The 51,078-nt window shown below is 53.7% G+C and carries 56 protein-coding genes, 1 tRNA gene and 1 other RNA gene; 41 read left to right on the top strand and 17 right to left on the bottom strand.

Annotated features, from left to right (window positions below; all coding sequences use genetic code 11):
• Positions 1-43 precede the first annotated feature (43 nt).
• Entirely contained in the window at positions 44-811 is a 768-nt protein-coding gene (locus tag HOJ08_11335) for a hypothetical protein (GenBank protein MBT5674020.1), read from the top strand.
• A gap of 14 nt (positions 812-825) precedes the next feature.
• On the opposite strand, the gene HOJ08_11330 is transcribed toward HOJ08_11335, so the two are convergent.
• Together HOJ08_11330 and HOJ08_11325 are read right to left on the bottom strand one after the other, a co-directional pair.
• Entirely contained in the window at positions 826-1,302 is a 477-nt protein-coding gene (locus HOJ08_11330) for a hypothetical protein (protein MBT5674019.1), read from the bottom strand.
• A gap of 203 nt (positions 1,303-1,505) precedes the next feature.
• A complete protein-coding gene (locus HOJ08_11325) occupies positions 1,506-1,709 on the bottom strand; it encodes a 30S ribosomal protein S21 (protein ID MBT5674018.1) in 204 nt (67 codons plus the stop codon).
• 245 nt (positions 1,710-1,954) lie between these two features.
• Between HOJ08_11325 and def the strand changes: the two genes are divergently transcribed.
• Entirely contained in the window at positions 1,955-2,545 is a 591-nt protein-coding gene (gene def, locus HOJ08_11320; protein ID MBT5674017.1) for a peptide deformylase, read from the top strand.
• 16 nt (positions 2,546-2,561) lie between these two features.
• Entirely contained in the window at positions 2,562-3,227 is a 666-nt protein-coding gene (locus HOJ08_11315) for a COQ9 family protein (GenBank protein MBT5674016.1), read from the top strand.
• A 3-nt stretch (positions 3,228-3,230) separates the two neighbouring features.
• On the opposite strand, the gene HOJ08_11310 is transcribed toward HOJ08_11315, so the two are convergent.
• The gene (locus tag HOJ08_11310; protein MBT5674015.1) at positions 3,231-4,337 is read right to left on the bottom strand and encodes a 5-(carboxyamino)imidazole ribonucleotide synthase; all 1,107 of its coding nucleotides are present in this window, start codon (positions 4,335-4,337) and stop codon (positions 3,231-3,233) included.
• Between the two features lie 52 nt (positions 4,338-4,389).
• Positions 4,390-4,884 carry a 5-(carboxyamino)imidazole ribonucleotide mutase gene (gene purE / locus HOJ08_11305; GenBank protein ID MBT5674014.1) on the bottom strand — a complete coding sequence of 165 codons (495 nt, stop codon included), beginning with the start codon at positions 4,882-4,884 and terminating at the stop codon, positions 4,390-4,392.
• A 234-nt stretch (positions 4,885-5,118) separates the two neighbouring features.
• On the opposite strand from purE, the gene HOJ08_11300 reads away from it, so the two are divergent.
• The 4 genes from HOJ08_11300 (at position 5,119) to HOJ08_11285 (ending at position 7,982) form a co-directional block, all read left to right on the top strand.
• Positions 5,119-5,850: a GGDEF domain-containing protein gene (locus tag HOJ08_11300; GenBank protein ID MBT5674013.1), complete on the top strand. Its 732-nt coding sequence runs from the start codon at positions 5,119-5,121 to the stop codon at positions 5,848-5,850.
• 120 nt (positions 5,851-5,970) lie between these two features.
• A complete protein-coding gene (locus HOJ08_11295; protein ID MBT5674012.1) occupies positions 5,971-7,074 on the top strand; it encodes an ATP-dependent 6-phosphofructokinase in 1,104 nt (367 codons plus the stop codon).
• Positions 7,075-7,077: 3 nt separating this feature from the next.
• Positions 7,078-7,653 (top strand): TIGR02444 family protein, encoded by a 576-nt coding sequence (locus HOJ08_11290; protein ID MBT5674011.1) that lies wholly within the window; start codon positions 7,078-7,080, stop codon positions 7,651-7,653.
• A gap of 161 nt (positions 7,654-7,814) precedes the next feature.
• Positions 7,815-7,982 carry a DUF465 domain-containing protein gene (locus HOJ08_11285; GenBank protein MBT5674010.1) on the top strand — a complete coding sequence of 56 codons (168 nt, stop codon included), beginning with the start codon at positions 7,815-7,817 and terminating at the stop codon, positions 7,980-7,982.
• A 134-nt stretch (positions 7,983-8,116) separates the two neighbouring features.
• Here the strand turns inward: HOJ08_11285 and HOJ08_11280 are convergent, their stop codons facing one another.
• A complete protein-coding gene (locus HOJ08_11280) occupies positions 8,117-8,788 on the bottom strand; it encodes a DUF1013 domain-containing protein (protein MBT5674009.1) in 672 nt (223 codons plus the stop codon).
• 209 nt (positions 8,789-8,997) lie between these two features.
• Between HOJ08_11280 and HOJ08_11275 the strand changes: the two genes are divergently transcribed.
• Entirely contained in the window at positions 8,998-9,183 is a 186-nt protein-coding gene (locus tag HOJ08_11275) for a DUF1192 domain-containing protein (GenBank protein ID MBT5674008.1), read from the top strand.
• Positions 9,184-9,904: 721 nt separating this feature from the next.
• Complete coding sequence (locus tag HOJ08_11270) at positions 9,905-10,351, top strand: DUF1465 family protein (protein ID MBT5674007.1); 447 nt, start codon at positions 9,905-9,907, stop codon at positions 10,349-10,351.
• Between the two features lie 91 nt (positions 10,352-10,442).
• Here the strand turns inward: HOJ08_11270 and rpmE are convergent, their stop codons facing one another.
• Entirely contained in the window at positions 10,443-10,667 is a 225-nt protein-coding gene (gene rpmE / locus HOJ08_11265) for a 50S ribosomal protein L31 (GenBank protein MBT5674006.1), read from the bottom strand.
• A 246-nt stretch (positions 10,668-10,913) separates the two neighbouring features.
• Here rpmE and HOJ08_11260 point away from each other — a divergent pair, with 246 nt between their 5' ends.
• Positions 10,914-12,743, top strand: coding sequence for an ATP-binding cassette domain-containing protein (locus HOJ08_11260; protein ID MBT5674005.1), 1,830 nt, complete (start codon positions 10,914-10,916; stop codon positions 12,741-12,743).
• On the opposite strand, the gene HOJ08_11255 is transcribed toward HOJ08_11260, so the two are convergent.
• The 9 genes from HOJ08_11255 to HOJ08_11215 all read right to left on the bottom strand — a co-directional run bounded on the left by HOJ08_11255 (position 12,740) and on the right by HOJ08_11215 (position 20,537).
• Complete coding sequence (locus HOJ08_11255; protein ID MBT5674004.1) at positions 12,740-14,044, bottom strand: peptidoglycan -binding protein; 1,305 nt, start codon at positions 14,042-14,044, stop codon at positions 12,740-12,742. The two genes, HOJ08_11260 and HOJ08_11255, sit on opposite strands and share 4 nt — an antisense overlap.
• An 18-nt stretch (positions 14,045-14,062) precedes the next feature.
• Positions 14,063-15,229 carry a flagellar motor protein MotA gene (locus HOJ08_11250; GenBank protein MBT5674003.1) on the bottom strand — a complete coding sequence of 389 codons (1,167 nt, stop codon included), beginning with the start codon at positions 15,227-15,229 and terminating at the stop codon, positions 14,063-14,065.
• 120 nt (positions 15,230-15,349) lie between these two features.
• Positions 15,350-16,282, bottom strand: a complete 933-nt coding sequence (locus HOJ08_11245; protein ID MBT5674002.1) for an OmpA family protein — start codon at positions 16,280-16,282, stop codon at positions 15,350-15,352.
• A gap of 146 nt (positions 16,283-16,428) precedes the next feature.
• Positions 16,429-17,259, bottom strand: a complete 831-nt coding sequence (locus HOJ08_11240) for an inositol monophosphatase (GenBank protein ID MBT5674001.1) — start codon at positions 17,257-17,259, stop codon at positions 16,429-16,431.
• A gap of 8 nt (positions 17,260-17,267) precedes the next feature.
• On the bottom strand, positions 17,268-17,837 hold the full coding sequence (gene efp, locus HOJ08_11235; GenBank protein ID MBT5674000.1) for an elongation factor P: 570 nt from the start codon (positions 17,835-17,837) through the stop codon (positions 17,268-17,270).
• 104 nt (positions 17,838-17,941) lie between these two features.
• Entirely contained in the window at positions 17,942-18,607 is a 666-nt protein-coding gene (locus tag HOJ08_11230) for a thiamine phosphate synthase (protein ID MBT5673999.1), read from the bottom strand.
• A gap of 12 nt (positions 18,608-18,619) precedes the next feature.
• Positions 18,620-19,048, bottom strand: coding sequence for a hypothetical protein (locus HOJ08_11225; GenBank protein ID MBT5673998.1), 429 nt, complete (start codon positions 19,046-19,048; stop codon positions 18,620-18,622).
• A gap of 27 nt (positions 19,049-19,075) precedes the next feature.
• Positions 19,076-20,005: a class I fructose-bisphosphate aldolase gene (locus tag HOJ08_11220; protein ID MBT5673997.1), complete on the bottom strand. Its 930-nt coding sequence runs from the start codon at positions 20,003-20,005 to the stop codon at positions 19,076-19,078.
• A 97-nt stretch (positions 20,006-20,102) separates the two neighbouring features.
• Positions 20,103-20,537 carry a hypothetical protein gene (locus tag HOJ08_11215; protein ID MBT5673996.1) on the bottom strand — a complete coding sequence of 145 codons (435 nt, stop codon included), beginning with the start codon at positions 20,535-20,537 and terminating at the stop codon, positions 20,103-20,105.
• A gap of 197 nt (positions 20,538-20,734) precedes the next feature.
• On the opposite strand from HOJ08_11215, the gene HOJ08_11210 reads away from it, so the two are divergent.
• The 27 genes from HOJ08_11210 (at position 20,735) to HOJ08_11080 (ending at position 47,402) form a co-directional block, all read left to right on the top strand.
• Positions 20,735-20,971: a hypothetical protein gene (locus HOJ08_11210; GenBank protein ID MBT5673995.1), complete on the top strand. Its 237-nt coding sequence runs from the start codon at positions 20,735-20,737 to the stop codon at positions 20,969-20,971.
• An 11-nt stretch (positions 20,972-20,982) separates the two neighbouring features.
• Positions 20,983-21,318 carry a cell division protein ZapA gene (locus tag HOJ08_11205; protein MBT5673994.1) on the top strand — a complete coding sequence of 112 codons (336 nt, stop codon included), beginning with the start codon at positions 20,983-20,985 and terminating at the stop codon, positions 21,316-21,318.
• Between the two features lie 12 nt (positions 21,319-21,330).
• A non-coding RNA gene (ssrS, locus tag HOJ08_11200) (6S RNA) lies at positions 21,331-21,487 on the top strand.
• Positions 21,488-21,536: 49 nt separating this feature from the next.
• Positions 21,537-22,175, top strand: coding sequence for a 5-formyltetrahydrofolate cyclo-ligase (locus HOJ08_11195; GenBank protein MBT5673993.1), 639 nt, complete (start codon positions 21,537-21,539; stop codon positions 22,173-22,175).
• Positions 22,175-22,993, top strand: a complete 819-nt coding sequence (locus tag HOJ08_11190) for a YmdB family metallophosphoesterase (protein MBT5673992.1) — start codon at positions 22,175-22,177, stop codon at positions 22,991-22,993. Before HOJ08_11195 ends, HOJ08_11190 begins: the two co-directional genes overlap by 1 nt.
• A 119-nt stretch (positions 22,994-23,112) precedes the next feature.
• A complete protein-coding gene (locus HOJ08_11185; protein ID MBT5673991.1) occupies positions 23,113-23,859 on the top strand; it encodes a YebC/PmpR family DNA-binding transcriptional regulator in 747 nt (248 codons plus the stop codon).
• A 42-nt stretch (positions 23,860-23,901) separates the two neighbouring features.
• The gene (ruvC, locus tag HOJ08_11180) at positions 23,902-24,432 is read left to right on the top strand and encodes a crossover junction endodeoxyribonuclease RuvC (protein ID MBT5673990.1); all 531 of its coding nucleotides are present in this window, start codon (positions 23,902-23,904) and stop codon (positions 24,430-24,432) included.
• Positions 24,429-25,070 carry a Holliday junction branch migration protein RuvA gene (ruvA, locus tag HOJ08_11175; protein ID MBT5673989.1) on the top strand — a complete coding sequence of 214 codons (642 nt, stop codon included), beginning with the start codon at positions 24,429-24,431 and terminating at the stop codon, positions 25,068-25,070. Before ruvC ends, ruvA begins: the two co-directional genes overlap by 4 nt.
• A gap of 11 nt (positions 25,071-25,081) precedes the next feature.
• Complete coding sequence (gene ruvB, locus HOJ08_11170; GenBank protein MBT5673988.1) at positions 25,082-26,152, top strand: Holliday junction branch migration DNA helicase RuvB; 1,071 nt, start codon at positions 25,082-25,084, stop codon at positions 26,150-26,152.
• Entirely contained in the window at positions 26,149-26,574 is a 426-nt protein-coding gene (gene ybgC / locus HOJ08_11165) for a tol-pal system-associated acyl-CoA thioesterase (GenBank protein ID MBT5673987.1), read from the top strand. The genes ruvB and ybgC overlap by 4 nt, the downstream gene beginning before the upstream one ends.
• A 27-nt stretch (positions 26,575-26,601) precedes the next feature.
• Positions 26,602-27,330 (top strand): protein TolQ, encoded by a 729-nt coding sequence (gene tolQ / locus HOJ08_11160; GenBank protein MBT5673986.1) that lies wholly within the window; start codon positions 26,602-26,604, stop codon positions 27,328-27,330.
• Entirely contained in the window at positions 27,331-27,810 is a 480-nt protein-coding gene (gene tolR, locus HOJ08_11155; protein MBT5673985.1) for a protein TolR, read from the top strand.
• A gap of 9 nt (positions 27,811-27,819) precedes the next feature.
• A complete protein-coding gene (locus tag HOJ08_11150) occupies positions 27,820-28,707 on the top strand; it encodes a hypothetical protein (GenBank protein MBT5673984.1) in 888 nt (295 codons plus the stop codon).
• 143 nt (positions 28,708-28,850) lie between these two features.
• A complete protein-coding gene (tolB, locus tag HOJ08_11145) occupies positions 28,851-30,203 on the top strand; it encodes a Tol-Pal system protein TolB (protein ID MBT5673983.1) in 1,353 nt (450 codons plus the stop codon).
• Positions 30,204-30,427: 224 nt separating this feature from the next.
• Positions 30,428-30,937 carry a peptidoglycan-associated lipoprotein Pal gene (gene pal / locus HOJ08_11140; GenBank protein MBT5673982.1) on the top strand — a complete coding sequence of 170 codons (510 nt, stop codon included), beginning with the start codon at positions 30,428-30,430 and terminating at the stop codon, positions 30,935-30,937.
• Between the two features lie 110 nt (positions 30,938-31,047).
• Positions 31,048-32,088, top strand: coding sequence for a tol-pal system protein YbgF (gene ybgF / locus HOJ08_11135; GenBank protein ID MBT5673981.1), 1,041 nt, complete (start codon positions 31,048-31,050; stop codon positions 32,086-32,088).
• 35 nt (positions 32,089-32,123) lie between these two features.
• The gene (gene tilS, locus HOJ08_11130) at positions 32,124-33,590 is read left to right on the top strand and encodes a tRNA lysidine(34) synthetase TilS (GenBank protein ID MBT5673980.1); all 1,467 of its coding nucleotides are present in this window, start codon (positions 32,124-32,126) and stop codon (positions 33,588-33,590) included.
• Positions 33,591-33,769: 179 nt separating this feature from the next.
• Positions 33,770-35,707 carry an ATP-dependent metallopeptidase FtsH/Yme1/Tma family protein gene (locus tag HOJ08_11125; GenBank protein MBT5673979.1) on the top strand — a complete coding sequence of 646 codons (1,938 nt, stop codon included), beginning with the start codon at positions 33,770-33,772 and terminating at the stop codon, positions 35,705-35,707.
• Between the two features lie 128 nt (positions 35,708-35,835).
• Entirely contained in the window at positions 35,836-36,867 is a 1,032-nt protein-coding gene (gene folP, locus HOJ08_11120; GenBank protein ID MBT5673978.1) for a dihydropteroate synthase, read from the top strand.
• Positions 36,868-36,945: 78 nt separating this feature from the next.
• A complete protein-coding gene (locus HOJ08_11115; GenBank protein ID MBT5673977.1) occupies positions 36,946-38,298 on the top strand; it encodes a phosphoglucosamine mutase in 1,353 nt (450 codons plus the stop codon).
• A 24-nt stretch (positions 38,299-38,322) separates the two neighbouring features.
• Entirely contained in the window at positions 38,323-39,132 is an 810-nt protein-coding gene (thiD, locus tag HOJ08_11110; GenBank protein ID MBT5673976.1) for a bifunctional hydroxymethylpyrimidine kinase/phosphomethylpyrimidine kinase, read from the top strand.
• Between the two features lie 147 nt (positions 39,133-39,279).
• Entirely contained in the window at positions 39,280-40,437 is a 1,158-nt protein-coding gene (locus tag HOJ08_11105; protein ID MBT5673975.1) for a phosphoserine transaminase, read from the top strand.
• A gap of 51 nt (positions 40,438-40,488) precedes the next feature.
• Entirely contained in the window at positions 40,489-42,066 is a 1,578-nt protein-coding gene (locus tag HOJ08_11100) for a phosphoglycerate dehydrogenase (protein MBT5673974.1), read from the top strand.
• 100 nt (positions 42,067-42,166) lie between these two features.
• Entirely contained in the window at positions 42,167-43,354 is a 1,188-nt protein-coding gene (locus tag HOJ08_11095) for an ATP phosphoribosyltransferase regulatory subunit (protein MBT5673973.1), read from the top strand.
• Between the two features lie 21 nt (positions 43,355-43,375).
• Positions 43,376-44,668, top strand: coding sequence for an adenylosuccinate synthase (locus HOJ08_11090; GenBank protein MBT5673972.1), 1,293 nt, complete (start codon positions 43,376-43,378; stop codon positions 44,666-44,668).
• A 140-nt stretch (positions 44,669-44,808) separates the two neighbouring features.
• Positions 44,809-46,839: a hypothetical protein gene (locus HOJ08_11085; protein MBT5673971.1), complete on the top strand. Its 2,031-nt coding sequence runs from the start codon at positions 44,809-44,811 to the stop codon at positions 46,837-46,839.
• On the top strand, positions 46,839-47,402 hold the full coding sequence (locus HOJ08_11080; protein MBT5673970.1) for a hypothetical protein: 564 nt from the start codon (positions 46,839-46,841) through the stop codon (positions 47,400-47,402). Before HOJ08_11085 ends, HOJ08_11080 begins: the two co-directional genes overlap by 1 nt.
• Before the next feature lie 15 nt (positions 47,403-47,417).
• Here the strand turns inward: HOJ08_11080 and rpoH are convergent, their stop codons facing one another.
• Both rpoH and HOJ08_11070 read right to left on the bottom strand, forming a co-directional pair.
• A complete protein-coding gene (gene rpoH, locus HOJ08_11075) occupies positions 47,418-48,338 on the bottom strand; it encodes an RNA polymerase sigma factor RpoH (protein MBT5673969.1) in 921 nt (306 codons plus the stop codon).
• Between the two features lie 68 nt (positions 48,339-48,406).
• Positions 48,407-49,366: an RluA family pseudouridine synthase gene (locus tag HOJ08_11070; protein MBT5673968.1), complete on the bottom strand. Its 960-nt coding sequence runs from the start codon at positions 49,364-49,366 to the stop codon at positions 48,407-48,409.
• 52 nt (positions 49,367-49,418) lie between these two features.
• On the opposite strand from HOJ08_11070, the gene HOJ08_11065 reads away from it, so the two are divergent.
• The 4 genes from HOJ08_11065 to HOJ08_11050 all read left to right on the top strand — a co-directional run.
• On the top strand, positions 49,419-49,739 hold the full coding sequence (locus HOJ08_11065) for a hypothetical protein (protein MBT5673967.1): 321 nt from the start codon (positions 49,419-49,421) through the stop codon (positions 49,737-49,739).
• Complete coding sequence (locus tag HOJ08_11060) at positions 49,739-50,158, top strand: M67 family metallopeptidase (GenBank protein MBT5673966.1); 420 nt, start codon at positions 49,739-49,741, stop codon at positions 50,156-50,158. The genes HOJ08_11065 and HOJ08_11060 overlap by 1 nt, the downstream gene beginning before the upstream one ends.
• Positions 50,159-50,210: 52 nt before the next feature.
• Positions 50,211-50,286, top strand: a tRNA-Glu gene (locus HOJ08_11055).
• A 646-nt stretch (positions 50,287-50,932) separates the two neighbouring features.
• Positions 50,933-51,078 (top strand): IS3 family transposase (locus HOJ08_11050; GenBank protein MBT5673965.1); only part of this gene is annotated, 146 nt, incomplete at its 3' end.

The raw sequence follows: 51,078 nt of genomic DNA, 5'->3' as shown, positions 1-51,078 counted from the left end.
CGATCTCCAAGAGGGCACGTGGCTGGAAAAATCCGGGCGCACCATGATGCTTGCAGCCCTTGATGATCATGGCATTGATTTTCCATCCGGGATCAAAGAAGAAGCCATGGCGCTGCGCAAGCTTTACCCGAAGCGGGCACCGCAACAGATTGCCCCCGACACGTTACAGGCGCCCACCACGTTACTGCCCCCCGGCACGATCCTGAGCGAAAGCCAAAAGGCAGACATGAAGGGTGCGGAAAATGCACCCGATCGTCCATTAGTGGAGGGAGATCATTGGGAAAAAATTATTGATGGTGTCTTGGGAAGAGAGGGGCTCTTTAACCCAGATGATCCTTCAATGCGTGGCATTAAAAAATCGACCCTGAGGGAATATGAAAAACGTGAGGGTAACACCCTGACAAAAGATGAATTAGATCAACGCTTGCGTCAGGTAAGTGCAGAAGAAGCGCGTCGTATTTATAGGAAAATTTTTATCAAGGACGTTGGTTTAGAACAGATATCTGATCCAGAGCTTGCCAAGCAGGTGTTCGATGGGGCGGTTAATCAGGGCCAAGATGATGGTGTTATGCAGCTTCAGGCCGCCCTTAATAAGGTTACGGGGAGCAAGTTGAATGTTGATGGTAGCCTTGGGTCGCGGACGCGGGCTGATATTGATGAGGCCATTAAATCTGGAAAATTAACGGCGCTAAGGCATCAGATTGTTAAAGAACGAATCGTCAAGATCAATACATTGAAATTCTCAGAGAAGCAAAAGGAAAGCCTCAGAAGAAGAGCACGAAATATGGGGCCATCATTGAATGGGAAATAAGATATGGAGAGCCTTTATCTTTTGCGTTTTTTAATCTGGTTGCGATATGAATTTCTTTGTTTAATTGTTTGGCGAATCAGATTTTGGAGTATCCGTAATGTTGCGTTTGGGTAGCCGAGATAGCCAATGGTGCCGCACATACACCCTTTATGTTCCAAATAAATAGCCTTGTATAAAGAGAGTGAGGATTCGCGCAGCTGTATTAATTTCTTGTGTGCTTTTTTTCGGGAAAGTTGCTTCGGATCAAACATGATCTCCACCTGATCGAGAAAGACATTCTCTAAGCATGCAATTGACTTGAATATGTCAGTTGCCATTTGGGCTGTTGTGGCCATGCCTTTATAGGGCGCTATATCACACCCCTTGATCAGTTTTTCGGCATCCACGGGCTCGTAGGCAGCAGTGGGTGCCGAAAGGCCGGGGGCCAGAACCAGCAGGGCAATCAGGACCATCCCCAAAATATTCCGGCGTAATTGAAGTGTGCGTTGCATGGTCTCTCTCCCTAATCCCTCATGGGTCGAAAAACCATAGCACAGGGTTGCCTCACCCAAAAACCCCCGGACCCCCCGTTCTAAAGTTTGGGCATGGGAAGCAGGGGTGCAGATGGTAGTTTGATCAGGGGGTGTCCGTATCGATCCGGGCCATAAAAAAAGCCGCCTGTTAAAGGCGGCTTTCTAAACATTTGGATACGGGCCTAGTATCCTTCGCGTTCCATGCGCTTGCGCATGAGCTTGCGGTGGCGGCGAACGGCTTCTGCCTTTTCGCGTGCGCGCTTTTCGGATGGTTTTTCGAAGCTGCGGCGCATTTTCATTTCGCGGTAGACGCCTTCACGCTGCATTTTTTTCTTGAGGGCGCGCAGCGCCTGATCAACGTTGTTATCTTTAACGGTTACGAGCACGAAATGGCCTGCCTTTTGTTGTGTTCAATGATTGCGTTCAGGGTGAACAAATATCATAAAATCAATGTGTTAATTCCAGGTTGCCAAACTTTGGCCCCAAGGAACGCCGCTTTTATCACCTTTTATCAGCCATGGGAAGGGTAAAGCACCCCTAAATGTCGCCTTTTTTGGGGTTTGGGGCGTGATATAGGCCAATGGCGCGATCTAGGCTTTACCTGATCAGGGTTGATCGCCATATTGCGGCCATGGCTATTTTGAAAATCGCCCGGATGGGCAACCCAATTTTACGTGAACGGGCCCAAGAGGTCGAAGACCCCAAGGCCCCCGCTGTCCACGCGCTGGTGCGCGATATGGCGGAAACCCTTGTCGACGCCCGGGGTGCCGGCCTTGCGGCTCCTCAGGTCTATGTGCCCTACCGGGTGGTGATTTTTTACATTCCCCAAAGTGATGAGGAAGAATACAGCCCGCCCACAGAGGAATACACCGAAGAACCGGTCAGGAACCTGGAAGTTCTGATTAATCCGGTGATCGAGCCCATTGGCGATGAAAAGGCATTCGGCTGGGAAGGCTGTCTTTCGGTGCCAGACATGCAGGGCATTGTGCCGCGTTTTACCCATATCCGTTATTCCGGGGTGGGCCTTGATGGCAACCCCATCAAACGCGAAGCAAAGGGGTTTCATGCCCGGGTGCTCCAGCATGAATGCGATCATCTGGACGGGGTTTTATATCCCATGCAGATCACCGATCTCAGGCTATTTGGATTCAATGAAGAATTTGAACGCAATCCCTTGCGCCTTGAATCCGAAGAAGATGAAGCCGATAGCGGAGCCAGCTAAACTCATAAAGGGTGTCATGAGCAGTTCAGACAATCTTGCAAATGCGCGGCAAACCATCCTGAAGGCAACCCTGCCCCATGTGCCGTTTGACGGGTGGAGCGCCAAGGCGCTGGCCGCAGGCATTCAGGATGCGGGATTAGATGCCACGTTTTCGACCCTGGCATTTCAGGGCGGCATCGAAGAATTTTCTGACTATTACACAGGCCTTGCCGATCAACGGATGATCGATGCCCTTAACCCTGAAACGCTGGAAGCCATGAGTGTTCGGGGGCGCATCATTCACGTCATCACGTTGCGCCTGCAACAGTGCGAACCGGAACGCGAAGCCGTGCGCGCCCTTATGGTGTGGCTGGCATTGCCCCAAAACCAGATCATGGGCGCAAAGTTTTTCTACGCCACGGTCGATGCCATGTGGCGGGGCATTGGCGACACATCCACAGATTTTAATTTTTATACCAAGCGCGCAACCCTGGCCGCCGTGGTGGCGGCAGTGGTGTTGTTCTGGCTGGGGGATGAAACCGAAAATTTCAAAGCAACCAGCGATTTTCTGGATCGGCGCATCGAAGATGTCATGACCATTGAAAAGGCCAAGGGAAAGCTGCGCAAGGTGATCAAAGACCTGCCGGACCCCTTTGAATTGCTGGGCCGGTTGCGCGAAGGCCGCCAGGACAGGCGCCAATAAGGCTTATTCGGGGGCTTTGCCCGCTTCCAGCGGATAGAGCCTGGTCACGTGGCCCATCTTGCGGCCGGCCCGGACTTCTGTTTTGCCATAAAGATGCATTTTGGCGTTTTGATCGGTGATCATCTCATCGAAATGATCGACATCATCGCCAATCAGGTTTTTCATCACGGCGTTGGAATGGCGTGCCGGATTGCCAAGGGGCAAGCCACAGATGGCGCGCACGAATTGTTCGAACTGGCTGGTGATGCAGGCATCAATGGTCCAATGCCCGGAATTGTGGGGCCTAGGTGCGATTTCATTGACCAAAATCTTGTGATCAAAGGTCACAAACATTTCCACGGCAATTAACCCCACCAAATCCAGCGCTTCGGCAACGGCCTCGGCGATTGAGGTCGCTTCTATGGCTTTGATTGGGGGGATCGGTGCGGGGGCAATGGTGACATCCAGAATGTGATGGACGTGGCGGTTTTCCACCACATCAAAAACAGCCGATTGTTCTTTTCCCTGACGGGCCAGAATGACGGAAATTTCGCTATCGAAATCCACAAAGCCTTCAAGAATACCGGCATCGCCGCCCATTTGTGCCCATGCATCCGCTGCATCGGTGTCTGGACCAATGCGCACCTGGCCCTTGCCGTCATAGCCCATGGTGGCTGTTTTCAAAACCGCAGGCCGCCCGATGGTTTCAAGGGCTGTGCTCAGTTCATCGGCAGAGCCAACGGCGGCAAACGGCGTGGTGGCAATGCCCGCTTTGTTCAGAAAGGTTTTTTCCACCACGCGGTCCTGGGTGATTTCCAGACAATGGGGTGCCGGGCGCAGGGGGGTGTGTTTGACAATTTCATGGGCGCTTGCGGCCGGAATGTTTTCAAATTCAAAGGTCACCACATCAACGGAACGGGCAAATTCACCAAGGGCTTTAACATCATCATAGGCGGCAACGGTTTCAGATGTCGCGACCTGACCTGCCGGGCTGCCTGCTTCGGGGGTGTAGATATGAACCCGGTAGCCCAGCTGGGCGGCGGCCAGTGCGGTCATGCGGCCCAATTGTCCGCCACCAATGATACCGATGGCGGCACCCGGATAAATGGGAGGGAAAGGAATGTCGTTCATGGCTTATGGGTGCAATTCAATGAGCGCGCCATTGGGCGCGGCTTGGAAAGGGTTATGTGTCTGTTGGTGTTAATGCTACCGCTGCAGTTTGTTCGGCACGGAAAGCATCAAGGGCAGATGCAATCTTGTCATCGTTCAGCGCCAATACCGATGCCGAAAGCAATGCGGCATTCACCGCACCGGCTTCTCCGATGGCCAGGGTTCCCACAGGCACCCCTTTGGGCATCTGGACAATGGACAGCAAACTGTCCATGCCCTTTAGGGCCTTGGACCGGATGGGCACGCCAAACACGGGCAGCGGTGTCATGGCGGCGGCCATGCCCGGCAGATGGGCGGCACCCCCAGCGGCAGCAATGATGATTTGAAAGCCTTCGTCTTTTGCCCCGCGCGCGAATTCATAAAGCCGCGATGGTGTCCGGTGCGCGGAAACGATCTTCACCTCGTGGGCAATCCCAAGATGCTTCAGGGTGTCTGCGCAATGGCGCATTGTTGCCCAATCAGACTGGCTGCCCATGACGATGGCGACAGGTGGCGTAGTTGTGGCCATTTCTGTTCCCCCTGTAAAAAGAAAGCGGCCATTATAGGTAGGGGCGCTTTTAAGGCAACAACAGAGGTGAGAAAGGTTGCGGCGTCTTTTATACCCATGAAACTGTTGAAAATGGCGGGTTTATGCTATTTTCTTAACGCATGGTTAAGATTTCGCGACTAGGACTTTATTAACCGTAACGTTGACTTGGGCCTGAATGGGCCATATCGGGTCTGGAATAGGAACGAAACTGCAATGCGAATCGGTGATTCACGACCAGTCAGAGGCACCACAGGCGTCGCGCGCGCGCGCGGTGCCACCCCTGTGGGAAAAGATGCAGGCGTTGCAAAGACAGGTGCCGTTGGGGATACAACATCGGTTCTGGGCATCCCAGAAGAAGAATTCACACCAAAGGTGCGCGATGCCATCATGCACCTTTTGGAAGAAGTCAGCGCCTTGCGTCAGGAATTACAAGAAGGCAAAGCGCGGGTCAGTTATCTTGAAAAACTGGCCGATGAAGATGCCTTGGTGCCGGTGGCAAATCGCCGGGCCTTTGTTCGCGAACTTTCCCGGATGCTGTCATTTGCCCAACGCTATGGCGGTGAGGTCAGCGTCTTGTATTTTGATATCGATGATATGAAGCAGATCAACGACACCCTCGGCCACGCTGGGGGGGATGCCGCCATTATGCATATTGCCAAAATACTAAGCCATGGGGTGCGCGAATCCGATGTCGTCGGACGCTTGGGCGGTGATGAATTTGGGGCAATTTTAGTCAATGCTTCGGAAAAAGAAGCCCGCGAAAAGGCTGAAAGTCTGGCCAAGGCCATTGCTGAGACGCCGCTAAACTGGAATGGCCAACAGGTCTCCATGAAAATTTCCATTGGGGCCTACTCCCTTCAAGGTGGCGAAGATGCCTCGGACATGTTGGAACAGGCCGATAAGGCCATGTACGACAAGAAATCCCCCACAGGTCGCAGGGCCTGATACTTTAATTTTTAATTTTCTGTCTGGACCTTGCCTGATGTTGCAAGGCCCCCCCCCGTGTTATGAGCGTGCTATGGTGGATTAAGTTTTGATGCGCTTTACAAACACAGGAACAGGGTCGTGGCATCTGAGGTAAGAGATAAAAAGCGGATTGGGGTTCTGACCAGCGGTGGAGACTGCGCGGGGCTTAATGCCGTCATTCGTGCCATCGTGCACCGTGGGGTGACAGCGTATGACTGGGACATCGTCGGGATTCTTCGTGGCACACGCGGGCTTATGGCGGACCCACCCGAAAGCATCAACCTTACCCTCGACATGTTTCAAGGCGAAGCCCTTCGCATGGGGGGCACGATGATTGGCACGACGTCCAGCGGCGATCCCTTCGCTTTTCCGATGCCCGATGGCAGCATAAAAGACCGTTCCGAAGAGGCCATCGCTGGATATAAGAAGCTTGGCCTTGATGCGTTGATCACCATTGGCGGCGATGGGTCTTTGCGCATCCTGGGTAAATTGGCAGCCCAGGGTGGCATCAATATGGTGGGCATTCCAAAAACTATCGACAATGATGTTGCGGGGACAGAAAACGCCATTGGCTACATTACGGCGGTGAATGTTGCGACAGAGGCACTGGACCGGCTGCACACCACGGCCGCGTCCCATTCGCGGATCATGATTTTGGAAGTGATGGGCCGGGATGCCGGGCATATCGCCCTTTCTGCCGGGATCGCTGGTGGGGCGGACATCATTTTAATTCCTGAAATTCCGTATTCGCTTACATCAATCGTTCAAAAGATTAATGACATCGAAAAAACCTATGGCCGTAATTTTGCATTGATGGTGGTGGCAGAAGGCTGTCAGACCGAAACCGGCGAAGCAGTCACCATCCATAATGAGCAGGAAAAAACCCGGTATGGCGGGATCGGTCATTATCTTGCCGATCAGCTGGCCAGTGTAACCGGCCGCGAAACGCGGTTTAACATGCTGGGTCATGTGCAGCGTGGCGGCACCCCTGCAACCACGGATCGGGTTTTGGGGTCTGCCTTTGGGGTTCGTGCGGTGGATTTGGTACACGAGGGTGGCTTTGGGCGTATGGTCGCATGGCAAAATAGAAAGGTCGTGGATATTGATCTGGCCGATGTCATGACCGTGACCCGAAAGGTTGACCTTGAGGGTGATCTGGTGCGCACGGCCCGTGGGCTTGATATTTCTTTTGGAGACAGGTGAAAAATGGAATTTCCCGAACATCCCTTTTGGGACTTTGCCCTCAGGGTCTATCGCTGCGATGGGGTGGGACAGGCGTGTTTGAATATCCAGTCTCGTCATGGCATCGACGTTAACATCATGCTGTTTTGCCTGTGGTTGGGCGAAACCGGCAGGGGGGTTCTGGATGATGGGGAAATGAAAGCGGTGATGTCGGCCAGTGAAGATTGGCATGAACAGGTGGTTAAGGGATTGCGTGCTGTGCGCCAGGGCATGAAGGATTCTTTTCATCATGTGGACGAAAGCCTGCGCACGGCCCTTCGGGCCGATATTCAGGCGACAGAAATTGATTCAGAACATCTGGAACAATTAATCCTGTGTAATGCCATCAGCCGGGAAGCCGGGGGCCAGAAAGCAGGGGCGGGTGCTTTGGAGATGGATCAGCGAGCCAAGGCAGCTGCGAAAAATTTTGATACCTATCTTGATGCACGCGCGATTGCTTTTGAAACCGCCACGGCAAATGATTACGCAGATATTCTTCTTCAGGCTTTTCCTGGCCTGGCCTCAGAAAATGCGCTGAAGTTCTCGAAAATTCTCCTCTGATTATAAAAAAAAATCTTGGCTTCTCTTGGCGTTATAAAAAGTTTGGGGTAGCATATCTTTGACGGTTGGTTCCGCGCCGTGTCCTGGTTATTCAGGCACTGTTGGACTGGGCGGGGCGTGTATCAGCCTGTCGACATTGTAATGGCGACAAGGAGCAATGAATGGTTTCGGAAAATCTCATCACTGAGTTGAAAACCGATCACGCCGGGCTTGAGAAAAAAATCAATGAAGAGCTCGGGCATCTTTACCCAAACGAAGAGATCGTTGCTGATCTCAAACGCAAAAAATTAAAAATAAAAGACGAGTTGCAGCGGTTGGTCGCCGCTTGACGGCGCGGACTTTCTAGCCGCTTGACGGCGCGGGCCTTTTGAAATGCGCGGGCTTGTGGGGCCATTTTGGGGCCACCACAAGCCGCTACATTTGCAAATTTTCTAAGGCTTAACCCGGGGCCGGTAACGCCAAGCTATTGGCTATTGGCGTCGTCCTGGGTGTCATCGTTTGATTGACTATTGCCCGCCGGTTCTGCTGCCGCTGCTTCTGCTGTGGCCTTGGCGGCGGCGGCTTCTCTTTCAACCTTGCGCGCTTCCCGGGCGGCGCGTTCTTCGGCACGGGCGACGCGCTTGCGGGCAACCTGAACGGCTTCAAGCAGAATTTCATAGGAACAGATGCCAATATCCACAGGGTCAATGGGCTTAAGATTGGCCCCTTTCCAATGGGTTCGGTCGCGCACGGCATTAATGGTGCTTTTTGTCGTCCCAACCAGCTTGCCAATCTGGCCGTCTGTCAGTTCCGGATAGTGGCGCAACAGCCAGGCAATGGCATCGGGCCGTTCCTGGCGTTTGGCAACAGCAGTGTAGCGCGGCCCCTTGGTCTTTGGGGTTGGGCGCGGTGTTTTTGGGATGGCCATTTCCAAAACAGTGTCGGGGTCTTTTTCGCAGCGTGCGATTTCTTCCGTCGTCAGCTGCCCATTGGGGATGGGATCGAGGCCGACAATGCCGACGGCAACCTCTTCATCGGCAATGGCCTGAACTTCCAGCGCATGCAGGCCGGTAAAGGCCGCAATCTGGTTAAATTGCAGGGCTGTGTTTTCAATCAACCAAACGGCGGTTGCTTTGGGCATGAGTGGGAGAACCATGTTCCCTCCTTAATCAATAAATTTGGGTGCTTGAGCTCAAAATAATAGACCCGGGCGCCGGATTCTGAAGATTCCGTGCCCGGGCCGCTGCCACATATGTGGCAATGGACTTGGCACCATCATATAGTTTCTATGGCTGATGGACAAATGCTTCTGTCATATGTGCCATCTGGCCGTAAAAACGGCAGAATTCCAGGAGAATTGATGCAATGGATGAAGATTTAGCCCCCCCCCAAAAGCCGACAGGCTTGGTGCCCCGGGTATTTGACACGCTATCGATCGAAGAATTGACTGATTATATCGTGCAATTAAAGGCCGAAATTGCTCGGACCGAGACGGCCATTGGGCAAAAACAAAATGATCGGATGAGCGCGGAAACTATTTTTCGCAAATAATATTTATAAAATTGGTGGATTATATGGGATTAGCCCCAATACCTTAACAAATACCGGAAAAAATGTGTGGTTTGTTAAGGCGCGATTAACCAATGCGTCTTATTCTCATACCTACGCAATTCCCGTCAAGAATTGCCCATTGGACATAGTCCAATCCTTTTGACGCCTCCCTGTTAAACTTTCAGCCGCCCTTCGGGGCGGCTGTTTTTTTGGTTTTTTCTCTGCATTTGCCCGGGCGCGTGTGCGGGATGGATTGGGGGATGGCCATTATGGTTAACCAAACCTAACTATTGTTTTGACTCATTTTCTGCGCCGTTATACGGTCACAAGAGACCGGAAGGTTTAACAGGTCGAGGCTCATAATTAAAAGAGTCGCCTCAGGCAAATGCGCGGGGCGGCTCTTTATAATTGTGGGCCATATAATTGTGGGCCATGTTTTTGGAACCCGGTTCGCAAAAACCCCGGTTCGCAAAAAACAGCAAAAGACTTCGGTGCACATTGGCCCGAAGTCTTTTTTAATGAGGCGGAAACCCAGTCCTTACGCGGTGAAATATGGTTAACACATTGATATTCATTATTAATTACGAACTTTTTTCGTGAATCTGCTCTCCGAGCGGTTTATTTCTTGTTAAGAAACTGTTAATCTTTTCGAAGAGTTGGAGGGCGCTGGGAACCGCTAGGATCCGAAGTGCCATTAAGCGTAAAGCGTAGGGAGCACAAAATGCAGGAACAGGGCGCACCCAAAATTTTCTCAAAAACCTTTGAAGAAGCGATGGATCTTTTGATCGAATCGCGCGACTACATTGCCTTTGAAGAAAAAATTGATAGTGCCTCCTTAGGCATCGCAGAGCAACTCTGCACGACGCTGGAAACAACCCGGCTCACTTCAAGGGTGATAAACCTTATGACGTGGTTTTTAGCGCGCAGAGCAGTTCATGAAGGTGAGATCGAGATGGAAGAATTTCTCGATGAATACCGGCTGGATCAGCGTTCTGTCCTGTTCAGCAATGACGAACGCACGTTGAAGGGTTTGTCGGAACATTTGGTCGAACTGATGGAACGCAGCGAAGCATTTTATCAGCGTGTGTCCCGTCTCGACGCATTGACCGGCAATGCGTCCAATATTCCAGATCGCACGAATGGCGATCCATCCCTGACTATTCACTGATTACAATCCAATAGAAAAAGGCCGGTCAATCAAACCAGCCTTTTTTGGGGGCGGAACAGGTTTCCGCCCTTATTTTTTGCTATTTTTTTGGCTAGGACTTCAGTCCAAGACCCTGGAAGCGCTTGTTGAACTTGGCAAGCTGGCCACCGGAATCAATCAGGCGATGAACCCCGGTCCATGCAGGATGGGATTTAGAATCAATATCGAGCTTCATGGTATCGCCAGCTTTTCCCCAGGTTGAGCGGGTCTTGTATTCGGTCCCGTCAGTCATGACCACGGTGATTTCGTGATAATCAGGATGGATGTCTTTTTTCATGGCGAAAGCCTCGTTGGGCCGCAATGCGGCGAATAACTGTATAAAAGAGGGCTCTTTCTATCGAAATCGGACGATGATTGCAAGGGGTCTAAACTGAGTGACAGCAAGTTTGATGAAAGCCCCCCAGAACATATTAGAAAATAAGGGTGAATCTGGACGCGCGAAGGACTACATTACGGCCAAATACTGGCCCAAATATTAGAAATATAAGAACGGGATCGCCTAAATATGACCAAACCATCATCAATGTCAGATAACGCTACGAAAAGTGACGGAGAGCGCCCCCGTGGGGTGCTTCGGGATTTGGTCATTTTGTGGCGCTATGTGGCCCCCTATCGATGGGCCGTTGCGGGCGCTGTCCTGGCGTTGACCACAGCGGCCTTGACGGTTCTGGCCTTGGGACTTGGTCTCAGGACATTGGTCGATGATGGGTTTTCAACCAACAATGGCGGCTTGCTGGATCAGGCGCTGTTTGCCCTGTTTGGGGTGATTCTGGTTTTGACCATTGCCACCTATTGTCGCTATTCCCTTGTGTCCTGGCTTGGGGAACGGGTGGTTGCCGATATTCGAAAACAGGCGTTTTCTCATATTTTGACTTTGGATGCGGGGTTTTTTGAAACCATGCGGGTGGGTGAAGTCCTGTCGCGCATTACCACCGACACCACGTTGCTTCAGGTGGTGATCGGGTCTTCGGCATCGGTTGCCATGCGAAACTTTGTGATGCTGATTGGTGGTTTGGTCATGCTGGCTGTGACCAGTTCAAAACTGACCTTGATGGTTGTCCTGTTCGTGCCCATGGTCGTTTTTCCGATCATTTTTATTGGTCGCAAGGTGCGCAGCCTTTCGCGCACCAGCCAGGATCGCATTGCCGACATTGGGGCCCATGTGGAAGAAAGCCTGAATGCCATTGGGACCATTCAGGCGTTCTGCCATGAACACCGTGATGGCCGCATCTTTTCAGACCGGGTTGAAGATGCCTTTGGTTCGGCCATCCGCCGTGTGCGGGCCCGCGCCTTCATGACGGCCATCGTGATCATGTTGGTGTTTGGCGGCGTTGGCGTCATCTTGTGGATCGGCGGTCACGATGTATTGACGGGCAAAATCAGCGCGGGCGAACTGTCTGCATTCGTCTTTTATGCCGTGCTGGTGGCCGGTTCCACCGGTGCCATCAGCGAGGTGATCGGTGACCTGCAGCGTGCTGCAGGTGCGATGGAACGGCTGGGTGAATTGCTGGTGACCGAACCTGCGATTGCGGCTCCGGCCAACCCTGTCACGCTGCCGTCGCCTCCGCTTGGTACAGTGACGTTTGAAAATGTTGCCTTTCATTATCCCGCACGCACCGATTATGCCGCCCTTGATGATTTTACCTTGCAGGTGACAAAGGGCGAAAAGATTGCGCTGGTGGGGCCATCAGGCGCGGGCAAGACCACGGTGTTCCAACTGCTGCTTCGGTTTTATGATCCCGACCGTGGGTGCGTTACCTTTGATGGCGTGGATATCCGTGATGTGGCCCCCGGTGCATTGCGCGCCCATATTGGGCTGGTGGCCCAGGACCCGGTTATTTTTTCGGCCTCCGGCATGGAAAATATCCGATATGGCCGTCCCGATGCATCCGATGAAGACGTGCGCGTTGCGGCAGCTGCGGCGGCGGCAGACCAGTTTTTAGACCAGTTGCCAGAAGGCTTTGATACCTATCTTGGGGAAAAGGGCGTCAGGCTTTCTGGCGGACAACGCCAGCGTATTGCCATTGCCCGGGCCATTTTGCGCGATCCGGCCTTGTTGTTGCTGGATGAAGCGACCAGTGCGCTGGATGCAGAAAGTGAACGATTGGTTCAGGCGGCCCTGGAAAAATTAATGGTCGGCAGAACCTCCATTGTGATTGCTCATCGCCTTGCGACGGTACTAGAGGCGGATCGAATTGTGGTCATGGATGAAGGCCGGATTGTTGCCACAGGCAGCCATGATGAACTGATGGCAAAGGATGGGCTTTACAGGCATTTGGCTGAACTTCAATTTGATGGTGATCGGGGCCGTGTTAATAAAGCAGAAACCGGTAGCGCAGAAGACGGGGCCTAGCGCTGGGTAAATTTCAGTTCAATGCGGCGATTGCGGCGATAGGATTTTTGATCGGTGCCCGCAACAAGCGGCTGATAGGGGCCGAACCCGGTGGCCGCCAGACGCAAGGGGGGGATGCCTTCCTTAATCAGAAAACGCACCACTGAAAGCGCGCGCGCTGTCGATAATTCCCAGTTCGAGGGAAATTTTCGGGTCTTGATGGGGCGGACATCGGTGTGGCCATCAACCCGCAATATCCAGTCAATGCCTGCGGGAATTTTGGGCGTAATGTCCTTGAGGGTGCGGGCCAGATTCTTGATTTGAGATTTTCCGGCATCGTTCAGGGCCGCATCACCGCTGCTGAACAGGACCTCAGACTGGAAAACAAACCGGTCTCCGACAATGCGGATGCCGCTTTTTTCACCCAGCACTTTTCTTAGCTTGCCAAAAAATTCAGATCGATACTGTGCCAGTTCTTCCACCTTGTTTACCAAGGCTTCATTCAGGCGTTTGCCAAGGTTGACGATCTGGATCTTTTGTTCTTTTGTGGCTGCTTCTGAAATTTTCAGCGCCTCTGATATGCGCGCCAGTTTATTCCGAAGTGCCGCGATCTGTTCATTGAGAATGGTAACCTGGCTGCGTTGGGCCAGTTCTTGTGCGCTCAGGGTTTCAATGCGCAGGTCCCGGGCTTTAAGGTCTGTTTGTGCCAAAAGGGTGCGTTCATTAGAATCAGCCAGCCGGGTTTCAAGTTTTTTGCTGCGGTCGCGCAACAATCCGGCTTCGGTTTCCGAATTTTTTAAATCCGCTGCCATTTGCCCAACTTGTGTTTCCAGTTTTTTGCGCAAATTCCTTAAACTTTCGATATCCGCTTTCAGGCTGGCGACTTCCAAAAGCCTGAGCCGGATGGTTTCCTTGCCTGCGGTGACCTCTGTCAGGGCCGATGCCAGTTGGTCTTTGAGCGTTTGCGCATCCCGTGCGGCCTGTTCAGCCGTGGCTTGCATCTGGGAGAGACGAAGGCGTAATTGATCACGGTTCGTGTTCGAAGATTGTAATTCGCCAGATAACCGGGTGACGGTGGAACGCAATTCAGCACCGGCTTCGCGTTCCAGTGCCAGCATTTGGGACAGTTCGGTGATGTTGATTTCAAGCCGTCGAAGCGCTTGGTCGCGCCCGGCCAACTGGTCGGAAAGAAAAAACTGTGCCAACACAAAGACGGTCAGCAAGAAGATGATCACCATCAAGAGCGTCGCCAGCGCATCAACGAATCCTGGCCAGATGTCGGGGCTTGCAGAAGATCTGCGGCGGCGGGAGGAGGTGCTCATGGTGCGCGAGACCGGTGCCTAATCCTTGCCGGCGGCAATGGTCCGGGAAAGGATTTTGATCTCAGAACGTATTTCATCCACTGCTTGGGCGCGCCCCGATGATCCTTCTTCCAGCAATCGGGCCAGATAGACTTCCATGTTGCGAATGTGCCCACGGGTGGCATCGTCTAAAACGTTGTTATCTTTATCCAGTGTATTTGAAAGCCGTGCCAGAAGCGGTTGCAGTTCCAATTGGCTTTCGGCCAGTTTGACCAAAAGCGATTGTTCGGACCGCATCTGATCGGTCAATGTGGAAAGCTTTTCGGAAAGCTGGTTCACGGCATTGTTGGTGGTGATGCGGCTTTCTTCCCCCCGTGCCAGTGTGCTTTGCAGTGAATTCAGGCCTTCCGCTGATTGCTCCAGCAGGGCCTGAACGTAATCGGGCATGGTTCCATCGCCTTGGCCCTGGATCATGGGGCCGGGTGCGGAAAGCCGCGTCAGGCTGGAAAGCCATTCTTCAAAATCATTATAGAAACGGTTTTGTGCTTGGCCCGATTGCAGATCAAGGAAGCCAAGGACCAAAGACCCTGCAAGGCCAAAGAGCGAGGAGGAAAATGCCGTTCCCATGCCGGTCAGCGGTGCTGCCAGGCCTTCTTTTAATCGGGTGAACACGGCCGCCATGTCGCCATTGCCAAGGTTGAGGCCACCAATGACTCCGGAAACGGAATTAATGGTAATCAACAAACCCCAGAACGTGCCCAACAGGCCCAGAAAAATCAAAAGGCCAATTAGATACCGCGAAAGTGCCCGGGATTCATCAAGACGTGAATCAATGGAATCAAGCAGGGATCGCATGGAACTCGTCGTCAGGCGCAGGCTTCCGGTTGGGTCCCCCAGAAGCGTTGCCACCGGGGCCAGAAGTTTGGGTTCGGGAATGCTCTCTAGGCCATTATTGCGGCCATTGGAATGCCCCCTGCCATCGCGTGCATTTTTTGTGGCTTCAATCCAGGCGGCTTCGCGGCGCAGGATGAAGACCTGGCGGAAGACAAAAACAATGCCAAACAGAAAGACACTGAGGATCAGCCCATTAAGGGGGGCATTGGCCATAAAGGCCTTTGACAAAGATGGGTATAGAACGCCTGCCAGAACAGCGACAACGCTAACAAAACCTGCCATGCGGACAAGATAGGGTTTCAGTTTGAACATTACCGGGTTCCCGATGCCATCATACTTTTTATCGGACCATTCGTATTGGTCGCACCATTGTTATTGGCGTCGTTGGCGTTATTGGCCCTAAATGTGTCATCAATCGGGCAGACTGAAACGTCACCGTGCGATCACGGAAAGATCAACCCTGTCAGGTGGGCCACTGGGAACTTTATCGCCAAGGGCGCGGACATCAATGCGGGTGGATCTGACCCCTTCCTTAATAAGGAAAGACCGAACCGCCAAAGCGCGGCTTAGGGAAAGACGCCGCGCCTGAGATGATTTGTTCTCGCCGCCTTTAGCGTAGGCTCTTAGTTGCAGCCGCAAAGCATTATCCTTTTTCATGGCCTGAACGATGGCCTTGAGGTCAGGGACGCTCTTTTTGGGCAGGCTTGCGCTGCCGGCAGCAAACGCCAAACGATGGCTGGAGCCCGATTTGGGAAGGGATGCGGCCTGCTTCGGGGCGGCCTGCTTCGGGGCTGCCTGCTTCGGGGCTGGCATTTTCGGGGCTGGCTTTGATTGTTTTACAATCGGTTTGCTAATGAGCGGCTTGCTGGTGACATTGGTGCGGGGTGCCGGGGTCACGGGTGGTGTATCGGCAAGTGTCGCTGTTTTTCCCCGACCGACCAATTTGGGCGCCGTGATAGGCGCAGAAACCGATTTGCGTTGGGCAGGTTTGCGCGTTGCTTTACGGGCCGCTTTACGGGCTTTGCGGATTTTACGTTGCGGCTTTTTCAGTTTTGCGCGGGGCATTTGTCCCGGCGGATACAAGGTGATCCGGCCCGCATCTCTGGGAGAGCTGCCCGGGAATAATAGACCTTTTGTTGTGCTGGTACCGCGCTCAAGATCGCCAAGAACGGAAAGGTTCACGATAACCGGGTCGCCGCCGGGCTTGCCCAGCATAATCGTCTGTGCGTTTGACGGTTGATTGAACGCCGCGATCACAAAAGCCACAACAAAGGCCTGGGCCAGAATTGTATAAACGGTGTGCAAGCGCGGTTTTGATTTACAGCGAGAAAATCTTAAAACACTGAATTTGGCCGTCGACGTCATGGTCAATTAATCCCCTTGTGACGCTACCCATGATCACGATCTGGTGTTCACAATATTCCGAACCCCAATTTGTCGATAGAATAGACCAACGATGGTGGAACGAACAACCGCCTTGGAGGTTTCGCAGAAATTAGATTTTTGGGGGTCTAGCTCTTTTGATCCCGGGCATCGGTCAGGATGGTCAGGATTTCTTCATGAAGCAGGGAATTTGCGCCAAGGATTGTCCCTGATTTGAGCATGTCTGCGCCGCCTTTAAAGTCGGTGACGAAACCACCGGCTTCGCGCACCAACAGGATGCCTGCAGCCATATCCCAAGGTTTCAGGGCATCTTGCCATAATCCATCGCAATAGCCTGCGGCGACATAGGCAAGATCAAGGGCTGCTGATCCAAATTGCCTGATACCCGCAACCCGGCCCATGAGGGCCGCATTTTCTGCCAGAAACAGTGCTTGATCCCCGCGTTCCAAACCGGGCAGGCCTGAGGCAATAACCGAGCTTGAAAGGGTGCGCCTGCCGGAAACCCTGATTCTGCGGTCGTTCAGGTATGCGCCCTGGCCTTTTTCTGCCCAGTAGGACGTATCGTGGATCGGGTCATAGACCAGTCCTGCAACGATTTCAGAAATTTCGCGCCCCGCCGAAAGCCAGGTCCGTTCAACACCAATGGAAATACAGAAATGAGGAATGCCATGGAGAAAGTTTAGCGTGCCATCAAGGGGATCAACGATCCAGCAGTGTTCGCTGTCGTTGCCTTCGGTGGCACCGCCTTCTTCCATCAGCATGGAAAAATCGGGGCGCACGCGGTGCAATTCTTCCTTAAGTGTGGCTTCGGCTTTCAGGTCAGCATTGGAAACAAAATCTCCGGGCCCCTTGGTGGAAACCTGAAGCTGTTCTATTTCGCCGAAATCATGAATGAGACCGCGCCCCGCTATACGGGCGGCACGTTCCATAACGTTAATCAGGGGGGATTTAATAGTCATTGGTTAAATTAGTCCTTGGCCCGTTCCACATAGGTGGCATCAGCGGTGGCGATCACAATGCGCATACCCACTTCAATATGGGGTGGCACCATAACGCGCACGCCGTTTTCCACCTGGGCGGGCTTGTAGCTTGATGTGGCTGTCTGGCCTTTGATCACGGGGTCGGCTTCGGTGACTTCCATGGTGATGTGTTCTGGTAAAGCCACGCTCAGGGGTTCCCCTTCGTGGCTTTCCACATTAATCATCATGCCGTCTTGCAAGAAGGCTGCTTCGGACTCACCAATCAGGTTTTTACCGATGGTGATCTGATCATAGGTTTCGGTATCCATGAAGGTGAACCCCAAATCATCGGCAAAAAGGAACTGATATTTTTTTTGATCAAGCCGGACGCGTTCCACGTTTTCTGACGCCCGGAATCGTTCGTTTAGTTTGGTCCCATTGCGAATGTCTTTCAGCTCCACCTGAAGGTAGGCACCGCCCTTGCCGGGTTGGGTGTGCTGAATTTTGACCGCGATCCACAGGCGATCTTTGTGTTCGATGATGTTGCCGGGACGGATTGCATTGCCGTTAAGCCTCATAAGAGCACCTTAATATGGATGATAGGCGAGGAGGCGAACCTCCCCTTCAAATTGGGGGCGGAAGCTACCAGCAATGCTATCTTAAAGCAACGCTTGGTAATGGATTAAGTTTCAGATTTTTGGACGGCTTTAATGGCAGCATTCAGCGCTTTTACGCCTTCACCGGCGCCATCCTCATGGTTCCAGACCGCACTCAACACAGCGATGAAATCAGCACCCGCCTGGATCAGGGGTGCGCAGTTATCCGCTGTGATGCCACCAATGGCGACACAGGGCACTTCCATCATTTCCGTCCACCATGCCAGAAGGTCTGGTTCCGGGTGGGTGGTGGTTTCCTTGGATGTGGTGGGGTAAAAGGCCCCAAAGGCAACATAATCAGCGCCTTGTTCGGCCGCCGTCATGGCCAGATGGCGTGAATCATGGCAGGTCACGCCGATGATGGCATCATCGCCCATGAGCGCGCGGGCATCTTTATAGCTGCCATCACTTTGGCCGATATGAACCCCATCGCAACCCGTTTGGGCAGCAAGATCGGCACGATCATTCAGGATAAAGGCAACGTCGCGGGATTGGGCAATGGGGGCCAGTGTTTTGGCCGCATGAATGATGGCTGCATCATCAATGTTTTTAAGGCGCAATTGAACACAGGCGACATCCCCGCCATCAAGGGCCGCGGCAAGGGTGTCGGCAAAACTGTCCGGGTCCAGACGTTCAGGGGTAATCAGATAAAGTCTGGTTTCTGAATCTTTGGGTGTTTTCGTGTTTGGCATTTCAGGTTCAGCTTAGTGTTCAGCAGTGTCGTATGCGCGCCTTGGTTCCAGAATTTCAAGCCGGTTGCCAGCGGGATCAAAGATGAAAATCCGTTCCTGATGAAAATCGCGGGTTTCAGAATAGGCGGCGGTGGCTTCTTCGATGTCGATGCCGGCGGCCTTGAATTTTTCACGGGCGGCATCCAGATCGTCCACCTGGAACCCCAGATGATTGCGCAAATTCTTGTTGACGTCGGCCTGGGTAACGCCCCGGGCAACGCCCAGATGCAATTCATACCATGGCGTTTCTGAAATGCAGAAATGCGCCCCTTTGGGCCCCAGACTGTCGGGTTTTTTCAGCCGTTTCAGTTCCAGAAGCTCGCCATAAAACGTGATCGCTTCTTCTTCCTTTTCAGGGGGGACCTGAACGTTGAGGTGATCTATGCAGGTCAGGAATGTCATCACATTCTCCGTTTTTAAAAGCGCCCGTTATGCCTTGCCCTGATAAATGGCGACGATTTGGTCCAGCATGTCCAGGGCTTCTTGGCGGGGGCGTTGGAAGGTGTTGCGGCCGATGATGGAACCTGTGCCACCGCCATCACGGATGGCGCGCACTTCGTCGTAAAGCCCGTCCAGCCCCTTTGCTTCGCCACCGGAAAAGACCACCAGCCTGCGTCCGGCAAAGGAGGATTGAACCACGTGGGCGACCCGTTCGCTTAAGGTGGCTCGCGGGATGTTCCGGTCTTCGTAAACCTTTTTGGCGGCATCCAGTTCAAGCGCTTCGGTCGGGGGTTTGACCTTGATGATATGGGCACCCAGAAGGGCTGCCATATGTGCGGCATAGGCACAGATGTCGATGGCGGTCTCGCCGGGTTTGGTCAGGTCGCCGCCGCGAGGGTAGGACCACATCACCACAGCAAGGCCAACGGCTTTGGCTTCTTCGGCCAGTTCCCTTGCTTCTTCCATCATGTCAAAGGCAACATCAGAGCTTGGGTAAATGGTCAGTCCGATGGCCGAACAGCCAAGCCGGAGCGCATCACTGACAGAGCCGGTGACCGCTTGATCGGGGTTCTCTTTGAAGCGCGAAAGTGAGTTGGAGCTGTTTACCTTCAAGATGGTGGGGATGGAACCAGCAAAACTATCGGCACCCGCTTCAATCATGCCCAAGGGGGCGGCAAAAGCAGACAAGCCCGCATCAATGGCCAGCTTGAAATGATAATGGGGGTCGTAAGCATCCGGGTTGGGGGCAAAGGACCGTGCCGGCCCATGTTCAAAACCTTGATCCACAGGCAAAATGACCAGCTTCCCAGTGCCGCCAAGGCGACCTTGCATCAGAATCCGGGCAAGATTTGCTTTGGTCCCCGGGCTGTCACTTTCGTAGTTGCCAAGAATTTTTCTGACACGTTGGGTAACTTTCATGGTCCTTGCTTCTTTCTTCTCTGATGGCTTCTTTGGGTGTTCCAGAAATAACCCAGCCCCGGGCAGTTTGCAATCGCAGGGACAGATTTACGCCTCTTTATTTGCGGGTGTGTTTTGCGTGCAGCCAGTCAAGGGTTGTTCTTTGCGGATCGGGGGCATCCAGCAGGTCCAGTATGTGTGAATGGCTGTCTTTGCGGGCAGCGATAAAGGTCACCCCGGCCTTGTTGGCAATGGCAGCGATCTTTTCACGGGTCTTGGCGGGAAGCTTTGCCTGAATGGCCTCAACCCCGGCACGGATGGCCCCAAGGGCATGGCCCGGATGGGTGCCGCAATCCATCACGGCTTCGCTCTTATTGTCAGGATGTTCCGCGCGCGCGGCCCCAACCATGGCCATGAACCAGGCACATCCGGCATATCCCACCGCGCCTGGCGCACTCATCAGGCGGATTGGGATGGCTGTCTCATGGGCAGCATCCAGGGCTGCGCGGGCATGGTCAATGTTGTGAACGATGATGGTCGCGGGTTGGGCCACAGTTTTTCTTTCTAGCGGTTCAGGCCAATGTCTGGGAGGACCATTCTATGCCTGTGCATTTTTTTTGCACGCTTTGTGGCATAAATAGGCGCAATTTGTGGTGTCTTAGGTTGACGCTCTATGGGTTGGAGCCCTAATCTCTGGGCAAATGTCTGTCGGGGTAACCGACAAGACGATTTTTCTTTAAGGGAAGCCCAATGAGCGACTTGATCGCGGCACAGGAACAAATGGAAAAAGCCATTGCCCGTCTTGAGGCGGCAGTGGGTTCCCAGTCAGAAAATAACGAAACAAATTCTACAGATTCTGCGGTCGATAATGCCCTGTTGGGTGCGCGCGCCGATTATGAAAATTTGCGCAAGGTGACCGATAGCGTATCTGAGCGTCTTGATGCGGTCATTGATTGGCTTCGGTCAACCCTTGAAGAGAAAGCGTAGGGAGAGCGTTCATGGCCCATGTAGAAGTCAAAATCAACGGGCGGGGTTATGAGATTGCCTGTGATAATGGCCAAGAAGAGCACGTGGCCGAATTGGGCGATTTTCTGGATAGAAAAGTAGCAGAGCTTGCGGTGCGCATTGGCCAGGTCGGCGACAGCCGGCTTTTGGTCATGGCAGCCCTGTTGATTGCCGACGAACTATCTGATTCTTATGACGAAATATCTCAATTGCGTGAGGGTAACCCTGCCGCCAGTGTTGATAAGACTGCAAACACCAAAGCCGCAGATGGCTTTACCCTTCTGGCCCAGCGCATCGAAGATATTGCCGAGCACCTCGAACACGCCTAAGTTAGCCGCGGGCGGGCGCTGCCCCGTTTGTCAGGTCTCTATATTCCCTTGGCCAATAACACAGTCCTCGGGAGCTGTCCCTGCCAGAGCCTTGGTTCTGGCATATGGTGCCCACCTTAACATGAGGGCCTCGGAGAATAAGACAGACCAACGGCCGGGTGGCCCCGCCTATTTTCGTCCGCCCCTTTCATCTTTGTCACAACCTTAAAGAAGGCATCGTGCCCGGAACCAATCCCCCCCCTGATTCTAAAGCGCACCTGAGGCAGATTGCCCGCGATGCGCGCCGGGGGGCATTTTTGCGCTTTGCAGATCGCATGGGGGTCATTTTGACAGCCAATTTTATGGCGCGTTTTTCGCTTGGCCCCGATCAGGTGATTGCCGGGTACTGGCCGGTGGATGAAGAAGCAGATACGCGGGCTCTGATGACGGCCTTGGCCGAACGCGGCCATATTGTGGCTTTGCCAAAGGTCGTGCGTACGGGTGTGCCGCTGCGCTTTATTGAATGGCAGCCGGGCGATCCACTGCACCCTGGCTATAAGGGAATTTTAGAACCCGACGGGGCCGGGCGTGATGTGTCCCCTGACACCATTTTGGTGCCGCTGTTGGGGTTTGATGCCACCGGGACTAGGCTTGGCTATGGCGGTGGATTTTATGATCGCACCCTTGGGGCTCTTCGCAAGTCAAAGCGCGATACGGGTAAAAAGTGCCAAGCCATCGGCATTGCCTATTCAGCCCAGGAGGTGGACAGTCTTCCGAGAGCAGACCATGATGAACCTTTGGATTGGGTGGTCACTGAAACGGGCAGTCGCGCCCTGAGTGGTTCCAAACAAACGCGCGCACAAGGAGACAGCGTCTAGTGAAATTTCTTTATTGTGGGGATATCGTCGGTCGATCTGGCCGCCGGGTAGTGGTTGATCATGTGCCCCAATTGCGCAAGCGTCTGGGGTTGGATTTTGTCGTGGTCAATGGCGAAAATTCGGCGTCAGGGTTCGGGATTACCAGAAAAATTTGTGATGAATTCTTCGATGCCGGGGTTGATGTCATTACCACGGGAAACCACGCCTTCGATCAGCGGGAAATCATGGGGTTCATGGATTCCGATGGGCGGATTCTAAGACCTGCCAATTATCCGCCGGGCACGCCTGGCCGTGGGGCCACGGTTGTCAAAACCGCAGACGGAAAAGAGGTTCTGATTATTCAGGTCATGCTGCGCTTGTTCATGGAGGCGCTGGACGATCCGTTTCGTGCCCTTGAAGATGCACTGGCCAGCCATGAACTGGGCAAAAGCGTCGATGCCATCATCCTTGATATTCACGGCGAAGCGACCAGTGAAAAAGTGGCCATGGGGTTGGTCGCGGATGGTCGGGTTTCGATGGCGGTGGGCAGCCATTCCCATGTGCCAACAGCCGATAGCCGGATTTTGCCAAACGGCACGGCCTATCAGACCGATGCGGGCATGTGTGGTGATTACGATTCGGTCATCGGCATGGAAAAGGAAGAGGCCATCGCCCGGTTTGTGACGCGTCTCAGGCGGGATCGACTGTCGCCAGCATTGGGGGCTGGCACGATGTGCGGGGTTTATGTTGAAACCGATGATGTAACAGGCCTTGCCACCCGGGTGGAACCGGTGCGTCTTGGTGGCAAGCTTTCTCAGGTCGAACCAGATTTAAGTTAGGCTTTTGGCCCTTAAAGCTGGCTCTTGGACACCTTTGGTGGCATCATCTACAAGATGTGGTATAGAAACCGCAAATTGATCCCATAACCTAGATTCTCAACAACCTAGATATTGTTCCCATGGCTGGCCATTCCAAATTTAAAAACATTATGTATCGCAAGGGCGCCCAAGATGCGAAGCGCGCCAAGGTTTTCACCAAAATAGGTCGGGAATTGACCGTTGCCGCCCGTGCCGGACCGGACCCTGAGTTCAATGCGGCGCTCAGGTCCGCCATTGTGGTGGCCAAGGCTGCGAACATGCCCAAAGACAACATTGAACGTGCCATCAAGCGCGGTTCAGGTGGTGAAGACGGCGTTGTCTATGATGAAATCACCTATGAAGGCTATGGCCCGGGTGGGGTGGCATTGATTGTTAAGACCCTGACCGAAAATCGCAATCGAACGGCGGCAGAGGTACGCACGGCCTTTAGCAAACACGGCGGCAACATGGGTGAAACCGGTTCCGTTGCCTTCCAGTTTTCCCGTGTTGGGGCCATCAATTACGGCGCCGATGTGGGCGATGTCGATACGGTGTTCGAAGCGGCCCTTGAAGCCGGTGCCCAAGACGTGGAATCAGGCGATGAGGGCCACGAAATTATTACCGCAGTCGAAGATTTTGCCATTGTATCCGAAGCACTGGAAGCCAAGTTCGGCGCCGCATTGAGCGCCGGCCTGACGTGGAAGCCTCAGAACACGGTAGAAGTGAACGTGGAAAAGGCCCAGACCCTGATGACCCTGATTGAGGTGCTGGAAGACAATGACGATGTGCAGTCGGTTGCGTCGAACCTGGAGGTTTCCGATGAGATCATGGAACAGCTTGGTGGTTAAATCTGCCCATGTTTCCATGCACCCCTTGTGTGTGCGGCGATTATGCGGCTGATCGGCCTTGACCCCGGCCTTCGGTTTACCGGGTGGGGGGTTATTGATGTTGTCGATGGCAAGCTGACCCATGTTGCCAACGGGGTGGTGCAGCCCAATGCCAAGGCACCCATGGCAGAACGGCTGGCATTTTTATATGACGGGGTGAGCGCCGTCATTGGCACCCATACCCCAGAGGCTGCGGCCATTGAAGAAACGTTTGTGAACAGGAATGCCCAAAGCACCCTTGCTCTGGGGCTTGCGCGCGGTGTGGTGCTTTTGGCACCGGCCCGGGCCGGTTTGTCGGTGGCGGAATATGCGGCCAACAAGGTCAAAAAATCAGTGGTGGGTGCCGGACATGCGGGTAAGCAGCAGGTGATGATGATGGTGAAGACCCTTCTGCCCGCAGCAAAAATTGAAAGCGAAGATGCCGCCGATGCATTGGCCGTGGCCATTTGTCATGCCCATTATGGTGCAAGTGTGGGTTTGTTGGCAGAGGCCATACAGGCGGCAACGAAACGGGCGCCGGGGGTTGTTCAATGATTGCATCGTTGAAAGGCATTCTGGACAGCACCGGCGAAGACTGGGCCGTGGTGGATGTTGGCGGTGTTGGCTATCTGGTTTTTTGTTCCGGGCGCACCCTTGCGGCAATGCCGGCCCCCGGTGAGGCCGTTGCCCTTCGAATTGAAACCCATGTTCGCGAAGACCACATTCACCTGTATGGATTTGTCGCAAAAGTTGAACGGGACTGGTTTTGCCAATTGGTCACGGTTCAGGGTGTTGGCGCCCGGGTTGCGCTTGCCATTTTGGGTGTTTTAACACCGACCGAAATTGCCGGTGCCATCGCTACCGGGGACAAGGCAGCCCTTGGCCGGGCCAGCGGTGTCGGACCAAAATTGGCGAACCGCATTGCGACGGAACTGAAGGACAAGGCAGGGGTTCTGGAAATTGGCAGCTTTGATCCCGGATCAGTCAGTGCTGGCACAAAAGATGGGCCCAAAGGCGAGGGCGAGGGCAATGATCAGGTGATCGGGGATGCGGTTTCAGCATTGGTCCATTTGGGCTATGGCCGGACCGAAGCCTTTGGTGCCGTCATTGAGGCGTCCCGAACCTTGGGCGCGGATGCGGCTTTGGCGACGTTGATTCAGGCGGGACTTTCACGCCTTGGCACAGCGGCTTAAGGGAAGATGTGATGGACGAAAACCAGCCAGAAAACAGATTGGTTGACCCAGCATCTGAGGGCGATAACGAAGAAGCGTTGCGCCCGGAACGCCTTGCCGATTTTACGGGCCAGCGCCGGGTTTGTGATAATCTGGAAGTGTTTATTACCGCCGCCCGCGACCGCCAGGAAGCGCTGGATCATGTGCTTTTGTCGGGCCCGCCCGGGCTTGGTAAAACGACCCTTGCACGCATTGTGTCCAGGGAATTGGGGGTCGGCTATCACGGCACCTCAGGCCCGGTGATCGCAAGGGCGGGGGATCTGGCGGCGCTGTTAACGAACATGCAGCCCAGAGACGTTTTGTTCATTGATGAAATTCATCGCTTGCAGCCCGCAGTCGAAGAAATTCTCTATCCAGCAATGGAAGATTTCGAGCTGGATTTGATGATTGGTGAAGGGCCAGCTGCGCGAAGTGTGCGCATTGATCTGCCACCGTTCACCCTGATTGGGGCGACCACGCGGACCGGCCTGTTGACGACACCGCTCAGGGACCGGTTTGGCATTCCCTTGCGGCTTGATTTTTATGAGCCGGAGGATTTGAAAAAAATTCTGATCCGTGGTGCCAAGATTCTGGGTTTGGAACTGACCAAAGACGGGGCCGAAGAGATCGCGCGTCGATCAAGGGGCACGCCACGGGTGGCCAATCGTCTTTTGCGCCGGGTTCGTGATTTTGCATCCCTTTCAAAGGGCTCCGTAGTGGATGCCGCTGCAGCGGATGGGGCCCTTGACCGGCTTGAAGTGGACATGCGGGGTCTTGATGCTATGGACCGGCGGTATCTGATGACCATGGCGGAACATTATGGCGGTGGGCCGGTGGGGGTGGAAACCCTGGCCGCGGCCCTGTCAGAACAGCGCGACGCCATAGAAGACGTGATTGAACCCTATCTTTTGCAACAAGGCATGATCCAGCGGACCCCCCGTGGCCGGGCCTTAACCGAAGGCGGCTGGCGGCACCTTGGCCTTGTGCCTCCCACGACGACTCACCAGCTCCGGCTTTTGGATGATGATGGCCCGCAAACAGAGGGCGAAGAGGGAACGTCATGAATAAGCCATCATTTGGCCCCCATATTTTTAATCTTCGCGTGTATTACGAAGATACCGACGCCGGCGGGGTGGTTTATTATGCCAATTACCTGAAGTTTGCAGAACGCGGGCGCACAGAATATTTGCGAGATGCAGGGGTTTCTCATCGTGCCCTTGCAGCAAAAGAAGGAACACAGTTTGTGGTGCGGCGGGTAGAAGCAGATTTTAAAGCTTCGGCACATCTTGATGATGATCTGGCGGTTTGGACTGAAGTGACACTATCGGGGGGTGCGCAGTTTGTTATGGATCAGGTCGTAAAGCGCGGGGACGATGAATTGGCGCATCTTGTGGTGCAGATGGCTTGTGTCAATGCTGCGGGTCGCGCGACGCGCATTCCGGCAGATGTTGCGAAGCAGTTTTCAGAATTAAAAGTTCAACGGTAAATCAGGACAAGGCGGGGTAAAGAGACAATGGAGCCATCGGCAATTCAAGCAGTATCTTTAGGCGGACAGGCGGCCATTGATGTCTCGGTCTGGGCGCTTTTTGTGAGGGCTGATTTCATCATCAAGGCGGTGATGGTCATGCTTTTGCTGGCATCCTTCTGGAGCTGGGCAATCGTTTTTGAAAAATATCGCCGCATTCGTCGGGTCGAAGCCGATGCCGATGCATTTGAGGATGCTTTTTGGGCCGGGGGATCGGTGGAGGATTTATTCGCACGCATTGGTGGGCGACCTAATGATCCCATGGAAAATCTTTTTGCATCCGCCATGCGCGAATGGGAGCGTTCCAGCGAAAAAGGATTGCTCGATACGGAATCTTCACGCGGCGCGCTGCAGGATCGAATTGAACGGGTCATGGAAACGACCATGTCGCGGGAAATGGAAGGCCTGGAGCGCCATATGATTTTCCTGGCATCCGTTGGGTCCACGGCCCCCTTTGTTGGTTTGTTTGGAACCGTTTGGGGCATCATGAACAGTTTTCAGGCCATCGCGCTTTCGAAAAACACCTCCCTTGCCGTGGTCGCTCCGGGGATTGCTGAGGCCTTGTTTGCAACGGCTTTGGGGCTTGTTGCGGCCATCCCTGCGGTGATTGCCTATAACAAATTTTCCACCGATCTCGGGCGGTATTCCGCGCGTATGGAAGGTTTTGTCAACGATTTTACGGCCATTCTTTCGCGCCAATTGCAGGAGAAAGGTTAAATGGGCGGCCAGCTTGCAACGCCAGCCAGAAGAGGCGGCAGACGGAAACACAGACGCGCCGGTGCCGGTCACGGCCCCATGAGCGACATCAACGTGACGCCCATGGTGGATGTGATGCTGGTTTTGTTGATCATCTTCATGGTGACAGCACCGTTATTAACTGTGGGTGTTCCCGTTGATCTGCCAAAAACCAAAGCATCGGTGATCACGGGGCAGGATGAACCTTTAGTGATCAGCATTGATCGTGAGGGCCGTATTTTTCTTCAGGAAACTGAATTGGAAATTGCATCTCTGGTTGCCCGACTGGTGGCGATCACCAAAAATAAACCCGACACAAGAATCTTTGTTCGTGGCGATCGTGCTGTTGCCTACGGGGACATCGTCACGGTCATGGGCACGGTCAGTGCGGCTGGTTTTAGTCGTGTCGCCTTGATTGCCGAATTGCCGTCGGTTCAGGGGCGCGGCAAGCGTCGGAAGTAGCGGGCTATCATGCGTAAAAGTGTCATATGGTCGGCATTCCTGCATTTTCTGGTGCTGTTACTGGTTGTGTTTGGTCTGCCACGGTTGTGGGATACTTCAGACCCGGTTGATGCCCCACGGATCGTTGAGATGGTGAAGATCTCTGAGAAAACTACGGCTAAGGAACGTCCTAAGCCCAAGCGCGCCAAGCCCAAAAAATCGCCTAAAAAAACGGCTGCCAAAAAGCCCAGAAAAACGCGTCGCAAACCCAAAAATATTCCAGAACCGCCTGACGTTAATCGCAAACTGGCACCGGATGCCGAAAAAGTGCCTATCCTGCCCAAGCCAAAGCGCAAAGTCGTCAAGAAGAAGAAAAAGAAAAAAAAGCGGGTGGTCAAAAAGCCACCCAAGCAAATCGCCAAGGTCAGGCCCCGGCGCAGGCCCCGGCCAAAGACGCGGGAAGATTTTGTGCGATCACTCTTGAAAGATGTTGCGCCCGAAGAGCGCTCGGCCAATCCCACCAAGAAAAAGGTGAAGAAAGCCGTTCCGCCAAAGCCGAAGCCGGAAAAAAAGGTTATGACGCGCGCGCCGTTGGGTGCTCAGGCAACAATCAGCGAAATCGACGCCATCCGGCGTCAGGTCGAGGCGTGTTGGAATGTGCCAGCGGGAGCGCAGAATGCAGAAAATCTGGTGGTCTCCATTCGGGTCTGGGTTAATCCCGACGGGACGGTTTCAAAGGCAACAATTATGGATAAATCGCGCATGGGATCAGAACCGTTTTTCCGTTCTGCAGCAGAAAGCGCCCTTCGGGCAGTCCTTAATCCCCGGTGCTCTCCCTTGCCAATACCACCTAAAAAATACGACAAATTCAAGGAACTGGTCTTGAGCTTTAATCCCAAAGAAGCAGCAGGGTCATAATTCCGCCATAGATCGAAAATAGAAAAAAGTAGATGATGCAAAAAGCCAAAATGAAAAAACATCGTAATGAACGGGGCACCATGAAAAAACACTCGCCAATGTGCATAAGGCCAAGAAACATGAAAACTGTATCTCTATGGTCCATGTCAGGTTGTGCATTGAGCCGCATATTTTGCGCGGCACTTCTGGCGATTGGGTTCTGTCTTGGCGGGGCATTTTTTGGGGCTGGCGCGAGGGCAGAATTACGCATTGATATTACCCGTGGCAAGGTTGAACCCATGCCTCTGGCCATCACTGATTTTTTGGGCGTCAGTGGGGATGAAAAAAGTACGGGCCGAAAAATCTCTGAAGTGCTGGTTGCAGATTTACAGCGCTCAGGCCTGTTTCGTGCCATTGATCCCAAGGCATTTATTCAAAGCCCCGAAGCCCTGCAGCTTCAGCCCCGGTTCGCAGATTGGCGTGCAATCAATGCCCAGGCCCTTGTCAGCGGTCGTGTTCATGCTCAGGCAGATGGTCGGCTCCGGCTTGAATTTCGTCTTTGGGATGTGTTCGCAGAACAACAAATGATGGGGCTTGCCTATTTCACCATGCCCGATAATTGGCGCAGGGTGGCCCACATCATTTCTGATGCCATCTATAAGCGGATCACCGGGGAAGATGGTTATTTTGATACCCGTGTTGTGTTTATTTCAGAAACTGGCCCGGCCAAGCGTCGCATCAAGCGGCTCTCCATCATGGATCAGGACAGTCATAACCTGCGTCATCTTTCCGATGGCAGCCATCTGGTGCTGACACCGCGTTTTTCTCCGACGGCACAGGAAATCACCTATCTTTCGTATTATCGAAATCGTCCCCGGGTTTATCTTTTGAACATCGATTCTGGTCGCCAGGAAGTTCTGGGCGATTTTCCGGGCATGACGTTTGCGCCACGGTTTTCCCCCGATGGCAATAAGGTTGTGATGTCGATGGCCGATAAAGGCAATTCGGATGTGTACACCCTTGATCTCAGAACCCGCCGGGTCCAGCGTCTGACCCGCCATCCTGCTATTGATACAGGCCCATCATTTTCACCGGACGGAAAGTTCATTGCGTTTGAATCTGATCGTGGTGGCGCGCAGCAAATTTATGTCATGCGGTCCAACGGCAAAAATGTTCGCCGCATCAGTTTCGGTAAAGGCCGCTATGCCACGCCTGTGTGGTCGCCCAGGGGGGATTTGATTGCCTTTACCAAATTGCGCAAAGGCCGGTTTTTTATTGGCATCATGCGCCCCGATGGGAGTGGTGAACGCTTGCTGACGGAAAGTTTCCTGGTGGAAGGCCCAACCTGGGCACCCAATGGCCGTGTTTTGATGTTTTTCCGTCAAACCCCCGCCGATGATCGGGGTCGCGGGGGTACGTCGAAACTTTATTCGATCGATATTACGGGCTATAATGAACGCGAAATTGTAACTCCAACTGATGCCTCTGACCCCGCATGGTCGCCTCTGATTCCCTAGATAACGGCCAATTGCCTAAAAGATAGGGGGTGCTTCTTTTTATGATGGCTGTTGTCACCTAGGCTATTGCGTTTTATAGTAATTTCCTGTTAACCAAGATAAGTTTACTTTGTTTACGGTGATTTAACTGTTTAGACACAGATTTAGGCCCGTTATCAACCCGGGCGGCATTATGAATATGTCTGCTCTTTACCCGAAATCTTCGAATGAGGGGGAATAAAAACATGGCTCTCAGATTTGTTAGCGTTTTAGCCGCGCTGTTACTCCTTGCTGCTTGCGAGACTGGTTCCTTTGGTGGGGCCGGTGATGGCAAAGGCGGCGCTGCTGGCGGTGCTGGTTCTGTTGAATCTGCAGGCAGCAACAACAAGGGCAGTTCAGAAGATTTTGTCGTCAATGTAGGCGATCGGGTTTTCTTTGGTTTTGATAAATATAGCCTGCAGCCAAAAGCTCGGGAAGTTTTGAAACGTCAAGCCGCCTGGCTTAAACGATATCCTTCCGTGGTTGTAACCGTTGAAGGCCATTGTGATGCGCGGGGAACGCGTGAATACAATCTGGCACTTGGCGAGCGTCGCGCTAATTCTGCGAAGAATTATCTCGTGGCACTTGGTGTCAATTCGAACCGGCTGAAGACCATCTCTTATGGTAAGGAACGCCCGGCTGTTGTTGGTTCCAACGCAGCGGCGTGGTCTCAGAACCGTCGTTCCGTTCTTGTTGTTCGCGCCCCCGGTAGCTAATCGGGGTCAGCGTCTCAAGTTTTAGGCGTCCACCGATCCTGCGCATTGAATGCGTGCCGGGATTGGCGGGCGCCTTATTTTTGTCTAGAATTTAGCCGATGATTTTGTTCATGACAGGTTTTGATCAGAAATTTAAGTTCCGCACCGCCTTTCGGGCTCTTGTTCCCGCTGTGGTGCTTTCTGGCATCATTTTGATGAACAGTGTTGCCTTTGGGCAATCGCTGACACAAAAGGTTTCAAGGCCCGAACTGCAATCTCTGATCAACAAGATTGAGCGTCTCCAACGTGAGATGACCACCGTTCAGCAGCAAGTCTACCGCAGCCGCAGTGGTGGTGGCAGCAGCGGTAGTGCGGCAAAGTCGGCCCCGATTGGCCCGATTGGCCAAGCTGGCCCGAGTGATGGTGGCCTGGCAGCGACCATGCAGGTGCGTTTGGATGAAATAGAAACCCAGATGCGCGGCTTTACAGGAAAAATTGAAGAGCTGAACCATGCTGTCGATGGCATCAACGCTCAAATGAAAAAGCTGGTTTCCGATATGGAATTCAGGATCAAGGCGCTGGAAACGCGTCTTGCGGGGCCGGGTACCAACGGGGCAACGCCGTCCGCATCGGCGGCCCCGCCCCAGATGACGCCATCGCCATCACAGCCTGGAATTCTTGGAACCATTCCGCTCAAGGATTTGAACGCTTCTGGGGCACCAGGAAAAGCAGCCGTTCAACCAACAAAGACCGTGGCTGTGTCTGCGGCAGAAATTTTGCCCAAAGGGACAGCGGAAGAACAATACAAACATGCCACAGGGCTTCTTTTCCAGACCGATTATGTCAATGCTGAGCGGGCTTTGTCCGCATTTGTGGTTGTCCATCCCAAGCACAAACTGGCAGGCAATGCCCAATATTGGCTGGGTGAAACCCATTACGTGCGCAAAAATTATCGGGGGGCGGCACAGGTTTTCGCTGAGGGGTATCAAAAATATCCCAATAGCGCAAAAAGTGCGGATAACCTTTTGAAGCTGGGCATGTCGCTGGCGGCAATGGGAAAAAAGAAAAGTGCCTGTGCAACCTTTAAAAGGCTGGCTAAAGAATTTTCCAAAGCAGCCAAGCGCATTAAGGCCCGGGTCGGCAAACAGCGCAAGAAACTGCGCTGTCGTTAACCCGAAGGCGCCAGTCTCGATAAAGGGAATAGGGTATGTGCGCATCTAATTCATTCCTGCCCACATCGATTGAAAAATTTTCGAAGGCTGCTTTGATCCGATCTTTTGACCGGGCCATGAAACAGATGGGGCCATATGAACCGTGTCCCCATATTGGCGTGGCGGTTTCAGGGGGTGGCGATAGCATGGCGCTTGTCTTACTGGCGGACCGTTGGGCGCGGGTCCACGGTGGGCGTGTGAGCGCCTTGACGGTGGATCACGGGTTGCGCAAAGAGTCGCGCAAAGAGGCATTGACCGTTCGCCGGTGGCTGAAGCGGCGCGGGATCAACCATCACATTCTGACATGGACCAAAGAAGCGCGCGACATTGGCGCAGGTGTTGCGGGGGGATCAAACCTTCAGGCACGCGCCCGGGATGCCCGCTATGGGTTGATGGAAAACTGGTGCCTTAACAAAAGTGTTTTGCATCTTTTGCTGGGTCATCATCGCGATGATCAAGCGGAAACCTTTCTCATGCGCTTGTCCCGGGGCAGTGGTCTTTTTGGGCTGGCGGCCATGGCATCGGTTACAGAGAAACCTGCTCATCGGTTGCTTCGCCCCCTTCTGGATTGCAATCGCGTTCATTTAGAATTGTTTCTAAAGCGCGAAAAACAAATCTGGGTCGAAGACCCTTCAAACAAAGATACCAAATACACACGGGTACGGATTCGGGAAAAGATGCCTGAATTTGCCAAACTAGGCTTGGATGCCGCGCGCATTGCAAAGACGGCGGGTGTCTTGGGTCAGGATCGCAAGGTTTTAGAAGAAACGGTCGCTGGGGTGTTGGCTGTGGCGGCACGCCCCGATCCTGCGGGGTTTGTGCGTTTTGATGCCTCTAGCGTTATGGCGGCGCCAAAGGCGGTGGGGATCAGGGCGCTGGTTCGTCTGCTGGCCATGGTGGGTGGTGGGGTTTATCCCCCACGCCAATCGGGCCTTGATCGTCTCTACGAAGAAATTGCCAGTTCACGAAGGGGTGCATCCTTTAAGGCCCGGACCCTTGCTGGATGTCGCATTCTGGCCGAGCATCAGGGACAAGGACAAGGCGGATCGCTGCTTGTGTGCCGGGAAGCCCGTGCCCAGGAAGATGATTTGTGCATCACGGGGCCTTCGAAAATTCATTGGGATGGCCGGTTTTTGTTGCGGTTTGGTGAAAGTCAGGGCGTTCAAAAACAGGGCGCGCAGGGGAACAAATCCAGAAAAATGCGGTTGTTGCTTGGCCCCCTTGGGCGTGATGGCTGGACAGAAATCAAACACACCCCACACGCCACTATGCGGTCCCTCCCCGATGTCGTGCGACAGACGTTGCCGGCTGTTTTTGATCAAAAAGGCGTGCTGGAGGTGCCCCATTTAGGCTACAGACGGGCGGGGCCGGGAAATTCGCCCCTTCGGGTGCTTGAAATTTCCCCGTTTTCTGCCATTGCGCTGGCCGGCCCCGCTTTTGGCGTGCTGGAGACGCTATCTTGATAAAACCCCTTGTTTGGGGTGCATGGGATCACCACGTTTAAATCTGTATCTAAGCCTGTATTGCTTTGGAATGGTTTTAATGTGAATGTGTTGGCTTGATCGCATTAACAGGTTAGAAGTCCCTGTTGAGATAGACTGTTAATGATGATTGTCATCGATTTTTATGAGGGTTTGAGCGCGTGAATCAATTTGGTCGTAATCTGGCACTGTGGGTCATCATCGGACTTTTGCTGATTGCCGTTTTTAACCTGTTCCAGACTCCGGGTAATAAGGAAGCGGAAAGCAGGTTGGCATTTTCTGATTTTGTGATCGAAGTTGACCGTGGTCAGATCGCCGATGTCACCATCCAGGGACAGACCATCAATGGCCACTTTTCTGATGGCCGCGCTTTTTCGACCTATTCCCCCCAAGATCCATCCTTGGTGACCCGTTTGACCAAGCAGGGTGTGCGCATTACGGCTGCCCCGGTTGAAGAACGCACTCCGTCACTTCTGGGGATTTTGTTGTCATGGTTCCCGATGCTGTTGCTGGTGGGGGTGTGGATTTTCTTCATGCGCCAGATGCAATCTGGCAGTGGCCGTGCCATGGGCTTCGGAAAATCCAAAGCGCGGCTTCTGAGCGAAAAGCTGGTGCGGGTTACCTTTGAAGACGTTGCGGGCATTGATGAAGCCAAGCAAGGATTAGAAGAAGTGGTGGACTTTCTCCGCGACCCACAAAAATTCCAGCGCCTTGGCGGCAAATTGCCCAAGGGTGTGTTGCTGGTTGGCCCCCCGGGAACAGGTAAGACGCTTTTGGCCCGTGCGATTGCCGGTGAAGCCAATGTGCCGTTTTTTACCATATCGGGTTCTGATTTTGTTGAAATGTTCGTTGGTGTTGGCGCATCGCGGGTGCGTGACATGTTTGAACAGGGCAAGAAAAATGCCCCATGCATTATCTTCATCGATGAAATCGATGCCGTTGGTCGCCATCGTGGTGCCGGACTGGGCGGGGGCAATGATGAACGCGAACAGACCCTCAATCAGTTGCTGGTTGAAATGGATGGCTTTGAGGCCAATGAAGGCGTGATCTTGATTGCCGCGACCAACCGTCCCGATGTTCTTGATCCGGCCCTCCTTCGCCCCGGCCGCTTTGATCGCCAGGTAACGGTGCCCAACCCGGATGTGTTGGGGCGTGAAAAAATTCTTAAAGTCCATATGAAGAAAGTGCCCTTGGCACCCGATGCCGATGCCAAGGTAATTGCCCGTGGCACCCCCGGTTTCTCCGGTGCGGACCTTGCCAATCTGGTCAATGAAGCGGCCTTGCTGGCAGCACGCAAAGGCCTGCGTATGGTGACCATGGCCACGTTAGAAGAGTCCAAAGACAAGGTGATGATGGGCGCAGAACGCCGTTCTATGGTCATGAGCGAGGAAGAGCGCAAACTGACCGCCTACCATGAAGCAGGCCACGCATTGGTGGCCATGCACGTGCCAAAGCATGACCCCTTGCACAAGGTGACGATCGTTCCCAGAGGGCGCGCATTGGGGCTTACCATGGCGCTGCCGGAGAAAGACCGGTATGGCTATGCCAAACTGGAGCTTAGCTCAAAGATTGCCATGATGTTTGGTGGCCGTGCAGCGGAAGAAATGGTATTTGGCCCTGAAAATGTGACCACCGGTGCAGGTGATGATATTCGTCAAGCCACCAATCTGGCCCGGCGTATGGTGACCGAATGGGGCATGAGCGATAAGCTTGGGCCATTACGGTATTCACCAAACGAAGAAGAAGTGTTTCTGGGCCATTCGGTGACCCAACACAAGACCGTCTCTGATGCCACCAACCAGCTCATCGATGAAGAAATTCGTTCTATTGCCGAACAGGGTGAAACAGCGGCAAAGAACATTCTGGCCGATTATGAAAGCGAACTTCATGCCATTGCCACGGGGCTTTTGGAATTTGAAACCCTTTCTGGCGATGACATTAAAATCATCATGGATGGCGGCACCATTGTTCGTGAACCCGATGATTCATCCGATGACGGGGAAACGCGTTCTTCGGTCCCCAGTTCCGGCCCAAAAGACAAGCCTAAGGATGCGCCCGGCGGTCACGGCATTGATCCTGAACCCCAACCAGAGGGTTAAGGGATAATGGCGGTTTCTGATCCAGGGCGGCTGTAGCGGTCGTCGTTTCCGTGAGCAATCTTTCTTCTCTTCCCAATATTGCCGATGGAGATGCATCCGGCCTTTACCTGCGCCCCTTATGCGGCGCCATGTCTCATGACGCCATGGCCGCGACCATCGGCGGCGCTTGGGCCGGCTTTGATTCTATCGAAGTTGTTTTGCGCAAAGGCCCGGTTGTCAGCACGGCGCAATGTTCGGTTGCCGATTTGCATATTTGGGCAGCGGCGCAGGTTTTGGTGGTGAAAGACCATGTGGAAAACCTGTTCGCACGGATTACTGATCCCCGGACGCCCTTTGCAGGCATTGATCTTTCCAGCCCCCGCATCATGGGGGTTTTGAATGTTACCCCGGACAGTTTTTCCGATGGCGGCGATTTTGCGACCCCCCCCTTGGCCATTGCCCGGGGCCGTGATTTGGCAAATAGCGGCGCTGTCATTCTTGATATTGGGGGGGAATCAACGCGGCCGGGTTCAGATATGGTGGATGAAAGCGAAGAAATGCGCCGCATTATCCCGGTGTTTGAAGCCCTGAAAGGGGTGGAACCAGGGGCGGTGCTTTCTGTGGATTCCCGAAAGGCATCGGTTATGGAAGCGGCCTTGAAGGCGGGTGCGGCCATCATCAATGATATTTCTGCACTGGATAATGACGGGGATTCCCTGAAAGTCGCGGCCCGCAATGGGTGCCATGTGGTTTTGATGCATTGCCGGGGTGAGCCCAAAACCATGCAGGCGGCGCCTGCTTACGATCATCCGGTTACAGAAATTTATGATTATCTGGAAACCCGCATCAATGCCTGTGAAGCGGCGGGCATTGATCGTTCGCGCATTGCCATTGATCCCGGCATCGGGTTTGGCAAAGCGTTGGAACACAACCTTTCTATCATGTCGAACCTGTCGCTGTTCCATGGTCTTGGCTGTCCAATTTTAATTGGTGTTTCGCGTAAAAGCTTTATTGGTCATATCACCGGCGAAAAAAATCCCAAGGCCCGGTTGACCGGGTCGATTGCGGCCATGATTTCAGGGCTTGCCCAGGGGGTGCAAATGTTGCGGGTCCATGATGTTGCCGCCACCCATCAGGCCATAGCGGTCTGGCAGGCGATTAATCAAAATAAAGATGCATAGTGGATTTTCGCGTCGGGCTTTCATCACGCCGCAAAGGTCATTAGACTGATATCAGCATCGTTTCAGGGTAAGGGGATCATGAACCCACGCAAATTTTTTGGCACCGACGGCATTCGGGGCACCGCAAACACAAAACCTATGACGGCCGAAATTGCGCTGTCTGTTGGCATGGCTGCGGGGTTGCAATTTGTCTCTGGCGATCACCGCCACAAGGTTTTGATTGGCAAGGACACGCGATTGTCCGGCTATATGCTGGAACCGGCACTGACGGCTGGGTTTGTTTCAGTGGGGATGGATGTGGTTCTGGTTGGCCCCGTGCCAACACCGGCAGTGGCCATGCTAACCCGCTCGTTGCGTGCCGATCTTGGGGTTATGATTTCCGCGTCGCATAATTCATTCGAAGACAATGGCATCAAATTATTTGGCCCCGATGGGTTTAAACTTTCTGATGATGTCGAGCGTCAGATCGAGGCGGCAATGGAAAATGGCATGGAGGCCGGTCTTGTGGCCCCCGCCAAACTGGGCCGGGCCATGCGCCTTGATGATGCGGTTGGGCGTTACATGGAATTCGTCAAGGCCAGCTTTCCAAAAGCCCTGCGTCTGGATGGCCTGAAGGTGGTTGTCGATTGCGCCCATGGTGCGGGCTACAAGGTGGCCCCGACGGTGCTTTATGAATTGGGCGCAGAAGTGATCCCCATTGGGGTCGCGCCCGATGGGTTCAACATCAATCAAGGCTGCGGTTCCACCGCCCCCGATGCCATGTGCCGCGCAGTGGTTGAACATCATGCCGATTTGGGGCTGGCCCTTGATGGGGATGCAGACCGCGTTATTATGGCCGATGAAAAAGGCCATGTGGTTGATGGGGATCAGTTGATTGGGGTGGTTGCCAAATCCTTTCAGGAACAAGGCCGCCTTGATGGCGGTAATGTGATCACCACGGTCATGTCCAACATCGGGTTGGAAGAATACCTTGAAAGCCTTGGCCTTGGCCTATTGCGGACCCAGGTTGGGGATCGTTATGTGGTCGAAAAAATGCGCGCCGATAACTGTAATCTTGGCGGCGAACAATCTGGCCATATTGTTGTTGGCGATATGGCAACAACCGGTGATGGGCTGATGGCTGCGCTGCAGGTTTTGGCCGTGGTTGCATCTTCAAAAACCCCCGCATCAGATGTGTTGCGCCCGTTTGAGCCAAAGCCACAATTGTTGAAAAATGTTCGGGCGCAAAGCGATGTCCTGTCAAAGGACGCGGTCAAAAAAGAAATTGCCGCAGCCGAGGCCAAATTGAAGGGCAGGGGCCGGCTTTTAATTCGTGAATCGGGCACCGAACCTTTGGTTCGCGTCATGGCCGAAGGTGCCGATGAAGCTCTGATTGGCGAGGTTGTGGATGGTGTGATCGCCGCCATTTCTGATGCCGCTGCTGAGACCTGAACCCATTCCAAATGTTGTGAGGCAATGATGGTGTCCCGCGTGCTTATTGTTGCAGGTTCAGATTCGGGTGGTGGTGCGGGCATTCAGGCCGACATCAAAACGGTGATCGCCCTTGGTGGGTATAGCGCAACGGCGATTACGGCGTTGACCGCGCAGAACTCATTAGGGGTTTCGGCCATTGAAGCCGTGTCGCCGGCCTTTATCGCCAGCCAGATGCAGGCGGTGTTATCCGACATTGGTGCCGATATTATCAAGACGGGCATGTTGGGCGATGGGGATGCCATCAATGCCGTTGTGGACGTTCTGGATCAAGATGCAGCGGATACCCCCTTGATTGTGGACCCGGTGATGGTTGCCAAGGGCGGCGCTTCATTGTTGGGTGAAGACGCAAAATCTGTGCTGAAAGAAAACCTGTTGCCCCGTGCTTTTCTGGTGACCCCTAATTTGCCTGAGGCAGAAGCCTTGTTGGGGTGCGATATCACCGGCATCGATGCCATGGAAGATGCCGCCCGGGCCATTTTGGCCCTTGGCCCGAACGCTGTGCTTTTGAAGGGGGGCCATTTGCCCGGTGATGAAATCGTGGATGTTTTAGTTAATTCCGATGGGGTAACCCGGTTTGATGGGAAACGCATCAACACCCCCCATACCCATGGCACAGGCTGCACCCTGGCATCGGCCATTGCCACCAGTTTGGCCCAGGGGATGGGGCTGGTTCCGGCTGTCAGCCGCGCCCGGTCCTATGTTTTGAAGGCCATTGCCACGGCCCCGGGGCTGGGTTCTGGTCACGGGCCGCTCAATCATGGCCATGGAATCACGCCGTTTCAGGCTGATTAACCCCCAAATCCGGGCTTCCCGGCCTGTGCATGGCTGCCATGAGGCAATAGGTGCCGGATTTTATTGACCTTGAAGTGAAAATCCTTAGTATCCGCGGCGGGCCACACCTCCCCAACGGGGTGCAACTATTCTGGAAGGAATAGCGACATGAAGCCGCAAATCCGGCCGGGAAACCCGAATTTTTCATCGGGACCCTGCACAAAACATCCCTCTTGGACTCTCGAAAATTTAAACGATGCCTGCCTTGGACGGTCCCACCGTTCAGCACTGGGTAAGGCGAAACTCGCTGACGTGATCACGCGTTCGCGCGATATCCTTGGCATTCCTGACGATTGGCGCATTGGCATTGTCCCGGCATCTGATACCGGTGCCTTTGAAATGGCCATGTGGTCCATGCTGGGCGCGCGTGGCGTTGATGCTTTCTTTTGGGAAAGTTTTGGTGCTGGCTGGGTGACGGATATCGAAAAGCAGTTGAAGCTTGAAGATTTTCGCAAATTTAACGCAGGCTACGGTGAAGTCCCTGATTTCTCTCAGGCTGATCCCAAACGGGATGCGATCTTTACCTGGAACGGGACAACATCCGGTGCCCGGGTCGAAAATGGCGACTGGATCGCTGATGACCGTGAAGGGCTGACGTTCTGTGATGCAACATCGGCGGTCTTTGCTATGGATTTGCCATGGCAGAAACTGGATGTGGTGACCTGGTCGTGGCAAAAAGTTATGGGCGGCGAAGGCCAGCATGGCATGATCGTGCTCAGCCCCCGCGCCGTTGAACGCCTTGAAAATTACACCCCCGCCTGGCCCTTGCCGAAAATTTTCCGCATGACGTCCGGTGGAAAATTGATTGAGGGTATTTTCAGAGGCGAAACCATCAACACACCATCAATGCTGTGTGTTGAAGATGCGCTGGATGGCCTGAAATGGGGCGAAAGTGTGGGCGGCCTTACAGGCCTGGTGAAACGCGCCGAAGGCAATCTGGCAACCATTGAAGAATGGGTAAGCCGCACAGATTGGGTGGATTTTCTGGTGGCCGATCCGGCCATTCGATCCTGCACATCGGTATGTTTGAAGGTTGTCGCACCCTGGTTTGAAGCGCTGGACGATGATGCCAAGGCAGCAGCGCCCAAGCGTATGGTGAAACTTCTGGAAGCAGAAGGCGCTGCCTTTGACATAGACGGCTATCGTGATGCCCCTCCGGGATTGCGCATTTGGGCCGGGGCAACGGTGGAACAGGCCGATCTTGAGGCACTGCTCCCATGGCTCGATTGGGCCGCTGAAACCGTGGCTGCCGAGCTCGCCAGTTAAGTCTGGTATCACCGTCTGTTTTTATCATTTCTCCTTTAAAAGGATATTGTTATGCCTAAAGTTCTTATTTCTGACGAACTGTCCCAAGAAGCCGTAGCCATTTTTAAAGAGCGCGGCGTCGAGGTTGATTTCATAACCGGTATGTCGCCTGAAGAATTGATCGCCTGCATTGGTGATTATGATGGGCTTGCCGTGCGTTCCGCAACCAAGGTAACCCCGGCTGTTTTAGTTGCTGCTGTCAATTTGAAAGTGATTGGCCGCGCAGGTATCGGCGTTGATAACATTGATGTGGCCGAGGCAACGGCGCGCGGTGTCATTGTCATGAACACCCCCTTTGGTAATTCCATCACTACCGCAGAACATGCCATTGCCATGATGTTTGCGCTGGCCCGCGATATTCCAGAAGCCAATGCGTCGACCCAGGCGGGGAAATGGGAAAAGAACCGCTTTATGGGGGTTGAACTGACCGCGAAAACGCTGGGGATTGTCGGTTGTGGCAATATCGGCTCCATCGTTGCCGAACGGGGTCTTGGTCTCAAGATGAAGGTTGTTGCTTATGACCCGTATCTGACCGAAGAACGGGCAAAGGATTTAGGCGTCGAAAAAGTAGAGCTTGATGATCTGTTTGCCCGGGCTGATTTTATCACCCTGCACACACCGCTGACCGATGCGACACGTGGCATTATCAATGCAGATGCGATTGCCAAAATGAAAAAGGGTGTGCGCGTTATCAATTGCGCCCGTGGCGATCTGGTGGTTGAAGCCGACATGGTCAATGCCTTGAAAGAAGGGCAAGTAGGGGGTGCAGCCTTTGATGTGTTCCCAACGGAACCCGCCAAGGAAAGCCCCTATTTTGGTTTGGAAAACGTGGTTTGCACACCGCATTTGGGCGCTGCTACTTCGGAGGCTCAGGAAAATGTCGCCCTTCAGGTGGCCGAACAAATTTCAGATTTCCTGATGACCGGTGCCGTGACCAATGCTCTGAATATGCCATCGGTTTCTGCCGAAGACGCGCCAAAGCTTAAACCCTATATGAAGCTGGTCGAAGACATTGGCGGGTTCGTTGGGCAATTGGCCAAAGACGGATTCACCAGCGTGACCATTGATTATGATGGCCATGTTGCCGATCTGAACACCCGGCCCTTAACGGCGATCGTCTTAAAGGGATTGTTATCCCCCTTGATGGATTCGGTGAATATGGTCAATGCCCCCGTTATCGCGCGCGACCGTGATATCGATGTCAGTGAAGTCAGCCACGAACGCAGCGGCGATTATCAAACGTTGGTGCGGGTTTCTGTGGAAACCAAGGATGGCACCCGGTCGGTTTCCGGTACTGTCTTTGGCGATGACAAGCCCCGGGTTGTGGCCGTGAATGGCATCCCGTTGGAAGCAGAACTTGGCGCCAATGTCTTGTTTGTCACCAATGAGGACAAGCCGGGATTCATTGGTAATTTGGGCAGAACCCTGGGTGAGGCGGGCATTAATATCGCTACCTTCGACCTTGGCCGGATTGAGGCTGGCAACGCTGCTGTGGCACTGATTAACACCGATGAGCCCGTCGATGAGGGGACCCTGGAAAAGGTACGATCCCTTCCCAATGTGGTTCAGGCCGAAAGCCTGCATCTGTAAATGACGATTTAGGGGTAAATGCGTTGCCGAAGGGGGCTAAACCGGGTAGTAAACCGGTAGCGACCAGCCCATAATACGCCTTCAAAAAAAGACCTGTGCGATGAATGATAAACCTTCCAAAGGCCTGCTGCCGCCCGGCATGAACGATATCTTGCCGCCCGATGCTGCATTTGAAACCGCCACTGTGGAACGCCTGCTTTCGGTGTTCCGTGGTGCTGGTTACGAACAGGTGAAGCCACCCTTGTTGGAATTTGAAGACAGTCTTCTGGGCGGTGCCGGTGCGGCCATGACCCAGCAGACCTTTCGGCTGATGGACCCTGCATCCCATGCCATGCTGGGCTTGCGGGCCGATATGACCCTGCAGGTTGCCCGCATTGCCACCACGCGTCTGGATCACGAACCCCGCCCTTTAAGGCTGTGTTATGCAGGCCAGGTCCTGCAGGTTTCCGGCAGTCAGATGCGGCCAGAACGTCAGGTCGGTCAGGCCGGGATAGAACTGATTGGTTCTGACCTGCCCCGGGCTGATGCGGAAGCCATTATTTTGGCTTATGAAGCCCTTGCCTGCCTTGGGGTCAGCAAAGTTTCTATTGATCTGAACTTGCCCACCTTGGTGACGGCGGTGATCGAAGATTTGGGGCTTGATGACGATGTCGCAGCCCTTGCCCGCGCCGCCCTTGCCCGCAAGGATGCAGGGGCCATTGCGGCCCTTGGTGCCGGGGTGTCAGACGTATTGGGATCGTTGCTAAAAGCTGCGGGCCCTGCAGATTCTGCCCTGGCAGCCCTTGGTAAATTAAAACTGCCCAAAAGTGCCATGGCGGCGTGTGATCGTCTTGGGGAAGTGGTTGCCCTTGTTCGCAAGGATATTCCTGAAATTCGGTTGACCATAGACCCCGTTGAAAACCGGGGATTTGAATATCACACCGGTGTTGCGTTTGTTTTGTTTGGCATTGGGGTCAGGGGTGAACTTGGCCGTGGTGGGCGATACCTTGCAGGCGGCGGTTCAAATGGCACGACCTTTGGTGTTGGCATATCTGGGAATGGGGGAGAACCTGCAACCGGGTTCACGCTGTTTATGGATACCGTGTTGCGCGCCGTGCCGCCGATGGATCAGCCCCGCCGGGTTTATGTGCCTGTGGATGAGACCGCGGAACTTCGCCGCGCATTGCAGGGCGATGGCTGGATTGTTGTTGTTGGTCTTGAAGCCGTGAAGGATACCGGGGCGGAAGGGTTGCGCCTTGGCTGCAGCCATGAACTGATTGATGGCAAACCTGAAGTTATTAAAGATTAAAGCTAGAATTGAGGGAATAAAATGGCAAATGTAGCCGTGGTCGGCGCCCAGTGGGGGGATGAAGGCAAGGGCAAGATCGTCGATTGGCTGTCGGAACGCGCCGATGTTGTGGTGCGTTTTCAAGGTGGCCATAACGCGGGCCATACCCTGGTGATTGATGGCAAGACCTACAAGCTCAGCCTGTTGCCATCGGGCATTGTGCGCCCGGGCAAGCTTTCGGTGATTGGCAACGGTGTGGTTGTCGATCCCTGGGCATTGCTTTCAGAAATTGAAACCTTGCGATCCCAGGGCGTGGAAATTTCCCCAAAAGGGCTGGTTCTGGCCGACAATGCCGCATTGATTTTGCCCCTTCACAGCCATCTTGATGCGGCTCTGGAAGAAGCCAAGGGCAAGAACAAGATCGGCACAACGGGCCGTGGCATTGGCCCGGCTTACGAAGACAAGGTTGGTCGCCGTGCCGTCAGGGTCTGTGATCTTGCGGACCGGGAAAGCCTGGAAATGCGTTTGGACCAGCTTTTATTTCATCACAATGCACTGTTGCGTGGCCTTGGTGCAGAAGAAGTCGCCAAGGCGGAACTTCTGGACGGCCTTCTTGAGATTGCGCCTAAAATTCTGCCCTATGTTGGCCGGGTCTGGGAACGTCTTGATGATGCACGGCGTGCCGGCAAACGCATTCTGTTTGAAGGCGCCCAAGGCGCGATGCTGGATGTGGACCATGGGACCTATCCGTTCGTCACCTCATCAAACACATTAGCAGGACAGGCGGCCTCTGGCGCGGGCATTGGCCCCGGGGCCATTGATTACGTTCTGGGCATTACCAAGGCCTATACCACCCGCGTGGGGTCTGGCCCGTTCCCGACAGAACAGGATAATCAGGTTGGCGAAACCCTTGGAGAGCGGGGCCACGAATTTGGCACGGTCACCGGGCGCAAACGGCGCTGTGGCTGGTTTGATGCGGTCATGGTTCGCCAAGCCATTAAAACCGGTGGCATCAGTGGCATCGCCTTGACCAAACTGGATGTTTTGGATGGGTTTGATGAACTCCAGGTTTGTACCGGCTATCAATATGAAGGCCAAAAACTTGATTATTTCCCCTCAACCGTTTCGGGGCAGGCGGGTGTGGAACCGATCTTTGAGCGGTTGGAAGGGTGGACAACCAGCACCTGTGGGGCCCGTTCCTGGGCGGAATTGCCTGCAACGGCAGTCAAATATGTGCGCCGTATCGAGGAATTGATCGAAGCACCAGTGGCGATGTTATCGACAAGTCCCGAGCGAGAAGACTCAATCTTGGTGCATGACCCCTTCGCAGATTAATGAAAACCCATCTGAACCCCCTGAAAACTAACTAAAATTGTATGTTTTAGGGGCTTTTGTCGGGGTGTTGTTAACCAACCTTTACCTATTTGAGACCTAAATTATGCCTTGAAAATAACTATTTTCAGGTAAATCTAGGCATGTCCAGTCCGGCACCTCTTGCGGTTCTTCAAGACGAAGGCGAACCCGTTATGTTGAACAACAAGTTCGGCATATGGCCAGACGCGCCATTGCCCTTGTTGTCTTCGCCCAATGCCGAAGCCTTCGTTGCCAAAAGCAAGGTCAACCAGGCTCACAATCTTTTTGCGCTGGCATGCGATCCTGAAATTCAGCCAAGAATATCTGCTTTGGAACAATTTAAGGAATTGCCGATCTTGGGCAACATGCGCTTGCTGGATTGGGGCGTGGTGCCATGGACGGAAACCGGGGATTATCGGTTCGTTGTTATTTATGAACGTCCTTTGGGACAACGGCTGGTTACTGACCTTGATGGGGAATATCCCGATATTGGTGAAGAGGCGCTTATGGCGCGAATCATCGCACCCATCTGTGGTGTTTTAAAAGAGTTCGACAAATACAAGATTGCCCACCGCAATATCCGTCCCACCAATTTATTTTTTCGCGCAAACGATGATGACGGGGCTGAGGTTCTTCTTGGGGAAAACACCACAACCCCGCCGGGATATGATCAGCCGCCAGCATTTGAAACAATTGAATCCCTTCAGGCCCACCCAATGGGGCGCAAAGAAGGGGGGTTTGCAGAAGATGTTTATGCCCTTGGGGTAACCGCGCTTTCGCTGTACAAAAAAATAGATCCAGCAAAAGGCCGAAGTGCCGAAGCCCTGCTTGCGGAAAAACTGGCTCGGGGCTCCTTTGCCACGCTGGTTGCGGGCATTCAGCTTCCGGTGACCCTGCGCGAGGCATTGCGCGGCATGCTGGAAGACGACCCGGACAAACGCTGGACACTGGAAGACCTGATTTCGTGGACCGATGACCGGCGCCTTGCCAATCGGCCGATCCCCGCTTCGGATAAAGCGCAAAATGCATACCGTTTTATGGGTAAAGCCTATCACCAGCCACAGATGCTGGCCCAGGCCATGACATGGAATTGGGGCAAGGTGCTTTTCAAAAACAAAGGCCATGAAATTCTGGCTTGGTCGCGGCGGTCGTTGGGGGACGAAGTCATCAGCAATAATATTTTCAATGCGGTGGAATCAAGCCAGCGCGATGGCATTGAGGCTGCGAATAATCCCTTGCGCACAGCACGGCTGTGTATGGCGCTCGATCATAACGCGCCCATTCGTTACAAGGGCATTGCGACCCACCTGGAAGGCCTTGGCCCGATGCTTGCCGGGCACTTTAACGACAATGAAAAACGCCAGGAAATGAGCGAACTTCTCTTGGGTGAATTGCCCGGGTTTCGGGCCAAAATTATGTATAACAGCGAGGGCGAAGGCCCGGGCATTATGCGGTATTTCACCCGGTTTGTTCGCCACCTGAAACAAAAGGGGGCGGGTTTCGGGATGGAGCGTTGTCTCTATGATTTGAACCCCGCCCAGTATTGCCGTTCTCCGATGATTGCCAGCCATAAAGCAATGGATGTTAAAGGCCTGCTCTTGTCTTTGGAGGCAAAGGCTGTAAGCAAACAAAGTCAGATGCCATTCGACGGCCACATTGCGGCATTTTTGGCATCGCACCTAAAGACAAACGTCCAGATGTTTATCGATGCATCGATTGATGAAGGTAACCAAGAGCGATCCATCCTTGGCAAACTGGGTCTATTGGCAACGGCTCAGAAAGAAAGCGGTTTGCCGTCGTTACCCAGGTTGACAAAGTGGGTCGGACTTCACTTGGCCCCGGCCACAGCAAGCTTTCGCCATCGCATGTGGCGCGAACGGGTAGAGCGGGAATTGCCTAACATCATCGCCACGGGGAACCTGATAGAGGTGTATCGCTATCTTGCCAATGGCGAGGCCCGTCAGCTTGATCGTCAGGGGTTTGCCGAGGCAGTGGCTGAATACAACCAGCTTTCGGCGGAAATTGTGTTTAACAAAAACCTGAGTAACGTTGATCCAGAAATTGTTATCGTCCATGGCCACAAATTGGCCGCAGGGTTAAGCGTCTTGATCGCAATTGGCGCGATTGCTTTCGCCGTCATGATGAAGGTTTGATGATGGCCATTGAAGCAAGACAACCTAAAAAGAATCAAGGTGCAGCGGCATTGGCAAAGGCCATTGCAGCGCAGAAACCAAAGGCCCCCCCACAAAAAAAATCAGGCGGTGGCTCGGTTCAGATCATGGTTGCCGTAATTTTTGTGCTGGGCATGCTGCTCGCATTGCCCACCATGCTGGTGGTGACAATTGGCCTGTTGCCCACGCTGGTGGCAATGGTCGTGGACGTGCGACCGGGGCGGAATGCGGCCCAGTCCGTTGGGGCACTTAACATTGCCGGGGTCACCCCATTTCTGGTTACCCTGTGGGCGGGGCCGAACGACATTGTTTCGGCGATGAAAATCCTGACCGATACGTTTGCGTGGCTGGTTATTTATTCTGCGGCTGGCGGGGGCTGGCTGCTCTATTTGGGAATGCCGACGGTGTCTGGCATCTTTATGCAAGTGACAGCCAAGCATAAAATCACCAATCTACAGGCCCGGCAAAAAGAATTAATCAATGAATGGGGCGAAGAAGTGGATCGCGGCAAAGTTCTTGCAAATGAAAGTGGCGCGCTTTTATAGGGGGAAGCTGTCGCCTCAGTCTTCTGTTTCCAGCCTGTTATCAACTACCGCATTGCGAATGGCCTTTTGCAGCTTTTCAAACGCACGTACCTCAATCTGGCGTACCCGTTCACGTGAAATACCGTAATGCCGGCTCAGGTCTTCCAGGGTTGTTGGGTCTTCTTTCAGACGGCGTTCCGCAATGATGTGGCGTTCGCGTTCGTTCAGGCCTTCCATGGCCTCGCTTAGAAGCTGGCCGCGAATGTTTGATTCTTCATGTTCGCCCAGAATAACTTCCTGGCTATCGGTGTCATCGACCAGCCAATCTTGCCATTCTCCCCCTTCACCATCTTTGCGCAATGGCGCGTTCAGGGAATTATCAGGCCCCGCCATGCGCCGGTTCATTTGAATGACATCGTCTTCGGTGACATCCAGACGCGCCGCAATTTGTTCGACTTTTTCCGGGGGCAAATCGCCTTCTTCCAGCGCCTTCATCTGACCCTTGAGCTTGCGCAGGTTAAAAAACAGCTTTTTCTGGGCCGCCGTGGTGCCCATCTTTACCAAAGACCATGATCGCAGGACATATTCCTGAATGGCCGCCCGGATCCACCACATGGCGTAAGTAGACAGCCGGAATCCGCGTTCCGGGTCAAACCGTTTGACCGCCTGCATCATGCCGACATTGCCCTCAGAAATAAGTTCGCCCAAAGGCAAGCCATAGCCGCGATAGCCCATGGCAATTTTGGCGACAAGGCGCAGATGGCTGGTGACCAATTGATGGGCCGCTTCCACGTCATTTTCTTCCCGCCAGCGTTTGGCCAGGGTGTATTCCTCTTTCTTTTCCAGCATGGGAAACTTGCGTATCTCTTGCAGATAACGCGACAGGTTTCCCTCTGGGGAAAGGACTGGAATATTGACCGGAAGATTGCCCGGAAGATTAGGGGTGGCTTGCGCCATTGCATGTGCCTCCGAAAAAATTCAGGACCGGATTATACCATACTAATTTAGTCGTCTATGAAAAAATACTACATAGCCTCTAATTTAGCCAATAAGTCATTGAAATATGGCGTAAGTGGGGCTTCGAACCGCAGCTTTTCACCACTTGTGGGGTGCACAAACCCCAAAAGATAGGCATGCAGGGCCTGATAGGGGGCCGATGGCAGGGTCGGGTTATTCTTTCTGCCCCCATACAGCGGGTCGCCCACGACACTATGGCCGATGGAGCTCATATGGACCCTGATCTGGTGGGTGCGCCCGGTTTCAAGGCGACATTCCACAAGGCAGGCCTTGGTCCCCACCACCCGAAGCACCTTGTAATGGGTGGCGGCAAACCGTCCGCCGTGTTTCAAAAGCGCCATTTTTTTGCGGTTTCGGGGGCTGCGTCCGATGTTGCCTTCAATCCGGCCTTCCATGGTTTGGGGCAGGCCCCAGACCAGCCCCTGATAGGCCCGCTCCATGGTTCGTTCCAGAAACTGGGCCACAAGGCCGGCATGGGCGGCATCGTTTTTGGCCACCACCATGACGCCAGAGGTATCTTTGTCCAGACGGTGGACAATGCCCGGCCGCTTGACACCGCCGATCCCGGAAAGGGAATCGCCACAATGATAAATCAGGGCGTTGACCAAGGTGCCATCGTGATTGCCAGCAGCGGGATGCACGACCATCCCGGCCGTTTTGTTGATCACGACCAGGTCCTTGTCTTCGTACAAGATATCCAGCGGGATATCTTGGCCGATGGGCTCGGCGGCTGCCGCTTCGGGGACGCTCACCAGATAGATTTGGCCCGGTTTGACCGGGGCCGATGGGTCGACTATCGTCTCGCCATCGGTGCTAACGGCACCACTGGTGATCAGTGCCTTGATACGAGAGCGCGATAATTCGTCAATTTGCGCAGCTAAATAGGCATCTATTCGCCCCGAATCTTCTTCGGCGGCAGTGACGGTGTGCAGGTCAGTATTTTGGCTTTGATCAGTTGGATTTTTCATGGGCGGAGAATGGACACAAAACATGGCAGGGCTCAAGTCTTTGGTTGCAGGAATGGCAGTTTTGATCGTGGTCGCCATCAGTGTTTTGGCGATCCTGATGGTGCAACGCGCCGGCATTTTGGCCGAAACGCCCCCTGAAACCCCTATTCAGAGCCTCTCTCAGGCCCAGACGAACCCGCCCGAAGGCTTTTCACTGCCCGAACATATTCTTTTGCCCGAAGGCTCCAAAGTTCTCGAATCCGCCCTTGATGGCAATCAGGTATTGCTGCGCATGGGATTTCCCAATGGCGGCCAAAGGCTGATGATTGTTGAGATGGAAACCGGCAACATTGTCCATGTCAGGGATTTAAAATTTACAGGACCAAACCGGTGATCCTGATTCTGGCCCCCGAACTTTTGGCCAACGTGCGTGATGCGGCATCCGCATCTTATGGCGAAGAATGCTGCGGGCTTTTGCTGGGGCACCTGGATGGTGACACCGCCAAAGTCACAGCGGTGATGGCGGCAGAAAACGTGGCGCCAGAAAAAACCCGGAATTTTGAAATAGACCCGGCCATTTTATTTGCGGCCCACAAATCTGCCCGCGATGGTGGGGCTGGCATTATTGGCAATTACCATTCCCACCCCAACGGCTTGGCCCGCCCCTCAAAAACCGATGGCGCGCGCGCCTTTGAAGACAATCATTTCTGGCTAATCGTGCCCATCGATGATGGCGGCGTTGGCGATGCCAAAGCCTTTTACCATCGATCCGGTGCCTTTGAAGAGGCAACCCTGGAAGTGGCGAATGGATAGGATATTTGCCTTGATAACCCCGCCCCGGATCGCTAGATATCCATCCTGCCTCGTCCCCTTCGTCTAGAGGCCTAGGACACCGCCCTCTCACGGCGGCAACAGGGGTTCGAATCCCCTAGGGGACGCCAATCTTTATTGTGTATCATAACTATATGTAATTATTATATAAAATGATACAGCCTAATTACCTTCCACCCACGTTTCCCACCCACGTTTTCCACCCACGCATAAGATTGAGATGAAGCTTGTTGGCTGTAGAGTGGGTGCCGCAGACATGGTGGGCACAGATGTAATGCCTACCGGTGGCTTCGCAAGCACCCTCACATGCCCCTAGGAGTCCCTCAGGTGATTCAGGAGAGTCATCTCGGTCCCTGGGGTGGCAGAGACTCAGGAAGGGGAGATGACTCTGTATGACTCTCCTGGGAATCCCTGAGGCCATTGTAGATGTGTAGGAACCTCATAGGATCAAGGTGGGGACTAATAAGACTTCTAACTGGCTTTTTAAAAGCGCTTCAGGAAACACCCCGGCCCCCTAGGAGGGGACCCAAGATGTCACTGCTTCGGTGGGACTAACTAGGTTATGCTAGCCACTAAATCACCAAGGGAGGCAGCCATGGCGTACTGGTGGGTAAACCAAGCTCAAACTTGGAAGCATGAAATTGCTGGTGGCTACATGTGGTCACCGAATGTCTAACGTCAGCGCCTATGGGACAGATTAGGGGTATTGCATAAGAGAGGGTTTCTGGCTCATCGTAGTGACCGAAGGGAACGAAGATGAGACAGAAATCGCAGACAAGACAGACGGGTGCAGCCAAGGCGATCAAGGATGTTCGCCGCGCTACGCGTAAGCAGTATTCGGCGGAAGAGAAGATCCGCATTGTGCTGGACGGATTGCGTGGTGAAGAAACCATCGCCGAGCT

This window comes from Rhodospirillales bacterium (assembly GCA_018666775.1).
Taxonomy (GTDB): Bacteria; Pseudomonadota; Alphaproteobacteria; order SMXQ01; family SMXQ01; genus JABIXC01.
This window is presented reverse-complemented; position numbering and strand designations above follow the sequence as displayed.

Bases quoted from the DNA above. Each gene is read 5' to 3' on its own strand.
- tolQ (MBT5673986.1), top strand. From the start codon at position 26,602: ATGGAGCCATCGGCAATTCAAGCAGTATCTTTAGGCGGACAGGCGGCC.
- HOJ08_11150 (MBT5673984.1), top strand. From the start codon at position 27,820: ATGCGTAAAAGTGTCATATGGTCGGCATTCCTGCATTTTCTGGTGCTG.
- ruvA (MBT5673989.1), top strand. From the start codon at position 24,429: ATGATTGCATCGTTGAAAGGCATTCTGGACAGCACCGGCGAAGACTGG.
- tolR (MBT5673985.1), top strand. From the start codon at position 27,331: ATGGGCGGCCAGCTTGCAACGCCAGCCAGAAGAGGCGGCAGACGGAAA.
- thiD (MBT5673976.1), top strand. From the start codon at position 38,323: ATGATGGTGTCCCGCGTGCTTATTGTTGCAGGTTCAGATTCGGGTGGT.
- HOJ08_11100 (MBT5673974.1), top strand. From the start codon at position 40,489: ATGCCTAAAGTTCTTATTTCTGACGAACTGTCCCAAGAAGCCGTAGCC.
- HOJ08_11105 (MBT5673975.1), top strand. From the start codon at position 39,280: ATGAAGCCGCAAATCCGGCCGGGAAACCCGAATTTTTCATCGGGACCC.
- HOJ08_11220 (MBT5673997.1), bottom strand. From the start codon at position 20,005: ATGAAAGTTACCCAACGTGTCAGAAAAATTCTTGGCAACTACGAAAGT.
- tilS (MBT5673980.1), top strand. From the start codon at position 32,124: ATGTGCGCATCTAATTCATTCCTGCCCACATCGATTGAAAAATTTTCG.
- def (MBT5674017.1), top strand. From the start codon at position 1,955: ATGGCTATTTTGAAAATCGCCCGGATGGGCAACCCAATTTTACGTGAA.
- HOJ08_11090 (MBT5673972.1), top strand. From the start codon at position 43,376: ATGGCAAATGTAGCCGTGGTCGGCGCCCAGTGGGGGGATGAAGGCAAG.
- HOJ08_11290 (MBT5674011.1), top strand. From the start codon at position 7,078: ATGGAATTTCCCGAACATCCCTTTTGGGACTTTGCCCTCAGGGTCTAT.
- HOJ08_11225 (MBT5673998.1), bottom strand. From the start codon at position 19,048: ATGACATTCCTGACCTGCATAGATCACCTCAACGTTCAGGTCCCCCCT.
- tolB (MBT5673983.1), top strand. From the start codon at position 28,851: ATGTCAGGTTGTGCATTGAGCCGCATATTTTGCGCGGCACTTCTGGCG.
- rpmE (MBT5674006.1), bottom strand. From the start codon at position 10,667: ATGAAAAAAGACATCCATCCTGATTATCACGAAATCACCGTGGTCATG.
- HOJ08_11260 (MBT5674005.1), top strand. From the start codon at position 10,914: ATGTCAGATAACGCTACGAAAAGTGACGGAGAGCGCCCCCGTGGGGTG.
- HOJ08_11240 (MBT5674001.1), bottom strand. From the start codon at position 17,259: ATGACTATTAAATCCCCCCTGATTAACGTTATGGAACGTGCCGCCCGT.
- HOJ08_11070 (MBT5673968.1), bottom strand. From the start codon at position 49,366: ATGAAAAATCCAACTGATCAAAGCCAAAATACTGACCTGCACACCGTC.
- ruvC (MBT5673990.1), top strand. From the start codon at position 23,902: ATGCGGCTGATCGGCCTTGACCCCGGCCTTCGGTTTACCGGGTGGGGG.
- HOJ08_11275 (MBT5674008.1), top strand. From the start codon at position 8,998: ATGGATGAAGATTTAGCCCCCCCCCAAAAGCCGACAGGCTTGGTGCCC.
- HOJ08_11270 (MBT5674007.1), top strand. From the start codon at position 9,905: ATGCAGGAACAGGGCGCACCCAAAATTTTCTCAAAAACCTTTGAAGAA.
- folP (MBT5673978.1), top strand. From the start codon at position 35,836: ATGTCTCATGACGCCATGGCCGCGACCATCGGCGGCGCTTGGGCCGGC.
- HOJ08_11315 (MBT5674016.1), top strand. From the start codon at position 2,562: ATGAGCAGTTCAGACAATCTTGCAAATGCGCGGCAAACCATCCTGAAG.
- HOJ08_11095 (MBT5673973.1), top strand. From the start codon at position 42,167: ATGAATGATAAACCTTCCAAAGGCCTGCTGCCGCCCGGCATGAACGAT.
- HOJ08_11330 (MBT5674019.1), bottom strand. From the start codon at position 1,302: ATGCAACGCACACTTCAATTACGCCGGAATATTTTGGGGATGGTCCTG.
- efp (MBT5674000.1), bottom strand. From the start codon at position 17,837: ATGAGGCTTAACGGCAATGCAATCCGTCCCGGCAACATCATCGAACAC.
- HOJ08_11280 (MBT5674009.1), bottom strand. From the start codon at position 8,788: ATGGTTCTCCCACTCATGCCCAAAGCAACCGCCGTTTGGTTGATTGAA.
- rpoH (MBT5673969.1), bottom strand. From the start codon at position 48,338: ATGGCGCAAGCCACCCCTAATCTTCCGGGCAATCTTCCGGTCAATATT.
- HOJ08_11285 (MBT5674010.1), top strand. From the start codon at position 7,815: ATGGTTTCGGAAAATCTCATCACTGAGTTGAAAACCGATCACGCCGGG.
- HOJ08_11065 (MBT5673967.1), top strand. From the start codon at position 49,419: ATGGCAGTTTTGATCGTGGTCGCCATCAGTGTTTTGGCGATCCTGATG.
- purE (MBT5674014.1), bottom strand. From the start codon at position 4,884: ATGGCCACAACTACGCCACCTGTCGCCATCGTCATGGGCAGCCAGTCT.
- HOJ08_11245 (MBT5674002.1), bottom strand. From the start codon at position 16,282: ATGACGTCGACGGCCAAATTCAGTGTTTTAAGATTTTCTCGCTGTAAA.
- pal (MBT5673982.1), top strand. From the start codon at position 30,428: ATGGCTCTCAGATTTGTTAGCGTTTTAGCCGCGCTGTTACTCCTTGCT.
- ruvB (MBT5673988.1), top strand. From the start codon at position 25,082: ATGGACGAAAACCAGCCAGAAAACAGATTGGTTGACCCAGCATCTGAG.
- HOJ08_11080 (MBT5673970.1), top strand. From the start codon at position 46,839: ATGATGGCCATTGAAGCAAGACAACCTAAAAAGAATCAAGGTGCAGCG.
- HOJ08_11115 (MBT5673977.1), top strand. From the start codon at position 36,946: ATGAACCCACGCAAATTTTTTGGCACCGACGGCATTCGGGGCACCGCA.
- ybgC (MBT5673987.1), top strand. From the start codon at position 26,149: ATGAATAAGCCATCATTTGGCCCCCATATTTTTAATCTTCGCGTGTAT.
- HOJ08_11255 (MBT5674004.1), bottom strand. From the start codon at position 14,044: ATGAGCACCTCCTCCCGCCGCCGCAGATCTTCTGCAAGCCCCGACATC.
- ybgF (MBT5673981.1), top strand. From the start codon at position 31,048: ATGACAGGTTTTGATCAGAAATTTAAGTTCCGCACCGCCTTTCGGGCT.
- HOJ08_11310 (MBT5674015.1), bottom strand. From the start codon at position 4,337: ATGAACGACATTCCTTTCCCTCCCATTTATCCGGGTGCCGCCATCGGT.
- HOJ08_11205 (MBT5673994.1), top strand. From the start codon at position 20,983: ATGGCCCATGTAGAAGTCAAAATCAACGGGCGGGGTTATGAGATTGCC.
- HOJ08_11230 (MBT5673999.1), bottom strand. From the start codon at position 18,607: ATGCCAAACACGAAAACACCCAAAGATTCAGAAACCAGACTTTATCTG.
- HOJ08_11185 (MBT5673991.1), top strand. From the start codon at position 23,113: ATGGCTGGCCATTCCAAATTTAAAAACATTATGTATCGCAAGGGCGCC.
- HOJ08_11335 (MBT5674020.1), top strand. From the start codon at position 44: ATGATGCTTGCAGCCCTTGATGATCATGGCATTGATTTTCCATCCGGG.
- HOJ08_11085 (MBT5673971.1), top strand. From the start codon at position 44,809: ATGTCCAGTCCGGCACCTCTTGCGGTTCTTCAAGACGAAGGCGAACCC.
- HOJ08_11210 (MBT5673995.1), top strand. From the start codon at position 20,735: ATGAGCGACTTGATCGCGGCACAGGAACAAATGGAAAAAGCCATTGCC.
- HOJ08_11250 (MBT5674003.1), bottom strand. From the start codon at position 15,229: ATGTTCAAACTGAAACCCTATCTTGTCCGCATGGCAGGTTTTGTTAGC.
- HOJ08_11300 (MBT5674013.1), top strand. From the start codon at position 5,119: ATGCGAATCGGTGATTCACGACCAGTCAGAGGCACCACAGGCGTCGCG.